The following is a 54,960-nucleotide window of genomic DNA, read 5'->3' as shown; positions in this document are numbered from 1 at the left end:
TGAATACCCGCCTGCAGGTCGAACACCCGGTGACCGAAGCCATAACCGGCATCGACCTGGTCGAATGGCAGTTGCGGGTTGCGGCGGGGGAAAGCCTCCCAAAACAGCAGAGCGAGTTGTCGATCAACGGCCATGCCTTCGAGGCCCGGCTCTATGCCGAGGACGTACCCAAAGGGTTCCTGCCCGCGACGGGCACCCTGACCCATCTGGAGTTTCCGCACGGCTGCCGCGCCGACAGCGGCGTGCGGGCGGGCGACACGATCAGCCCATGGTATGACCCGATGATCGCCAAGGTGATCGTGCACGGCCCGACCCGCGCGGTGGCGTTGGAACAACTGCACCGCGCGCTGCGCCAAACGCAGGTGGCGGGAACCGTCACCAACCTGTCTTTCCTGGGCGCACTGACCCGGCACGCCGGGTTTGCGGCAGGCGATGTCGATACCGGGTTGATCGGCCGCGATCTCGACGATCTGGTGCGCGAAACCGCCGTCAGCCCGGCAATGACCGTTGCGGCCGCGATGGCCGCGACCGGACTGGACAAACCCGCCGAGGACACCGGGTTTACCCTCTGGGCCCCGCTGCACCGGGCGCTTCAGCTGAAGCGCGACGGCGAGGTTCTGGATCTGGACGTCCAGGTCGCAGGGCCGGACCGGCAGGACTGGCAGGTGGGCGGGACCACCGTGATCGCCGAACGGGTCAATGGCCGCTGGATCATCGACGGCCAGCCGATGCCGCCGGTTGCGATTGCAGGCCACGATGTCACCGTGTTCGACGCCTATGGCGTGAGCTTCGAGGTACTGGACCCGCTGGACCGCGACGTCAGCGCCGCCGGTGATACCAACGTGGTCGAGGCTCCGATGCCTGGGCTGGTCAAGGCGGTATTCGCCGCGCCGGGACAGGCGGTGAAGGAGGGCGACCGGCTGGCCATCCTCGAGGCGATGAAGATGGAGCATTCGCTGCTGGCCGCCCGCGACGGTGTCGTGGCCGAGGTTCTGGCCGAGGCCGGATCGCAGGTCGAGGCCGGCGCGGCGCTGGTCCGGCTGGAAGACGACTGAAACCCTGAACGCCCGCCCTGAACGGGGCGGGCCGGGACTGAACAGGAGGGCACCGCCATGGCGGAACGTGTCGAGATTTTCGAAGTGGGGCCGCGCGACGGGCTGCAGAACGAAAAGCGCGAAATCCCGGTTTCCGAGAAGATCGCGCTGGTCGACTGCCTCAGCCGGGCGGGGTTCAGCCGGATCGAGGTGGCCAGTTTCGTTTCGCCCAAATGGGTGCCGCAGATGGCCGGCAGCGCCGAGGTGCTGGCCGGGATCACCCGCGCCCCCGGCGTGCGCTATGCCGCGCTGACCCCGAACATGCGCGGCTATGAGGGCGCGCTGGCTGCCGGGGCGGATGAAATCGCGGTGTTTGCCTCGGCGTCGGAGGGGTTTTCCAAGGCCAACATCAACGCGACCATCGCCGAATCCATCGAGCGGTTCGTCCCGATCCTCGAGGCGGCGCGCCATATCGACCTGCCGGTGCGGGGATACGTCTCTTGCGTGACCGACTGCCCCTATGACGGGCCGACGCCACCCGCCAAAGTGGCCGAGGTGGCCGACCTGCTGTTTTCGCACGGCTGTTACGAGATCTCGCTGGGCGACACGATCGGCCAGGGGACACCCGACAGCATCGCGCGGATGCTGCTGGCGGTGCGTGAATATGTGCCCGCGACCCGCCTGGCCGGGCATTTCCACGACACCAACGGGCGCGCGATTGACAATATAGACGCTTCGCTTGCGCTGGGCGTCCGGGTGTTCGACGCAGCCGTGGGCGGATTGGGCGGCTGCCCCTACGCGCCGGGCGCGGCCGGGAATGTGGCCACCGAAGCCGTGGCCGCGCATCTGGAGCGGCTGGGCTATGACACCGGACTGGACGCCGCCGTGCTGAACGAAGCGGCGGAAATGGCCCGCGCAATGCGGGCGGGATAAGAGGCTGACATGTTTGAGACCATCTCGATCTCCACCGACCCGCGCGGGGTTGCCACGCTGACGCTGAACCGGCCGGAAAAACACAACGCGATGTCGGCGCAGATGATCGCCGAACTGACCCAGGCCGCCGCGCAACTGGGGAAAACCGACGACGTGCGTGTCGTAGTTCTGACCGGCGCGGGCAAGAGCTTCTGCGCCGGGGGTGACTTGGGCTGGATGCAGGCCCAAATGGCCGCCGATCCCGAGACCCGCTTTGTCGAGGCACGCAAGCTGGCCGAGATGCTGAACGCCCTGAACACCCTGCAAAAACCGTTGATCGGCGCGCTTCAGGGCAACGCCTTTGGCGGTGGCGTGGGCATGGCCGCGGTCTGTGACGTGGCCGTCGGCGTGGACAGTCTGAAGATGGGGCTGACCGAAACCCGGCTGGGGCTGATCCCGGCCACCATCGGCCCCTATGTCATCGCCCGCATGGGCGAGGCCCGCGCGCGGCGCGTGTTCATGTCGGCCCGTCTGTTCGACGCGGCCGAGGCGGTGGATCTTGGCCTGCTCGCGCGGGCCGTTCCGGCGGATGAGTTGGATGCCGCGATCGAAGCCGAAGTGCAGCCCTATCTGTCCTGTGCGCCGGGCGCCGTGGCCTCGGCCAAGGCGTTGGTTCGGGACCTCGGGCCGCGCATCGACGACGCGGTGATCGACCACACGATCCGGGCGCTGGTCGACCGATGGGAAACGGACGAGGCGCATGAAGGAATCAGCGCTTTCTTCGACAAGCGAAAACCTTCATGGAATAGTGAGGTTTGACCGTCCGCGACCATTTGAAGCCAAGGGCTTGCGCCTAGTGCAGCGCTGGGCGTTGGCAAGCCGAATATTCGGTGCCATGCGCGCTTGTGCTCGGTTGACCCTCTGACCCCGCGCGGATAGAGAATGTCCAGTCAACACGCCAATTGACGGCGCGTCTCGTTCGGGATGCGCAGGAAAGGAGCCACTCGTGGAAGAGCTGTTGCGGGAATATCTCCCGATCCTGGTGTTTCTGGCCGTCGCCGTGGGCCTTGGAATCGTCCTGATTCTGGCCGCCGTCGTTCTGGCAGTCCGCAATCCCGACCCCGAAAAGGTCAGCGCCTATGAATGCGGGTTCAACGCGTTCGACGATGCGCGGATGAAGTTCGATGTCCGATTCTATCTGGTTTCGATCCTGTTCATCATCTTCGACCTTGAGATTGCGTTCCTGTTTCCCTGGGCCGTGGGCTTCAAGGATATCAGCGATGTCGGCTTCTGGTCGATGATGGTGTTCCTGGGCGTTCTGACCATCGGCTTTGCCTATGAATGGAAGAAGGGGGCCCTGGAATGGGAGTGATGACGGGTGCAAACACCGCGGGCGTCGACAAGGAAGTCGCCACCCAGGCCCTGAACGCCGAGCTGCAGGACAAAGGGTTCCTGCTGACCTCGTCCGAGGACATCATCAACTGGGCCCGTACCGGGTCGCTGCACTGGATGACCTTCGGCCTGGCCTGCTGCGCGGTCGAGATGATGCACACCTCGATGCCGCGCTACGATGCCGAACGCTTCGGCATCGCGCCGCGTGCATCCCCGCGCCAGTCGGACGTGATGATCGTGGCAGGCACTCTGACCAACAAGATGGCGCCGGCTCTGCGCAAGGTCTATGATCAGATGCCCGAGCCGCGCTATGTCATCTCGATGGGATCCTGCGCCAACGGTGGTGGGTACTATCACTATTCCTATTCAGTGGTGCGCGGCTGCGACCGCATCGTTCCGGTGGACATCTACGTTCCCGGCTGCCCGCCGACCGCCGAGGCGCTGCTGTATGGTCTGTTGCAGTTGCAACGCAAGATCCGCCGCACCGGCACCATCGTGCGCTGAGGAGGAACCCTGATGAGCGAAGCACTCAAGGAACTTGGCGCACTGATCGAAATCAAGCGGCCCGACTGCGTCCTGTCATGGGATGTCAGCTTTGGTGAGTTGAGCGTCGATGTGGCCCCGTCGAACCTGGTTGAATTCGTCGAGTATCTGAAGTCTGACCAGAACTGCAAATTCTCGACCCTCGTCGACATCACCGCCGTGGACTATCCCGAGCGGGCCAAGCGGTTCGACGTCGTCTATCACTTCCTCTCGATGTATCAGAACCATCGCATCCGGCTGCGGGTCTCGGTCCGCGAGGACGAGATGGTGCCCTCGATCGTCGATGTGCACCCGTCCGCCAACTGGTTCGAGCGCGAAGTGTTCGACATGTTCGGCATCCTGTTCTCGGGCCACCCGGACCTGCGACGCATCCTGACCGACTACGGGTTCCGGGGATACCCACTGCGCAAGGATTTCCCGACCACCGGTTACACCGAGGTTCGCTATGACGAGGCGCAGAAGCGCGTGGTCTATGAGCCAGTCTCGCTGGTTCAGGAATACCGCCAGTTCGACTTCATGAGCCCGTGGGAGGGTGCGAATTACATTCTGCCGGGGGACGAAAAGCAGGAGACCAAGTAAATGGGCGGCATCTGGTGGCTGATCCTTTCGGCGCTGACCATCATCCCGATGGTCAAGCTTCTGCCGTTTTTCGGGATCAACAAATACTGGGCGCTGGCCTGTCTGGTTCCCTTCGGCACGATCGCCCTTTTGTGGTGGATGGGTCTGAAGCTGCAGGAACTGGAGCGCCGCTGAGATGCTGACGATGCTTGGAGAACTGGTTGTAATTGGGGCTCTGGGCGCGTTGTTGGCCGGGGCGGCGGTGAAAGCGGCAGACGCCGAAAGGGTCCGGGTTCGGGCCGAGGCAAAAAAGAAAAACCGGGGGCGGCGCTGAGGCCCTCGCTTGCCGGACCGGTCCGGCACGAACGGAACAGCCGGGGTTGATCCCCGGACAGGAGAGACACGATGATGGATGGCGGCAAGGGCTTCGAAGACGCTCTGACGGGCGAACAGAAGATCCGCAACTTCAACATCAATTTCGGCCCGCAGCACCCTGCGGCCCATGGCGTTCTGCGTCTGGTGCTGGAACTGGACGGCGAGATCGTCGAGCGCTGCGACCCGCATATCGGCCTGCTGCACCGTGGCACCGAAAAGCTGATGGAAAGCCGGACCTATCTGCAGAACCTGCCGTATTTTGACCGTCTGGATTACGTGGCGCCGATGAACCAGGAACACGCCTGGTGCTTGGCCATCGAAAAGCTGACCGGGGTCGAAGTGCCGCGCCGCGCCTCGCTGATCCGGGTTCTGTATTCCGAGATCGGGCGCATCCTGAACCACCTGCTGAACGTGACCACGCAGGCGATGGACGTGGGCGCGCTGACCCCGCCGCTATGGGGCTTCGAAGAGCGCGAAAAGCTGATGGTGTTCTATGAGCGCGCCTGCGGTGCGCGCCTGCACGCCGCCTATTTCCGCCCCGGTGGCGTTCACCAGGACCTGCCGCCCGAACTGCTTGACGATATCGAGGCCTGGAGCCATGCTTTCCCCGCTGTTCTGGATGATATCGACGGCCTGCTGACCGAGAACCGCATCTTCAAACAGCGCAACTGCGATATCGGTGTCGTAACCGAGGATGACATCCAGAAATACGGATTCTCGGGCGTGATGGTGCGCGGATCGGGCCTGGCCTGGGACCTGCGACGCGCGCAGCCCTATGAATGCTACGACGAATTCGAGTTCCAGATTCCCGTCGGCAAGAATGGGGACTGCTATGACCGCTATCTCGTCCGCATGGAGGAGATGCGCCAGTCGGTGTCGATCATTCGTCAGGCCATCTCCAAGCTGCGCGACTGCCCCGGAGACGTTCTGGCGCGCGGCAAGATCACCCCGCCGAAACGTTCGGACATGAAGACCTCGATGGAAAGCCTGATCCATCACTTCAAGCTGTACACCGAAGGCTTCCACGTTCCGGCGGGCGAAGTCTATGCCGCCGTCGAAGCGCCCAAGGGCGAGTTCGGCGTCTATCTGGTCGCCGACGGCACCAACAAGCCGTACCGCGCCAAGCTGCGCGCGCCGGGCTATCTGCACCTGCAAGCCATGGACCACGTCGCCAAGGGCCACCAGCTGGCCGACGTCGCCGCCATCATCGGCACAATGGATGTCGTATTTGGAGAGATTGACCGCTAATGCTCCGCCGCCTGCACCCCGAACAACCCGAAAGCTTTGCCTTCACGCCCGCCAATCTGGACTGGGCCAAGGCTCAGATTACCAAGTACCCCGAGGGCCGTCAGGCCAGCGCGGTCATCCCGCTGCTGTGGCGCGCGCAAGAGCAGGAGGGCTGGCTCAGCCGCCCGGCCATCGAATATGTGGCCGAGATGCTGGACATGTCCTACATCCGGGTGCTTGAAGTTGCATCCTTCTACTTCATGTTTCAACTGCAACCGGTTGGTTCCGTTGCGCATATTCAGGTTTGCGGCACCACGTCCTGCATGATCTGCGGGGCCGAGGATCTGATCGCGGTCTGCCGCGAAAAGATCGCGCCCAAGCCTCATCAGCTGTCGGCGGACGGCAAGCTGAGCTGGGAAGAGGTCGAATGCCTGGGGTCGTGCTCGAACGCGCCGATGGCGCAGATCGGCAAGGACTATTACGAGGATCTGACCGCCGAGAGCTTTGCCCGCATCATCGATGATCTGGCTGCCGGCAAGGCGCCGGTTCCGGGTCCGCAGAACGGGCGCTATGCCGCCGAGCCCAAGGGCGGCTTGACCAGCCTGAAACAGTACGAGGCCGGCAAGTCCAAGTACAATGCCAGCGTTCAACTGGCCGCCGATCTGGGCGATACGGTCAAGCGCATCGATGGGACCGAGGTTCCGATCCTGACGCCATGGCTGGGCAAGGACGGCAAGGCCGCCGGCGCGAAAGCCGCGCCCAAGCCGCCCAAGGCGGCGGACCCGGGCAAGCCCGCGGCCCGTCAGGCCGCGCCCAAGAAATCCGCCAAGGCCGAGCCATCTTCGCCCGAGGGCGCCGCAGCTAGGCCCGCAACCGCCGAGACTCAGCCCGAAACGCTGACTGGTCCTCGTGGCGGCAAACCCGACGATCTGAAGCTGCTGAAGGGCGTAGGCCCGAAGCTCGAGCAGACGCTGAACGAACTGGGCTTTTACCACTATGACCAGATCGCGGCCTGGACGCCCGAACAGGTGGCCTGGGTAGATGCACGGTTGAAATTCAAGGGCCGGATCGAACGCGACGGCTGGATCGAACAGGCGGCCAAGTTGGCGGCCGGCGAGGAAACCGAATTTGCCAAACGTGCCAAGAAAGAAGGCACTTACGAAGACTGAGAGACGGTGCCCGATACGGGCATCGGAGTGTGATGGACAAGGACAAGGAACAGGCCATCGCCCGCAAGGGCCGACATATCGGCGTGGTCATCGCAGTGACCATGCTGATGTGGCTTGCCGTGACCCTGTTCATCGGCCCGGCGCTGGAACTGCCGGGACGCTATGCGCTGCTGTTTGATTTCGCCGCGATCGCGGCCTTCATCTATGCAGGCGTCAACATTTTTCAACTCTGGCGCATGCGTCAGGACAGCCAAAGGTAACACGCGATGCTGAAGGATCAGGACCGGATCTTTACCAACATCTACGGGATGCACGAGCGCACGCTGAAGGGCGCCCAGGCCCGCGGGCATTGGGACGGCACCGCTGACCTGATCGCTAAAGGGCGCGACTGGATCATCCAGACGATGAAGGATTCGGGATTGCGCGGGCGTGGCGGCGCGGGCTTTCCGACCGGTCTGAAATGGTCGTTCATGCCAAAAGAAAGCGATGGCCGTCCGTCTTACCTTGTTGTGAACGCTGACGAATCCGAACCGGGCACCTGCAAGGACCGCGAGATCATGCGCCACGATCCGCACACGCTGATCGAAGGCTGCCTGATCGCGTCGTTCGCGATGAACGCGCATACCTGCTACATCTACATCCGGGGCGAGTACATCCGCGAGCGCGAGGCGCTGCAGGCCGCCATCGACGAGGCCTATGATGCCGGCCTGCTGGGCAAGAACGCCGCCGGCTCGGGCTGGGATTTCGACCTGTTCCTGCACCACGGCGCCGGCGCCTATATCTGCGGCGAGGAAACCGCGCTGCTGGAAAGCCTAGAAGGCAAGAAGGGCATGCCGCGCATGAAGCCGCCGTTCCCGGCGGGGGCGGGTCTGTATGGCTGCCCGACCACGGTGAACAACGTGGAATCCATTGCCGTCGTGCCCACGATCCTGCGCCGCGGTGCCGACTGGTTCGCCGGTTTCGGCCGCCAGAACAACGCGGGCACCAAGCTTTTTGCGATCTCGGGTCACGTCAACAACCCCTGCGTGGTCGAAGAGGCGATGTCGATCAGCTTCGAAGAATTGATCGAGACCCATTGCGGCGGCATCCGCGGTGGGTGGGACAACCTGTTGGCCGTGATCCCCGGTGGCTCGTCCGTGCCTTGCGTGCGCGGCGAGAACATGCGCGATGCGATCATGGATTTCGACTATCTGCGCAACGATCTGGGCTCGGGGCTTGGAACGGCGGCTGTGATCGTGATGGACAAGTCCACCGACATCATCAAGGCGATCTGGCGCCTATCGAAATTCTACAAGCACGAAAGCTGCGGCCAGTGCACGCCCTGCCGCGAAGGCACGGGCTGGATGATGCGCGTGATGGATCGCCTTGTCCGCGGCGAGGCCGAGCTGGAAGAGATCGACATGCTGTTCGAGGTGACCAAGCAGGTCGAAGGCCACACGATCTGTGCACTGGGGGACGCGGCGGCCTGGCCGATCCAGGGCCTGATCCGCAACTTCCGCGAAGAAATCGAAGACCGCATCAAGGCCCACAAATCGGGCCGTATGGGTGCGATGGCGGCGGAGTAGATCCGATGGAAGTATATTCCGAATACTCGCACGCGATTGCCGCGCTGGTGATCTTTACGCTGGTGGTCCTGCTGCTGGCGCCGTTCTCGGCGCTGGCCAAGCAGGGCAAGGGCCTGGCGCCAGGGGCGACGCCGGAACAGAACTATGCCGACAGTGCCTATCGTCTGAACCGCGCCTATCTTAACGGAACCGAAACTCTGCCCGCGTTCCTGACCGTGACTCTGGCGGCCATGGTGCTGGGGGTCAGCCCGGTCTGGGTGAACTGGCTGGCCTCGATCGCCTTGGTGGCGCGTCTGGTGATGCTGGTGGTTCATATCCGCGGCATTGGCAAACCGCACAGCGGCCTGCGAAGCGTTCTGTACGTTGTGGCCTGGGCATGCATGGCTGTGCTGGGCGTCATGGCTTTGGTGGCGGCGATCTGATGGCAAGGCTGATCCCTATTCTTGCCCGTGGTTGGGCCATTGCTCCGTTGACCGGTGTTTTGGCGGTTCTGGCGGTGCTGTCGGCCTGCGGTGGCAAGGCCGAGGATCGCGTGCTGTTCGATGGGCAGGCATTTCGCGCCAAGGCGAAGGCGGTCGACAAGAAAAGGTCGCCGGCCGATTTCACCGTGACGGTCAAGGGCGTGTCGGCTTCGTTGGACGGCGCGCGCGAAGCGGGGCGCTATGAGGCCACGCGGTTCTGTGTGCAGAATTTCGGGTCTTCCCGCATCGCCTGGAAAATCGGACCGGATGCTGAGCCGCAGACTCTGCGGATCGACAATGACAGCCTGACTTTTGCCGGGAAGTGTCAGCGGCCATGACCCATGCAATGTCATATCACGTTCCGGCAGGCCGCGCGTTATTGCATAGCGGTCGGGGCGCGCGTCGTCTTGGGGAACCCAAGACGAAAGGATATGTCATGAAAGCTGCGAAACTTGCCGCCGTTGCCTGCGTCGTCGCGCTACCTGCCGTGGCCGGGGCCAAACCGCCCTTGCGCGAAGTTAAGGAGATCGACGACTCGCTCTACTACATCGCCATCGCCAACGAGATTTCGGAAATCTGCCCGACAATCAGCGGGCGTCGTCTGAAGGCGATAGGCGTGATGTGGGGGCTGCGATCCAAAGCGAACCAGCTGGGATATTCGGATGCCGAGATCCGGGCCTATGTGGAATCGGATGCAGAAAAGGCGCGGATGCGCGCCAAGGGCGAGGCATACCTGGCTCAGAACGGCGTAAGCTATGCCGACACCGAAACTTTCTGTGCGCTGGGGCGCAGGGAAATCGAAAGAAACAGCGCCATTGGCGTGTATTTGAGGGCGAACTAGACCATGTCTGACCTCCGCAAGATCGTGATCGACGACAAGGAAATCGAAGTCGATGGTGCAATGACCCTGATCCAGGCCTGTGAACAGGCCGGGATCGAAGTGCCGCGTTTCTGCTATCACGAGCGCCTGTCGATCGCAGGCAACTGCCGCATGTGCCTTGTCGAGGTCGTGGGCGGCCCGCCCAAGCCCGCCGCCTCGTGCGCCATGCAGGTGCGCGATCTGCGCCCGGGGCCGGAAGGCCAGCCGCCGGTAGTCAAGACCAACTCGCCCATGGTCAAGAAGGCCCGCGAAGGCGTGATGGAGTTTCTGCTGATCAACCACCCGCTGGATTGCCCGATCTGCGACCAGGGCGGTGAATGCGATCTGCAGGATCAGGCGATGGCCTATGGCATCTCGGCCAGCCGGTTCCGCGAGGCCAAGCGCGCGGTGGACGATCTGGATCTTGGGCCGCTGGTGGGCACCGCCATGACCCGCTGCATCAGCTGCACCCGCTGCGTCCGCTTCACGACCGAGGTGGCCGGGGTCGACCAGATGGGGCAGACCGGTCGGGGCGAAGACGCCGAGATTACCACCTATCTGAACCAGACGTTGGACTCGAACCTTCAGGGCAACATCATCGACCTGTGCCCGGTGGGCGCGCTGACGTCGAAGCCTTATGCGTTCACCGCCCGCCCGTGGGAGCTGACCAAGACCGAATCAATCGACGTGATGGATGCTCTGGGCTCGAACATCCGGGTTGACACCAAGGGCCGCGTCGTGATGCGCATTCTGCCACGCAACCATGACGGCGTGAACGAAGAGTGGATTTCCGATAAGACACGCTTTGTCTGGGACGGGCTGCGCCGCCAGCGGCTGGACACGCCCTATATCCGCGAGAACGGCCTTTTGCGCCCGGCCAGCTGGACCGAGGCGCTTGCGGCCGCGGCGGACGCGATGAAGGGCAAGACCGTGGCCGGCCTTGTCGGCGACTTGGTTCCGGTCGAGGCCGCCTTTGCCCTGAAGCAGATGATCGAAGGGCTGGGTGGTAAGGTCGAGTGCCGAACCGACAATGCCCGCCTGCCCATCGGCAACCGCTCGGGCTATGTCGGCAACGTGGCGATCGAAGAGATCGATACCGCGAAAGAGATCATCCTGATCGGCACCAACCCGCGGCACGAAGCCCCGGTGCTGAACGCGCGCATCCGCAAGGCGTGGCTGGCCGGGGCCACGGTCAAGGTGATCGGTCCGGCGGTGGATCTGACCTATGACTATGACCATTTGGGTGAGGACCGCGCGGCTCTGGCCAAGGCAAAGGCAGGCAAGGATGCCATCGTGATCGTCGGGCAGGGCGCCGTGACCGAGGCCGACGGCCTGGCCGTTCTGGCTGCGGCCCAGGCCTTGTCGGGCCGCCTGTTCGTGCTGCACACGGCTGCGGCGCGGGTTGGTGCGATGGATGTTGGCGCCGTCACCGAAGGAGGAATCGAGGCAGCGATCGATGGGGCCGAGGTGATCTACAACCTCGGGGCCGACGAAATCGAGATCGAGGACGGCCCCTTCGTGATCTATCAGGGCAGCCACGGTGACCGCGGTGCCCACCGCGCCGACATCATCCTGCCCGGAGCCGCCTATACTGAGGAAAACGGGCTGTTCGTGAACACCGAAGGTCGCCCGCAATTGGCGATGCGCGCCGGGTTCGCCCCGGGCGAGGCCAAGGAGAACTGGGCGATCCTGCGGGCGCTTTCGGCCGAGCTGGGGCAGGCGCTGCCCTACGACTCGCTGGCGCAGCTGCGCACGGCGCTGGTCGCGGCGGTGCCGCATCTGGCGCAGATCGACCAAGTGCCCGAGGACGAAGTGCAGCCGCTCGAGCCCGGGCCGTTGGCGCAGGCGACCTTCCGAACTGTGATCAAGGATTTCTATCTGACCAACCCGATCGCGCGGGCGTCGCAGCTGATGGCAGAGCTTTCGGCGCTGGCCAAGGCGCGCGGCAACCAGAAGATCGCGGCGGAATGAGTCTGGCGGCGTTCATACGGCAGAACAACGGCGCGCCGTTGCCCGCCGGCTCGTATGACGGGGCGGCGGCCGCGTCGTGTGCGCGACCGTTGAAAAGGAAGAAAAAAGGTGGCGTACGGGCGGCGGATGCTGTTTACACCGACACGCCAAACCAACCGCTTGCGGTGCGAGTCTCTGGCCGTCGGGCTGGGCTTGGCGGCCACGGCGGCAAACGGAATACCCACGGTGTGAGGACCAATGGCTGAATTCTTTGACACCCCGGGCGGAATAGCCCTGATCATACTGGCACAGGTGCTGGCCGTCGTCGCCTTCGTGATGATCTCGCTGCTGTTCCTGGTCTATGGCGACCGCAAGATCTGGGCGGCGGTCCAGATGCGTCGCGGCCCCAACGTCGTGGGCGCGTATGGTCTGCTGCAATCGGTGGCGGATGCGCTGAAATACGTGGTGAAAGAGGTGGTAATCCCCGCCGGGGCTGACCGGACGGTGTTTATCCTGGCGCCTCTGACATCCTTCGTGCTGGCCATGATCGCTTGGGCGGTCATTCCGTTCAACGATGGCTGGGTGCTGTCGGATATCAACGTGGCCATCTTGTACGTGTTCGCCGTATCCTCGCTCGAGGTTTACGGCGTGATCATGGGGGGCTGGGCGTCGAACTCGAAATACCCGTTCCTCGGAAGCCTGCGCTCGGCCGCGCAGATGATTTCCTACGAGGTTTCGATCGGCCTGATCATCATCGGGGTGATCATCTCGACCGGCTCGATGAATTTTGGCGACATCGTGCGGGCGCAGGACGGCGCGTTCGGGTTCTTCAGCTGGTACTGGCTGCCGCATTTCCCGATGGTGTTCCTGTTCTTCATCTCGGCGCTGGCCGAAACCAACCGCCCGCCGTTTGACCTGCCCGAGGCGGAATCGGAACTGGTTGCCGGCTACCAGGTGGAATATTCGGCCACGCCCTTCCTGCTGTTCATGGCGGGCGAATACATCGCCATCTTCCTGATGTGCGCGCTGACTTCGCTGCTGTTCTTCGGCGGCTGGCTGTCGCCTATCCCTGGCCTGCCGGATGGCGTGCTGTGGATGGTCGCCAAGATGGCGTTCTTCTTCTTCCTCTTCGCGATGGTCAAGGCGATCACGCCGCGCTACCGCTATGACCAGCTGATGCGGCTGGGCTGGAAAGTTTTCTTGCCGTTCAGTTTGGTTTGGGTGGTCTTCGTGGCTTTTGCTGCAAAATTCGATTGGTTCTGGGGCGCGTTTGCCCGCTGGAGCGTAGGAGGCTGACAATGACCCAGATCGACTATACCCGTGCGGCCAAGTATTTCCTGCTTCAGGACTTCTGGCAGGGTTTCAAGCTGGGGATGAAGTATTTCTTCGCCCCCAAGGCCACGGTGAACTATCCGCATGAAAAGGGCCCGCTGTCGCCCCGGTTCCGGGGCGAACATGCTCTGCGTCGTTATCCGAACGGCGAGGAACGCTGTATCGCCTGCAAGCTGTGCGAGGCGATCTGCCCGGCCCAAGCCATCACCATCGACGCCGAACCGCGCGAAGACGGCAGCCGCCGCACCACGCGTTATGACATCGATATGACCAAGTGCATCTATTGCGGCTTCTGCCAGGAGGCCTGCCCGGTCGATGCGATCGTCGAAGGGCCGAATTTCGAATTCGCCACCGAGACCCGCGAAGAGCTGTTCTATGACAAGCAGAAACTGCTAGAGAACGGCGACCGCTGGGAAGCCGAGATCGCCCGCAACCTGGAACTGGACGCGCCGTACAGATGAGTGATCCGGTCAAGAACCCATTCGAGCAGATGCTGAAACAGGCACATGACATGGCCAAGGCGTTCAACCCGGCGCTGGAGAGCTATTCGCCCGTCGACGCGATGCGCGGCTTCGAGGCGCTGTGGCCGACCATGCCCAAAGAGGTCATGGAGATGATGTTCGGCAACACCGTCAATCCGGGCGGACTGGATGCCAAGACCCGCCTGTTGCTGACGCTGGCGGGGCTGACCTGTCAGGGCGCGCAGGCCGATACGGCCGTGCGCCAAACGGTGCGCCATGCCATCGAGGCAGGGGCCAAGAAACAAGAGATCGTGGAAACGATCGGTCAAATGTCGGTCTTTGCCGGCATCCCGGCCATGACCCGGGCGCTGGAACTGGCGCAGGAGGCCATGGGCGAAAACGAGGATGATGACCAATGAACGTATTTGCCTTTTACCTCTTTGCCATCAGCGCCATCACCGGCGGGCTGTTCACCGTGATCAGCCGGCAGCCGGTGCATTCGGTGCTGTGGCTGATTTTGGCCTTCCTGTCGTCTGCGGGGCTGTTCGTGCTGCTGGGGGCGGAATTCGTCGCCATGCTGCTGATCATCGTCTATGTCGGCGCGGTGGCGGTGCTGTTCCTGTTCGTGGTGATGATGCTGGACGTGGATTTTGCCGAGCTCAAGGCCGAGATGGCGCGCTACATGCCTTTGGCCCTGTTGATCGGTCTGGTCATCCTGATGCAGTTCGTCATGGCCTTTGGCGCCTGGGACAGCGCACAGGGCGCGGCGGCCAACCTGGCCCAGCCGATCCCGGCGGATCGCCACAACACCGAAGCGCTGGGTGTCATCCTTTACGATCAATACTTCCTTCTGTTTCAACTGGCGGGCCTGATCCTGTTGGTGGCCATGATCGGTGCCATTGTACTGACGCTGCGCCACCGCCAGGACATCAAGCGGCAGGACATCATCGCCCAGATGATGCGCGACCCGGCCAAGGCGCTAGAGTTGAAGGACGTGAAACCGGGGCAGGGACTTTGAGACCATGATCGGACTTGAGCACTATCTTACCGTCGCGACGACGCTGTTCGTCATCGGCATCTTCGGTCTCTTTCTGAACCGCAAGAACGTCATCATCCTGCTTATGAGCATCGAATTGATGCTGCTGGCGGTAAATATCAACCTCGTGGCGTTTTCCAGCTTTCTCGGCGATCTGGTCGGGCAGGTGTTCACGCTGTTTGTGTTGACCGTGGCCGCGGCCGAGGCGGCGATCGGGCTGGCTATTCTGGTCTGCTTCTTCCGCAACCGCGGCACTATTGCGGTTGAAGACGTCAACATGATGAAGGGGTAAGGGATCATGGAAACCACAATCCTCTTTGCCCCGCTCGTGGGCGCGCTGATCTGCGGCTTTGGCTGGAAATTCATCGGCGAAAAGGCCGCGCTGTGGACGGCCACGGGCCTGCTGTTCCTGGCCTGTCTGCTGTCGTGGATCGTCTTCTTCAGCTTTGATGGACAGACCCAGCAGATCGAGATCATGCGCTGGATCGAAAGCGGCTCGCTGTCGACCTCGTGGGCCATTCGTCTGGACCGGCTGACCGCCATTATGCTGATCGTGGTCACTACGGTGTCGGCGCTCGTGCACCTTTATTCGTTCGGCTACATGGATCACGACCCGCAGTGGCGCGAGGGCGAAAGCTACAAGCCGCGCTTCTTTGCCTATCTGTCCTTCTTCACCTTCGCCATGCTGATGCTGGTAACGGCGGACAACCTGGTGCAGATGTTCTTTGGCTGGGAAGGCGTGGGCGTCGCATCCTACCTGCTGATCGGTTTCTACTACCGCAAACCTTCGGCCAATGCGGCGGCGATGAAAGCGTTCATCGTCAACCGTGTGGGCGACTTCGGCTTTGCGCTGGGGATTTTTGCGCTGTTCTTCCTGACCGACAGCATCAACTTCTCGGATATCTTTGCTGCCGCACCCCAGCTGGCGGAAACGCAGCTGACTTTCCTGTGGGGCGAATGGTCTGCGGTCGAGGTCGTCTGCGTGCTGCTGTTCATCGGTGCGATGGGCAAATCTGCGCAGTTGATCCTGCACACCTGGTTGCCGGACGCGATGGAGGGCCCGACGCCCGTGTCGGCGCTGATCCACGCCGCCACCATGGTGACGGCCGGTGTGTTCCTGGTTTGCCGTATGTCGCCGCTGATGGAGTTCGCGCCGGGTGCGACCGGGTTCGTCACTGTGCTGGGGGCCTCGACCGCGTTCTTTGCCGCGACCGTGGGTCTGGTGCAGACCGACATCAAGCGCGTGATCGCCTATTCGACCTGTTCGCAGCTGGGCTACATGTTCGTGGCCGCGGGCGTGGGCATGTATTCGGCGGCGATGTTCCACCTGTTCACGCATGCCTTCTTCAAGGCGCTCTTGTTCCTTGGTGCGGGCTCGGTGATCCACGCCATGCATCACGAACAGGACATGATGAACTATGGCAACCTGCGCAAGAAAATCCCCTACACCTTCTGGGCGATGATGATCGGCACGCTGGCCATCACAGGCGTCGGCATCCCGCTGACCACGATCGGCTTTGCCGGCTTCCTGTCCAAGGACGCCATCATCGAAAGCGCCTATGCCGGCGGGTCGGCCTTTGGCTTCTGGGCGCTGGTGATCGCCGCCGCGATGACCTCGTTCTACAGCTGGCGCCTGATCTTCCTGACCTTCTATGGCGAGGAGCGGGGCGACAAGCACACGCATGAGCACGCGCATGAAAGCCCGATGGTCATGCTGGTGCCGCTGGGTGTTCTGTCGCTGGGCGCCGTGTTCGCGGGCATGATCTGGTACAACAACTTCTTCGGTCACGCCGATCAGGTGGGCAAGTTCTATGGCATTCCGGTTGCCGAGGCGCATGCCGAGGCCGGTGACCATGCCAAGGCCGATGATCATGGCGACGACGCGCATGCCACAGAATCTCATGACGACGAAGCTACGCACGGTGACAAGGCCAAGAGCGGCGACCACCACTATGCTTTTGTCGGCAAACCGGGCGAGGGCGCGCTGTACATCGCGCCGGACAACCATGTTTTGGACGACGCGCATGCTGCGCCGAAATGGGTCAAGATCTCGCCATTCATCGCAATGGTTCTGGGCTTTGGACTGGCCTACCTGTTCTACATCGTGAACCCGGCGCTGCCGAGCCGCCTGGCCGAGAACCAGCGTCCGCTGTACCTGTTCCTCAAGAACAAGTGGTACTTTGACGAAATTTACGACGCGATCCTTGTCAAACCGACTGTGGCCCTGGGCCGGTTCCTGTGGAAGGGCGGTGACGGCAAGGTGATCGACGGTTTCCTGAACGGAGTAGCAATGGGCGTCGTTCCCTTCTTCACCCGCCTCGCAGGCAAGGCGCAGACGGGCTACATCTTCACTTACGCCTTCTGGATGGTTCTGGGCATCGCAGCCCTGGTTACCTGGATGTCGATCGGCGGAGGCGCACACTGATGGACAATATCCTATCCATTGTCACATTCATTCCGGCCATTTCCGCCGGTCTGATGGCGCTGTTCCTGCACGGGAAGGATGCGGCAGCTCAAAGCAATGCCAAGTGGATCGCGCTGGTAGCAACCACGGTCACCTTTCTGGTCTCGATCGGTATCTATACCGAGTTCGACCCCTCGAACACCGGCTTTCAAATGGTGGAAGAGGGCGAATGGCTGATGGGCCTGAAATACAAGATGGGCGTGGATGGCATCAGCGTTCTGTTCGTGCTGCTGACCACCTTCATCATGCCGCTGACCATCCTGGCCAGCTGGAACGTGACCGACCGGGTCAAGGAATACATGATTGCCTTCCTGCTGCTGGAAACGCTGATGCTGGGCGTATTCATGGCTCTGGACCTGGTGCTGTTCTACCTGTTCTTCGAGGCCGGGCTGATCCCGATGTTCCTGATCATCGGGATTTGGGGCGGCAAGGACCGGATCTATGCCAGCTTCAAGTTCTTCCTCTATACCTTCCTCGGCTCGGTTCTGATGCTGGTGGCGATGGTGGCGATGTATGCCGACGCTGGCACCACCGACATTGCCGCGCTAATGACGCACCAGTTCTCGTCCGAGAGCTTCAGCGTGCTGGGCGTCCACATCGTCGGCGGCATGCAGACCTTGCTGTTCCTCGCGTTCTTCGCGTCATTCGCGGTGAAGATGCCGATGTGGCCCGTGCACACCTGGCTGCCTGACGCCCACGTTCAGGCGCCGACGGCGGGCTCGGTCGTGCTGGCGGCGATCCTGCTGAAGATGGGTGGCTATGGCTTCCTGCGCTTCAGCTTGCCTATGTTCCCCGTCGGCTCGGCCGTGATGACCGATGTGGTCCTGTGGCTGTCGGCCATCGCCGTGGTCTACACCTCGTTGGTGGCGCTGGTGCAGGAGGACATGAAAAAGCTGATCGCCTATTCCTCGGTCGCGCATATGGGTTTTGTGACCATGGGCATCTTCGCCGCCAACCAGCAGGGCATCGACGGGGCGATCTTCCAGATGCTCAGCCACGGGTTCATTTCGGCCGCGCTGTTCCTTTGCGTCGGTGTGATCTACGACCGGATGCACACCCGCGACATCGAGGCCTATGGCGGCCTCGTGATCCGCATGCCGGCTTATGCGCTGGTGTTCATGCTGTTCACCATGGCCAATGTAGGCCTGCCGGGCACCAGCGGGTTTATCGGCGAATTCCTGACGCTGATGGGCACTTTCCAGGTCAACACCTGGGTGACAGCAGTGGCGGCCAGCGGTGTGATCTTCTCGGCAGCTTATGCGCTGTGGCTGTATCGCCGCGTGGTCTTTGGCGACCTGATCAAGGAAAGCCTCAAGTCGATCACCGACATGAGCACACGCGAACGCCTGATCTTTGCGCCGCTGATCGTCATGACCATTCTGCTGGGGGTCTACCCGTCGCTGGTTACGGACGTGATCGGCAATTCGACCGCCGCGCTGATTTCGAACTATGACACGGCTCTGGCCGCGGCCGAGGCCGCGACCCAAGTCGCCTCGCACTAAGGGAGCTTTGGAGACATGATCCAGGCTGATCTGATTGTAATCCTGCCGGAAATCATTCTGGCGATCTATGCGATGGTGGCGCTGATCGGGGCGGTCTACACCTCGAAAGACGCGCTGGCCCCCGTGCTGATCTGGGCCACGGCGGGACTGATGGCCGTGTTGGCCTTCTGGATCGCGGCAAACGGTGAGGGCACGAACGTAGCCTTCAACGGAATGTTCGTCGATGACGGGTTCTCGCGCTTTGCCAAGGTTGCCATCCTGTTGTCGGCGGCCGCGGTTCTGGTCATGAGCCAGGACTATATGGCGCGCCGCAACATGCTGCGGTTCGAATATCCGCTGCTGGTGGCGCTGGCAGCGGTCGGCATGATGATGATGGTCAGCGCGGGCGATCTGATGTCGCTATACATGGGGCTCGAGCTGCAGTCTCTGTCGCTGTATGTCGTGGCCGCGCTGCGCCGCGACAGCGCCAAATCGACCGAGGCGGGCCTGAAATATTTCGTGCTGGGCGCGCTCAGTTCGGGCCTGCTGCTGTTCGGGGCGTCGCTGGTCTATGGCTTCTCCGGGACCACGCTGTTTTCGGGGATCGTGTCTACGGTGCATCATGGCGAGGTCTCGGTCGGCCTGCTGATCGGGCTGGTTCTGCTGATCTCGGGGCTGGCGTTCAAGGTGTCGGCCGTGCCGTTCCATATGTGGACGCCGGATGTCTACGAAGGCTCGCCCACGCCGGTCACGGCGTTTTTCGCCACTGCGCCCAAGGTTGCGGCCATGGGTCTGTTCGCGCGGGTGCTGCATGACGCCTTTGGCGGCGCGGTCGCCGACTGGCAGCAGGTGATCGTCCTGCTGTCGGTCCTGTCGATGCTGTTGGGCGCCATCGCGGCCATCGGTCAGCGCGACATCAAGCGGCTGATGGCCTATTCGTCGATTGCACATATGGGCTATGCGCTGATCGGTCTGGCGGCGGGCACGGCGCTGGGGATCAAGGCGATGCTAATGTATCTGGCGATCTACGTGACCATGAACATCGGCACCTTTGCCTTCATCCTGATGATGGAGCGCGACGGCAAGCCCGTGACCGACATCGACGCTCTGCGCCAGTTTTCTAAGCGTGACCCGGGCAAGGCGCTCGCCGTTCTGATCCTGATGTTCAGCCTGGCGGGTGTGCCGCCGATGCTGGGTTTCTTTGCCAAGCTGGGCGTCTGGCAGGCCGGTGTCGATGCCGACCTGATCGGGTTGGTCATCGTTTCGGCCATCTCGTCGGTCATCGGTGCGTTCTATTATCTACGGATCGTGTTCTACATGTATTTCGGGGACGAGAACGAAGACCCGATCGACACTCGGTCGTCGCCCGTTCTATGGGCGGCGCTGATGGGGTCGGCGGCGCTGATGTTGATCGGCGTATTCTATCAGTTCGGGATCGAGGGCGCGGCCACCGCCGCCGCGGCAACGCTTGTCAACTGATCTGCTGTCCGTACGAAACAGAGGGGCTCGGTCGCAGGACCGGGCCTTTTTGCGATGAGTGACTGGCCCAAGGGATATGGCCTGCACGTCGTGCAGGAGGTCGACAGCACCTTGAACGAGGCCGCCCGTATCGCGCCCACCGCAACCGGGCCGGTCTGGATCATGGCGCATCACCAGACGGCCGCGCGGGGGCGGCGCGGCCGGGTCTGGGCCAACCCCAAGGGGAATTTGGCCGCAACCTTGCTGATGCGCCCCGAAGGCAACCCGGAACAGGCGGCGCTGCGCAGCTTTGTTGCGGCGCTTGCGCTGTTCGATGCTGTGGTCTCGGTGACCGGGCGGGCGGCGGGGATGTCGCTGAAATGGCCCAATGACGTGCTGCTGAACGGCGGCAAACTGGCGGGCATTCTGTTGGAAAGCACGGGGCAGGGGCGCGGCGTGTCGCATCTGGCGATCGGCATCGGGGTGAACCTGGCTGACGCTCCTGCGCCCGACACCGTCGAGCCCGGCGCGCTGCGACCGGTCTCGCTGCTGTCGGAAACCGGCGCTCAGGTCCTGCCCGAGGATTTCCTGACGGAACTGGCCGCCGCCTATGCCCGATATGAGGCGCAGTTCACGACCTATGGATTCGAGCCCATCCGCACGGCCTGGCTGTCTCGTGCCGCAAAGCTGGGCAAGGTCATCACGGCCCGTACCGCCACGTCCGAGACCGTCGGAACCTTTGAAACGGTGGACGCGGGCGGCAACCTTGTCCTAAACACCGCCAAGGGCCGGGTCAGCATTCCGGCGGCAGACGTCTATTTCTGAAAGGGGCGCAGATGCTTCTGGCCATTGATTGCGGCAATACCAACACCGTGTTCTCGATCTGGGATGGCGAGAAATTCCTGTGCACCTTGCGCACCTCGACCCACCATGCGCGCACGGCCGATGCCTATTTCACCTGGTATTCCACCCTGGTGAAACATTACGGGATCGAGGCCGACATTACCGATGTCATCATCGCCTCGACCGTGCCGCGGGTGGTGTTCAACCTGCGCGTCTTTGCCGACCGGTTCTTTGGATGCCGGCCGTTGGTCGTGGGCAAGCCCGATTGCCTGCTGCCGGTTCCGCCGCGGATTGATGAAGGCACGATTCCCGGCCCGGACCGGCTGGCCAATGCCGCGGGTGCCTTCGACCGTCATGGCGGCAACGTCGTGGTGGTGGATTTTGGCACCGCCACCAATTTTGACGTGGTCGCGGCTGATGGCGCCTATGTCGGCGGCGTGATCGCGCCGGGGGTGAACCTCAGCCTCGAGGCGCTGCACCAAGGCGCTGCCGCGCTGCCGCATATCGATGTGTCGCGGCCCGACAAGGTGATCGGTACGAATACGGTTGGCTGTATCCAGTCGGGCGTGTATTGGGGATATTCCGGCCTGATCGAAGGCCTGATCGCCCGCATCAAGGCCGAATACGGCATGCCGATGAAGGTTGTCGGAACCGGCGGCCTTGCCCCGCTGTTCGATCAGGCCGATGTGGGCTTTGACGCAATTGAAGATGATCTGACGATGCACGGTCTAACCGTGATCCATCGCTACAACAAGGAAAATGGCTCGGCATGAGCAGTGAACGACTGATCTATTTGCCGCTGGGCGGCGCGGGTGAAATCGGCATGAACGCCTATGTCTACGGATATGGCGCGCCCGGCGAGGAACGGTTGATCCTGGTTGATCTGGGCGTGACCTTCCCCGACATGGACACCACGCCGGGCGTCGACCTGATCTATGCCGATATCTCGTGGCTGAAAGAACGCGCCGACCGGCTCGAGGCGATTTTCATCACCCACGCACACGAAGACCATGTCGGCGCCGTGGCGCTGTGCCATGAAATGCTGGGTGCGCCGATCCATGCGCGGGCATTCACCGCCAACATCGCCCGCAAGAAGATGGAAGAGGCTGGCCACCCCGAGGATGCGGTGCGCACCGTTTCGGCCTGGCCCGAGCAGGTCAAAGCCGGGCCTTTCACCGTGGGGTTCCTGCCGGTGTCGCACTCGATCCCCGAAAGCGCCGCGCTGGTGATCGACACGCCCGCCGGGCGCATCGTGCATTCGGGTGACTTCAAACTGGACACGACCCCCGTGGTCGGCGAGCCCTTTGACGAGGCCCTGTGGGCCGAGGTGGCAAAACCCGGCGTCAAGGCGCTGGTCTGCGACAGCACGAACGTGTTCTCGCCCCATCCCGGCCGGTCGGAATCCGAGGTCGGGCCCGCCATCACTCAATTGGTCGAGCAGGCCAGCGGGATGGTCGTGGCAACAACCTTCGCCTCGAACGTGGCGCGGGTGAAAACTCTCGCCGAGGCCGGCCACCGGGCCGGGCGGTCGGTCGTGCTGCTGGGTCGGGCCATGCGGCGGATGATCGAAACGGCCACCGAAACCGGGATTCTGACCGATTTCCCGCGCGTGGTCAGCGCCGAAGAGGCGTTGGACCTGCCGCGCCAGAACCTGATGCTGATCGTCACCGGAAGCCAGGGGGAACGCCGTGCGGCCAGCGCACAGCTGGCGCGTGGCAAATACCGGGGGATCGAGCTGAAAGAGGGCGACCTGTTTCTGTTTTCATCCAAGACCATTCCGGGTAACGAACGCGGCGTGATCCGCATCATGAACCAACTGAGCGAGAAAGGCGTGGACGTCGTCGATGACAGCAATGGGCTGTATCATGTATCCGGCCACGCCAACCGCCCGGATCTGGAACGGGTGCATGCGCTGGTCGACCCGCAGATGGTCATCCCGATGCATGGCGAGCACCGGCACCTGCGCGAACATGCCAAGCTGGCCGAGGCCGGTGGACGGGCTGGTGTGCTGGCCGTCAACGGCACCATGCTGGACCTGTCGGGGAACGCGCCGCAGGTGGTCGACTATGTCGAAACCGGGCGCACATACCTGGACGGCTCGGTCAAGGTCGGGGCACTGGACGGTGTGGTGCGCGACCGCATCCGCATGGCGCTGAACGGGCATGTGATCGTGACCGTCATCCTGGACGAAGACGACGAGCCCCTGGGCGAGCCCTGGTGCGATACGATGGGCCTGCCTGAAACCGGCGCGTCGCGTGCCGGGCTGGTCGAGGTGCTGGAAGAGGACCTGAATCAGTTCCTGATGCGGGCCGACGTCAAGACGCTGCGCGACGACGACAAGCTGGAAGAGGCCATGCGCCGCATCGTGCGCCAAAGCGCCCAGATCGAGATCGGCAAGAAGCCCGAAGTGACTGTGGTGATCAGCCGGATGAAGTGATCTGGCCTCAGCCCGTTTCGGGCATCGGGCGGCCTTTGAGACGCTGGAACAGGCTGGCTTCCTCGTTGTTGAGGAAGAAGGGCACCGAAGCTGGCGGGGCCGGGTCGGTGACCCGTGCTTCGACCTCGGCCAGCACCACCTCGGTGATGAAGGGCAGGTCGAAATCGCGGGCCTGATCCAGCGGGATCCACTGCAGGTGCGACAGCTCGTCAGAGGCTTGGCTGAAGTCGTCCGGATCGTTGGCGATGGCGTCAGCATCCACCAGAAAGAACCGCGCGTCGAACCGGCGCGGCCGGCCCGGTGGCGTGACTGCCCGGAACACGAACTGCAAGGGCTGCGCCGAAGGCAGGAACCCGCGCTCAGCGAAGCTGATCCAGTCCTGCGGGGCAGGTCCGGGCCATTGCCCGGGAACCCCCAGGATCAGGCCGGTTTCTTCCCACAACTCGCGGATCGCGGCTGCCGCCAATGCTGTCTGCAGGCCGTTGGGGGCCTGATCGGCCAGGCGTTGGTGGCAGATATTAGGCAGGGGCGCGGCCAGCGGCACACGGGCATCCTCGGGGTCGACCGCGCCGCCGGGAAACACGAACTTGTTCGGCATGAAGGCCGCGGCTGCGCCGCGCTGGCCCATCAGGATCGCCGGCTTTTCATGGCGATCGCGCAGCACGATCACGGTTGCTGCGTCGCGAATGGCAGATTTGTCTACGGTCATGTTCGGATCAAGCCCGCGGCCAAATCATTTCGAGTCGCCGAACCCGTGCATTCGCCGAGCCCATTGAAACCCGACGACTGCTCCCTTGAGTCGCGGCAGCAGATACAAGGACAACGCCACACAGCCCACCGAGAACATCAGCGCCATGGTCAGCGGGTCCGGCCGGAAGTGGACATAGGACACGTGCAACGCCGGGGCCAGCAGGTGGCCGACGATCAGGATCGTCAGATAGGCCGGGCCGTCATCCGCCCGGTGGTGGAACAGGTCCTGACCGCACTCGTTGCAGGTGTCATTCACCTTCAGATAGCTGTGCAACAGCTGCCCTTTGCCGCAATTTGGACATTTGCAACGGAACCCCTTTACCAAGGCCGGCCAAGTTGGCCGATCGTCATGGGCCATGATTTCCACAGTTTGGTCTGTCATCTTGATACTCGCGCTCGGATTTGGATGAATATTGCGCTTGTTTGGGCCGCCCGGAAAGGGGGGTGCGTCGCTTTGCGCGTGCCGTTTCCGAATATATGACCCCGCAATCCGAATTTTTCGACAAAAAATTTTCGTCAGCGCGACGGAAACCCCACGGCGCGGCGTTTGAACAGATGTAAGCAGCGGCACAGGGCCGCGGCAACATAAGGGAACCGAGCAATGAAAAGCGCAAAATTCATCTCTGCCATCGTTCTGTCTGCGGTTGCGATCACCGGGACATCGGCTTTGGCGAAAGGTCCGCGGGATCATGCCCCCATCAGTTTCCAGGACCTGGATGCGAACGGCGACGGCCAGGTGACCAAGGCCGAGATGGAAGAACATCGCACGCAAAAGTTCACCACGATGGATGCAGATGGGGATGGCAAGCTGAGCGTCGAGGAAATGCAGGCCGCGGCACAGGCCAAAGCCGACGCGCGCGTGACGGACATGTTTGCGCGTCATGATGCCGACAAGGACGGCTTTTTGACCGAGGATGAGTTGCCCAAGCCGCGCCGGGCTGACAAGATGTTCGACCGGATGGACGCGGACGGGAACGGGTCGTTGTCCGAAGAGGAGTTCGCGGATGCGAAGGACCGGATGGGGCGGCACCACAGGAAAGGTGGTCGTCCCGGCGCAGACGACAAGTGATGCGGGATGGAGGATCTGACCTCCTCAGCGCAAAAGTTCCGCGGCGACCGAGTCGCCGCGGAAGACCTGAGCGACGAGCGGTTGCTGAGGTTGTTCGCCGATGGCGACGCGGCGGCGGCGCGGGTGCTTACCGATCGGCTGGGGCCGCGCTGTTTCTCGGTGGCCTTGCGCATGTTGAACAACCGCGCCGAGGCCGAAGACGTGACCCAAGAGGCGATGATGCGCCTTTGGAAGGTCGCGCCGGATTGGGTGCCGGGGCAGGCAAGGGTTTCAACCTGGCTGTACCGGGTGACCCTGAACCTGTGCATCGACCTGCGTCGCAGAAAGTCGGCGGACGCGCTCGACGGTACCCCTGAACCTCAGGATGACAGCGCGGGCGCTGTCGAACAGATGCAGCAGAAGGCCCGGTTGAACGCCCTGAACGGGGCCTTGGAGCAATTGCCGGAACGCCAGCGTCAGGCAGTGATTCTGAGGCATATCGAAGAATTGTCGAACCCCGAGATTGCCCAGATCATGCGAATCTCGGTCGAAGCGGTGGAAAGCCTGGTGGCTCGGGGAAAACGGACGCTGACAGCAATCCTGTCGGGTCGACGAGAGGAGTTGGGATATGACGACTTCAGATGATGACACGGATCTGGACCTGCTGTTCGCCGAGGCGCGGCGGAGCAGCCCTGAATTGCCGGACGATCTGGCCGTTCGCATCCTGACCGATGCCGAGGCGGTACGTCTTGAACGGTCGCGACCGGCCGTGCCCGCAGACCGTGGTCTGATCCGCAGCCTGTACGACGAGCTGGGCGGGTGGCAGGGTCTGGGCGGGCTGATGGCTGCAAGCGTCGCAGGGGTCTGGGTGGGGTTTGCCGCGCCCTCGTACCTGCCTGATCCGGCAAGCTACTTCGTATCGCAGGACACATCCTACTTGGTGGCGAATATGGGGTTGGAACCCACCTTTCTGGAGGAATTGGAATGACCGAAACCGTCAAGCAACCGCGCCGCTGGATGACCATTCTTCTGGTGGCCTCGTTGGGTCTGAACCTGTTGGTTGCCGGTGTGTTGCTGGGCGCCGTCCTGCGGTTCCGTGGCGATCATGTCGATGTCCCCCCAGGGTTCGGGCCGGCTCTGTTCCGGGCTCTTCCCGAAACTGACCGAAAAGCCTTGCGAGATGAATTGTTCGATGAGCACAGGCGCGGGGCCAGGCAACGCGCCCAGGATTTTGCCGAGCTGGGCGAAGCCCTGCGCGCAGTTCCTTTCGATCCGGTCTTGGTCGAGAACGTTCTGAAAGAGCAGGCGGCCACAACTGCCCTGATCCAGTCGAACTTACAGAAAAAATGGCTGTCGCGTGTGACGAAAATGACCGACGCCGAGCGGAAGGCCTATGCCGATCGTCTCGAACAGGTGGTCAAGGATCGACGCTCGCGCAAGCCCGGTCGCGAACACTAGCCCCGTCAGGCGGCGCTCAGGCTCACTTGGTTGCGACCAGACCGTTTGGCGGCGTAGAGGGCTTGATCGGCGCACTTGATCAGACTGAGCGCTGCGCCGGGACCCTCAGCAATCGGATTGGTGTGTGGGTCGCACAGTTTCAGGCCGACGCTGACTGTAACGGTCAGCCGCGTGGGCACATCAGGCAGGACAAAAGGCGTGGCAGAAATGCGGGTGCAGATCTCGTCCGCTTTTCTTTTGGCCTCGGCCTCGGTAGTGTCGGGCATCCCGATCAGAAACTCTTCGCCGCCGATCCGGGCCAAAAAGGCGCCCGCGCCCAAGTTGCGCTTCATACGCTTCGCGGCCTCGATCAAAATCTGATCGCCGGCAGCATGGCCGAACCGATCATTGATCGATTTGAAATGATCCAGGTCGGCAAGCATGATCGCATAGCTCCGGCCGGTTTCCCTCGATCGCGCCATGATCCGGGCCAGAGCAGACAGTGCGAACCGGCGGTTGTTCAGCCCGGTCAGAGGGTCGATCAGAGAGTCTTCCAACCCGCGCCGAAGCGCCGCCCGCATGTGATCGTCCTGCGCTTTTCGCGCGATCAGCGCGCCGATCCGCAGCGAAACCTCGTGCGCGCAGAACCCGCCCATGCAGATCGCGTCGGCGCCCCGGTCCAGCGCGTCGGCGGCAAGAGCCGCGTTGTCATCCGCGATGACGCCGATCACCGCGGTCTTGCGGGTACCGTTGCGTGACTTGAGGTCGGTCAGAAGGTTCAAGTCCTGAGCGTCGCGATCCAGGTCCACGACGATGGCGTCCGGGATCGAACCCGACAGCAAGCCGCGCAGGTTGGGAATGGTGTGGGCCGAGATCGTCTGACCGGATAGCTCAGCCAGCGCGCGGCGCCATATCGCACCCCGTGAAGCCGAGCGAGCCAGAATGGCGATCCGGTCGGTGCGGGTACGCGCGACAAACGGGTCGGGCGCCTCGGAAAAGCCGATGGATTGCACGTCATTCCTGCCGCGCAGGTCCTGCGTTTCGGCGCGTGCACGCAGCAGGCTGCGGACTCGCGCCAATAGGTATGTGTCCTTGAAGGGATACGGCAGAACGTCGTCGAGCCCGTCCGAAAGGGCGCGCAACCGGGCGGTCTTATCATTGTGCTGCGCGATCGCGACGACGGGAACATCACGAAGCTGTGGATCGCACTGGACCAGTTTCTTCACCTCCGATGCGGTGCCGTCCGCCAATGTCATCGCCGTCAGAACCAGATCGGGCTGTACACGCCGCACCAAGGCGGGCAGGCCAGCCAGCTTGTTGCCCTGCGCCACCTGATACCAGGCAGCCGTCAGCTGCACCTTTAGCATGATGCGATTGGTCGAGACCCCATCAAGAACCAGGATGGTTCCCTGCACGGACATGGCTTTCACCGTTGGTTGAATGTGTTGCCAAAGTGTTTATGACTCTGGTTAACAAACCCTTTCCAACTGCCGCCGTTCGAGAGATTTATGACGATATCCTCCGAAAATGCCGAGACGCTGGCGTTGAATGCGCTGGGTTGGCTTGCCGGCAATGACGATTTGCTGCCAGTTTTTCTGGGTTCGACCGGGGCGTCGATCACAGATCTTCGTGACCGCGCCGCAGAGCCTGAATTCCTGATGTCTGTGCTCGAGTTTCTGATGCTTGACGATTCGTGGGTCATGGCGTTCTGTGACGACAATTCCGTGCCCTATGAAAGTCCGGCGCAGGCCCGGACGGCCTTGGCGGGAGGGGCCGATATTCACTGGACGTGACCGGGCCTGAATTTGGAGAAAACGACATGCAGATCGAAGCCCTGGTGTTCGACAAAGACGGAACTCTGTTCGACTTTGCGGCCACTTGGGGCGCGTTCGGCGCGGCTGTTCTGCGGCGGCTGGGCGGCGGCGACGACGCGCGCGCCGCGCGGTTGGGCGAGGCGATCGGATTTGATCCGGTGCGCGGTACCTACGCGTCCGACAGCATCGTGGTCGCGGGTACGATCGATGAGATCGTGGATGTACTGGCCTCGCAACTGCCCGAATGGTCGCGGGCCGGTCTGATCGAGATGCTCAATGCCGAATCCGCATGCGCGACGCAGGTCGAGGCGGTTGCCCTGGCCCCGTTTCTGCGCGGTCTGAAACAGGCCGGCAAAAGGCTGGGCGTTGCCACGAATGACGGCGAGATGCCTGCACGGGAACACTTGGCTTCGGTCGGGGTCAGTCATCTGTTCGATTTCGTTGCGGGCTATGACAGCGGCTACGGCTTCAAGCCCGCTCCGGGCCAGTTGCTGGCCTTTGCCGAACATATCGGCGTTGCGCCGTCGCAGACCGCCATGGTTGGTGACAGCCTGCACGACATGCAGGCCGGTCGGGCAGCCGGCATGACGACGATCGGTGTGCTGACGGGCATGGCCTCGGCGCAGGACCTGGCGCCTCTGGCCGATGTGGTTCTGCCGGATATTGGGCATATTCCGGCCTGGCTGGGGATTTGACCGGAACGGGCGCCAAAAAAAATCGGCGTTTCATGATTTGAAACCGACCATCTCTGTCGCAGACAGAGCGGCCCAACGGCCGACTTCGGGGCTTGCTTGAGAAAAGCCATCGCCGGAGGACCACATGGCCGACACCAGGACTCAGAGGCGCCGCAGCGGCGGGCGCGCAGGTGCCGCCGCCCGCAGGGGCGTCGCCGTCATCGACCAGATGCCGTGGAACCCGCCGATCAATATAGACCACCCTACTGAACCGCTGCCGCCCGAGGGAGTCGAAGCCATCCATGACGGCGCGATGCGCATTCTCGAGGAAATCGGGATCCAGTTTCTGAACGAAGAGGCCATCGCGATCTTTCGTCAGGCCGGTTGCGCGGTCGATGGCGATATCGTGCGGATGGGCCGCGACTTTGTGATGGAGATGGTCGGCAAGGCGCCGTCCACCTTCACCATCACGCCACGCAACCCGGACCACACGATCGAGATCGGCGGCAAACGGCTGCTCTTCGGAAACGTCTCCTCGCCGCCCAACTACTGGGACATGGAAATCGGCAAGAAGGTGCCCGGCAATCGCGAGATGTGCCGAAACCTGTTGAAGCTGACGCAGTATTTCAACTGCATCCACTTCGCAGGCGGCTATCCGGTCGAGCCAGTGGACATCCACGCCAGTGTGCGACACCTGGACGTGCTGTACGACAAGCTGACACTGACCGACAAGGCCATGCACGCCTATTCTCTGGGCAAGGAGCGGGTCGAGGACGTGATGGAGATGGTCCGTATCGCCGGCGGCCTCAGCCACGAGGCGTTCGAGGCGACGCCCCGGATGTACACCAATATCAACTCGACCTCGCCCCTGAAACATGACCACCCGATGATCGACGGCTGCCTGCGGCTGGCGCGACGGGGGCAGGCGATCGTGGTGACGCCGTTCACGCTGGCCGGGGCAATGGCGCCGGTCACGCTGACCGGTGCGGTGGCGCAGTCGGTGGCCGAGGCACTCAGCGCGATCGCCCTGTTCCAGTATGTTCGCCCCGGCATTCCTTGCGTGATCGGCACCTTCACGTCGAATGTCGACATGAAGTCCGGGGCACCGGCCTTCGGAACACCGGAATACATGCGCGCGACACAGATGACTGGACAGATGGCGCGGTTCTATGGGCTGCCTCTGCGGTCTTCGGGGGTGTGCGCCGCCAACGTACCGGACGGGCAGGCGATCTGGGAGACCTCCAATTCTCTTTGGGCAGCGGTTCAGTCGGGGACCAACATGGTCTATCACGCCGCCGGCTGGCTGGAGGGCGGACTGATCGCCAGCCCCGAAAAGTTCATCATGGATTGCGAGATCCTGCAGCAGATCCAGCGCTACATGCAGCCCGAACTGTGCGCCACGGGCCCGGATGAAATCGCACTGGATGCGATCCGGTCGGTCGGCAACGATGGTCACTTCTTTGGCATCCAGCACACGCAGGACCGCTATACCACGGCCTTCTATCAGCCGTTCCTGAGTGACTGGAAGAACTATGAAGGCTGGGAGGCCGCCGGCGGCATCTGGACCGCCGAGCGCGCGCACCTGCTGTTCAAGGAGATCATCGGCAGTTTCGAGGCGCCCCCCATGGATGCGGCCATCCGCGAGGAACTGGCCGATTTCGTGGCCCGACGCAAAGCCGAGGGCGGGGCGCCGACGGATTTCTGAACACTCTGCATTCGTATCAGGTTGAGATTATTCTGCATTTGCAGAAACTTGGCCGCGCGGATTCGACCTTTGTTAAGATTTTTGGGCTGTGATCGGACTCATTCCAAGTCTGAGGCTGTTGATGCACGGATTGATAAACAAGGCCATTCAGTCGTTTGTCTGTGCGACCTACGGGCGCGAGTGCTGGCTGCGTGCCACCGCGGTGGCCGAGCTTGGCTTCGTCGAGTTCGAGGCCATGCTGGTCTATGACCGCGGCAAGTCCTATCGCCTGCTCGATGCGCTGTGCGCCGAATTGAAGCGCGCGCGTGATGAATTTCTCGAGGATCTGGGCACCTATCTCGTGTCTCACCCCAACATGGAGGGGTTGCGGCGTCTGTTGCGGTTTGGCGGCGTCACCTATGTGGAATTCCTGCACTCGCTGGACGATCTGTCGGATCGGGTGCGCCTGGCGGTGGCCGATCTGACGCTGCCCGCTCTGGAATTGATCGAGTGTTCGCCCAACGAGTTCGAACTGCACTGTCAGCCCGGGCTGGACGGCTATTCCTGCGTCCTGACCGGCCTTTTAAGGGCGATGGCCGATGACTACGGCGCGCTGGTGTTTCTGACGCGCACTGGCACGAATGAAAAGGGAATCGACATCATTTCCATGACCCTTGTCGAAAGCGCATTCGCCGAGGGCCGAAATTTCGATCTGGGGGCACCAAGCTGATGTTGGATCACGATCAACTGGGGGTGTTGTTGGGAACCCTGTGCCCTATGTTCGTCCTGCTGGGTGGCGACGGAACCATCCGCCAGGCTGGGCCGACCCTGCAAAAGCTGCGTTTTGACCGGCCGATGCCGGGGCGCGCTTTCCTTGACGTTTTCGATCTGGTTCGCCCCCGGTCCATCACGTCGTTCCGCGACCTGATGGCAAGCGAAGGTGTGAAACTTTCGGTGAAATTTCGCGACGAGCCGCGAACGGCGCTCAAGGGCCTTGTCTCGCCGTTGCCGACAGGCGGGGCGGTCATCAACCTGTCATTCGGAATCTCGATCCTGGACGCGGTCCGCGACTATGCGCTGACAAGTTCGGACTTTTCGGGCACCGATCTGGCGATCGAACTGCTCTACCTGGTCGAGGCAAAATCGGCCGCTATGGAGGCGTCACGGTCTCTGAACCTGCGGTTGCAAGGCGCAATGCTGGCGGCGGAGGAGCAGGCCTATACCGACACGTTGACCGGTCTCAAAAACCGACGGGCAATGGACCACATTCTTGAACATCTCGTGTCCAGCAAGGCGACTTTTGCGCTGATGCACCTGGACCTCGATTTCTTCAAGGCCGTGAATGACGAACTGGGGCATGCGGCCGGCGACCATGTACTGAGCGAAGCCGCGCGCATCATGTTGGAAGAAACCCGCAACGACGATACGGTGGCCCGCATAGGCGGGGACGAGTTCGTACTGATCTTTCGTGGTCTGTCTGACCGAGACGTCCTGCAGCGCATCGCGGAACGGCTTATTTCACGGCTTCAACAGCCGATGGACTATCAGGGCCAGACCTGCGCTATTTCCGCAAGTATCGGCACCGCGCTCAGCGCGCAGATCCCGTCGGTGATGCCGGCCAACATTCTCAACGCAGCGGATATGGCCCTGTACGAGGCCAAGCGCAGCGGCCGGGGCTGTCACCGCTTCTATTGCGAGCAGGAAAACGCCGGGCACTGAGCGCGACCGGTTTCACCGCGTGACCTCGGCCTCCAAGACCGTGGCAATGCGGTGTTTGACGGCACCCAGCTCACCCACGACCGGCAATTGCAGCCCGCGGAAACCCGCGCGAGCCAGCTCGGTCGGCACATCGTCCAGAACATGTCCGCCCGTACAGGCAAAGAACGGTAGGCACAGTGCGGTTTCGCGGGTGCCGCGGGCAGCCTCGGATATCGACGGCGCCTCTTCTACAAAGCCCGTTCGAACCGACTGGAAAGATATCAAACCGGCCAGTTTGTCTGCAAAGCTGTTGGCAACAACCGACGGGTTGCGGCTGCGGCCTGACCCGTGTGCGGCGATCACCAGGTCCGTCTCGGCCGCTCGCCAGCCGCGCTGGTCCAACTGCTCGGACAGGGCCGTGGCCACGATCCGGGGCAAGTCCGGGTCGGTTCCCAGCGGGTCGAGTATTCGCACATCGCGGCCGTCCACACGTTTGGGCAGGGCGCTGGTCACGAACCAGCCTTTCGCCATGAACAGCGGATAGATCGCCACTGCGTCGGTCAGGCCGTCCAGAACCTGCTCCAGCGCCCCCGGCGCGGCCAGCGTGGCCGAGGTTACATGGACCTGATCCGTCAACTGGTCGATTTCGTCGGCGAGCCGCGCCAAGGCCGCCTCGGCCGGAGCCGGATCCGAGGGTTGCCCGTGGGCGACGATGACGGCGTTCAGCATTGCGGTCTCCTGTCTTGCTCGGGGTTATGTGCGGCGCGCGACGTCGAAGTCAATCCGGCCTCAGCCCAAAACCACCAGCCACATCCAGACCGTCAGGATCGACGCCGTGGTTCCGATCAGCACGGACGAGGCGGCGACGCGTTTTGCGCGCCCATAGATGTTGGCAAAAATATAGGCGTTGAACCCCGGCGCCATCGCCGCGTTCAGAACGCCCGAGCGGAACAGGTCCTGCGGCAGGGCGGTCGCAGTTCCGAACAGCCAGACGAGGCTGGGATGCAGGATCAGCGACACGCAGCAGACATAGCCGATGGTCCGCAGATCGCCCTCGGGGCGATACATGACCAGCACGCCGCCCAGCGCGAACAGCGCACCGGGCAGGGCAGCGCGAGTGATCAACCCCAGGGCCTCGTCCACGACCGCCGGGATGGCCAGACCCGTCAGGTTCACGATGAACCCAAGCGTGATGCCCAGGATGAGGGCGTTCTTGAACATCGCCGACAGGACGGACCGGACCATACGCAGGCCGCCTTGGCCGCGATTGCGGATGAACTCCATGACCGAGATGCCGACGCAGTAGCAGAACGGCGAATGGAAGGCGATGATGGCATAGTTGCCGGTCAGGTTGTTCGGGCCATAGGCGCGCTCGGTGATCGGCAGGCCCAGCAGGACCGAGTTCGAGAACAGGCAGCAAAAGCCGATCGCCACGCAGTCTTCCCAGTCTCGCCCGAAGATGAACCGGGCGCCCAGCATGCCCGCGACAAAGCACAGACCCGCGGCCGAATAGAAGCTGCCCAGCAATCGTGGGTCGAAGCTGGTGCTCAGGTCCAGATGGGCGATGGCCAGAAACAGCAGGCACGGGATTGCAAAGCCTTGGGTGAATTTCATCAACCCGTCGACATGGTTTTCCTTGAAATAGCCCAGGCGGGTCGCAGCATACCCGGCGCCGATGACCAGGAAGACTGGTAAAATGACGTCGATCAGGCTTTGCAGCATCTCACGGTTCGCCTCGGTTCGTTATGCGTCGTGCCTGTCGCGACGGGGGTGGTCATGCGCCCGGCAACGGCTGTTCGATCATCAATCCGTCATGGGCGGGGGTTACATGGTCGGGGGTTTCCCTGTCGACCGTGGCATAGTCCAGATCGATGTGCATGTTGGTCAGGATAGCCCGCTTGGGCTGCAACTGTTCGATCCAGCCCAGGGTCTTGTCCAGATGGGCATGGGTCGGATGCGGGCTGCGGCGCAGAGCGTCGATCACTAGGCAGTCCAGGCCTTCCAACTCGGGCCAGGCGTCGTCATAGATCTCGGCCACGTCCGGCAGATAGGCCAGATCACCGATCCTGAACCCCAGCGCGTCGATCGAGCCATGGTTGACCTTGAAGGGCCGGAACGGGATCGGCCCGCCGGGTCCGTCAACCGCGAACGGGCCATCGATGGTCTTGAGGTCGAGGATCGGCGGGTACGGCGACCCCTCGGGCTGGATGAAGGCATAGCCGAACCGCCCCAGCAGCGCGTTTTGCGTGTCGCCGTCGGCCCAGACCCGGACTCGGCTGCGCATGTTGAACACAATCATGCGCAGATCGTCGATGCCATGCACATGGTCGGCGTGCGAGTGGGTATAGACCACACCGTCCAGCCGCCCGGTGCCGGTATCCAGCAGTTGGCTGCGCATGTCGGGCGAGGTATCGATCAACACCGAGGTCGTGCCGTCCGGGCCGTCGCGTTCGACCAGCATCGAGCAACGGCGGCGGCGGTTGCGCGGGTTTTCGGGATCGCATTCGCCCCAGTGTCCGCCCAGGCGCGGCACCCCGCCGGACGAGCCGCAACCAAGGATCGTGCAGCGCAGCGTGGTCATGCGGCAGCCTCGTGGGCGGCGGCCTTGGTGAACAGGCGGTCGAAATTGGCTTGGGTGCGGGCCGCGAATTCGGCATAGTCCAGCCCGAACAGTTCGGCGCCGACGCGGGCGGTGTGGGCGGTGAAAGCCGGTTCGTTGCGTTTGCCGCGATGCGGCGGCGGGGCAAGATAGGGGGCGTCGGTTTCTACCAGAATTCGATCAATGGGCGCGGCGGCGAAGACTTCGCGCAGTTTGTGGCTTTTGGGAAAGGCCGCGATGCCCGACATCGACAGGTAGAACCCCAGATCCAGCGCCGCCTGGGCCAGTTCGGCCGAGGAGGAAAAGCAATGCATCACACAGGAATAGGGCGCGTTGCGAAACTCGGCGCCCAGAATGTCGGCCATGTCGGAATCGGCTGCGCGGGCGTGGATGATCAGCGGCAGCCCGGTGCGCTGGGCGGCCTCGATATGGATGCGCAGCGACTTTTTCTGAACCTCGGCGCTGTCCGCGGTATAGTGATAGTCCAGCCCGGTTTCGCCGATGCCCACGAATTTCGGGTGCGCGGCCAGTGCGACCAACTCGTCGACAGTGGCCATCGGCTCTTCGGCGGCACTCATGGGGTGGGTGCCGGCGGCATAGAACACCGGGGCATGCGCCTCGGCGATGGCGCGTACGGCCGGTTCGTTGCGTAGGCGGGTGCAGATCGTGACCATGCGGGTCACGCCGGCCTGTCGCGCGCGCGTGATGATCTCGTCCAACTGGCCCTCGAAGTCGGGAAAGTCCAGGTGGCAGTGACTGTCGGTGATCGCGGGTGGGGGGCTGGTGTCGTTCATCTGCTCGGGCCGGCGGAGTCCTGTATCTTGAACACCGTATCTAGGACCAGAGCGGCAGGGTCAAGGTTCACCGCCTGACCGTGACGGGCCCTTGCGGATACGGCCGCGGCAACCTCGGCCCACCGGCGGGCCGTCTGCGGCGAGTTCGACAGCCGCCGGAGCGTTTCCGACTCGTTCGGTGCGGCCTCGGGGCTGGGGGGTGCGCCGGTTGCGCCGGTCAGGGCCAGGCGCGACAGCGCGATGTCGATCAGGTTCAGCAGCAGGTCGAACCGGTCCGCAGCTCCGCGCTGCGCGGCAGCCTCGGCCAAGGCCAGAGCGCGTTGCCGGTCCAGCCGGGGGAGGGTGCCTAGAATGCCGATCACTTCGGCATAAATGTCCAGCCCGCCCAGGTTCAGCAGTCGGACTGCCTCGCCGACCGAGCCCGCCCCGAGGGCGGCCAGATGGTCGGGGTTGGGCGGCAGGTCGGCACCGGCCTGAGCCAGCGCCGCCTGCATGTCCGACGGCGACAGCGGCGACAGGCGCAGGGTCCGGCAACGCGACCGGATTGTCGGCAGCAGCCGCGAGGGCTGGTGCGAAACCAGTAGCAGCGTGGTACGGGCCGGCGGCTCTTCGAGCATCTTCAGCAGGGCGTTCGCCGCACTGGCGTTCATGTCGTCGGCGGTATCCACGATCACGACACGGCGCCCGCCATCGGCGGCGGACAGCCCGAAAAAACGGCCGAGCTTTCGGATATCCTCGACCACGATTTCGTTGCGCATCTTGTCCTTTTCGTTCACCGAGCGGGTCACGACCGCAAGCCCGGGTTCAGCCCCGGCCAGCATGCGATGGGCCACCGGATGATCGGGCGCGATGTCCAAAGATGTGGGAGCCGGAGGGGCTTCGAACAGCCCGTCCTCCTGCGGGGCCGGGGTCGCCAGAAGGAAGCGGGCGATGCGCCAGGCCAGCGTCGCTTTTCCCACGCCACGCGGCCCGGTCAGAAGCCAGCCGTGATGCAGCCGCCCCGAGGCGAACGCCGACAGGAATTCGCGTTCGGCCGCGTCCTGACCAAACAGTTGTTGCGTCTGACGCGGGTGCGGCGCGCCGGGCACCTGATCCGGGGGAAGAATGTCGTCGGTCATGTCTGTTGCAGGGGGCGCAAGGTCTGATGCACGATGTCCGCCACGTCGCGGGCCACGCTGTCGACGTCGCGGTTGCCGTCTATGACGCGGAAGCGGTTCGGAAACTCTTTGGCAAGATCCAGAAAGCCCCCGCGCATCCGGCGTTGCAGGTCGGGACCGAAATCCTCGAACCGTTCTTCGGCGCCCTGCCGGCCCTTGGCCCGGGCCAGGCCGGTGTCTGGGTCCATGTCGATCAGCAGGGTCAGATCGGGTTCGCGCCGGATCATCAGGGCGTGCAACTTGTCCACCAGCGCGCGCAGATCGCCGCGCGACACGCCCTGATACATCCGGGTGCTGTCCGCGAACCGGTCGCAGATCACGATCTTGCCTGCCGCCAGGGCCGGCTCGATGGTACGCTCCAGATGGTCGCGGCGTGCGGCGGTGAACAGCAGGATCTCGGTTTCCGCCGACCAGCGGTCGGGGTCGCCCTCAAGCACCAGCCGACGGATCTCCTCGGCGCCGGGTGAGCCGCCGGGTTCGCGGGTCAGCACCACGTCATGGCCTGCGGCGCGCAGGGCTTCCGCCAGCAGACGTGCCTGGGTGGATTTGCCCGATCCGTCGATCCCTTCGAAGGTCAGGAAAAGCCCGCGCCCGCTCACATCGACTCCAGCGGGGAATTGATAACATCCTTCAGCACGATGCCGCCAACTGCCATCAGACGCACCACGAATCCGCCCAGCGGTACGTCCTGGGACGCATAAAGAGGGCGACGGATCTCGGGCAGGCCTTCGGGCTTGACCACCAGTTCGGCCAGTTGCTGGCCTTTCCGGATCGGGGCGTTTACCGGCCCCTGATAGACCACTTCTGCCGGAACGTTCTGGTCGCCCAGCACCGGGAACAGCAGGGTCAGGTCGTCCTCTGGCACCAGGCCAACGGTCTTCTGGGCGCCCATCCAGACCTTGGCCTGGGCTATCGGCGTTTCGGCGGTGGCAACTTTCCTCTCGACAAAATTTCGAAACGACCAGTTAACCACGGCCTCGGCCTCCTCTGCGCGGCGGGCGGTGCTTTCCAGCCCGGACAGAACGAAGATCACTCGCCGGTCGCCCTGCTGGGCCGATCCGACAAGGCCATAGCCGGCCTCTTGCGTGTGGCCGGTCTTCAGCCCGTCAGCGCCGATGTCGAGCTTGAGAAGCGGGTTGCGGTTATTGACGTTCGACGGTGCGCGCCCGTCGAATTCAAAGGTTTCCTCTGCGAACAGCGGGTAATATTCCGGGAAATCGGTGATCAGGCGGTCCGCCAGGATGGCCAGATCCTTGACCGACATCATTTGACCGGCCGCGGGCCAGCCGTTGGAGTTGGCGAAGGTCGAGTTGGTCATGCCAAGTTGCGTGGCGCGCTGGGTCATGTAGCGGGCAAAGCCCGCCTCTGTTCCGTCCGGGCTGAGCGCTTCGGCAATGACGACGCAGGCATCGTTGCCCGACAGCACGATGATGCCCCGCAGCAGGTCCTCGACCCGGACGCGGTCCTGCGTGTTCAGGAACATGGTCGACCCGCCATAGCTCATGGCGTGTTCCGACACCGGCAGCTTTTCATCCAACGTCAGGCGGCCGTCGCGCAGCGCCTCGAACGCCACATAGAGCGTCATCAGCTTGGACATCGACGCGGGCGGCAGCGGCTCGTCGGCATTCTTGGCCAGCAGGACCGTCCCGGTGGTCTGGTCCATCACATAGGCCGCCCGCGCCGAGGTGTCGAAGGCCAGAGCGGGCAGCGCCGCCAGCATCAGGCCGATGGCAAGAAGGAGGGTTCGAATCAAAGTCGGCATTTTGGGCCTCCCTGTCTATTTCGCGGCGATGAAGGCGTCGGAGAACCCGAGATCCTTCATGTCGCCGAGGATTGCGCGGCGTTCCGCCCTTGTGGCAGCCGGACCCACGAGAACCCGCCAGACCTGTTTGTCGCCCGAAGTTACTTGTTGAACCTGTGCCGACAGGCCGTTCTTGCTGACCTTGTCAGCGGCGGCTTTGGCATTTGCCTCTTCGCTGAACGTCCCGATCTGCACAAAGGGTTTTGTCAGGTTTGAACTGGCCGATTCCGAGCCGGTGCTGGCTGGTGTGGCTTCGGAGGCCTCGATCGCGGCAGCTGCGCCGGCAATCGGGTCCAGCGGGGTCTCCGTGATTTCATCCTTGGGCTTTTTCTGCCACCATTTTCGCTTGGCCGGTTTCTCGGCCGGCGGGGTCACGACGGGGTCGGCTAGGGTGGCGGTCGCGTCAGAGGCGGGGGGCGCCTGCTGGGGCGCCGTCGCGGCAACGGCCGCAGCGCCCGCCGCCACTTCGGCTGCCGCACCGGTCGCGGCGGTTTCGTCGGGTTTCTTCTTTTGCCACCATTTCCGCTTTGCGGGTTTTTCTTCCGGCGCAGTAGTCGCCTCCGAGTCGGTCTTGTCGGGCGTCTCGTCCTTGGTTGCGCTGTCTGCGGCGTCCGCGGCGACATCTTCAGCCGGTTCCGCTTCGGGTGCCGGGGGTTCGACCACCTCGCGGCGCAGAGCCACCACGGTCAGGCGCGCCGGCGCGCCAGCCAGCAACCCGAGTTTCTCGGCTGCCGCCGAGGACACCTGCAGCGCCGGACCGGGCAGATTCCGTTCGCGCCGGAACAACGCGCCCGTAACCGACTTGTCATTGGCCGTATTTGTGATTTTGACCCGTTCGGGTTGGACTACGTTGGGGTGGGCCACCCAGACGCCACCCAGTGACGGGCGTCCGTCCCACAGGCCGGCCTCGGTCACCTGAAAAACGTCCGGTGCTTCGACGTCGCGTTGCGAGGGGCCTGCTATGTCCGGAAGAAGCTCGGTTGCTCCGCCGTTGGGCTGTCCATCGGGCTTCGGCTTGCTTGCCTGGCCGCCAGCCAGCAGCGACTCATCACAACCGCTCAACGCCACCAAAGCCATTATCGCAACAGCCGCCGTCCACCGGCCAACGCGTGTCTGTGTCGCAGTTTCCATGTTTTGCGTTCCCTTGCCTGTATGGCCGGGTCGGACCCCGTCCTAGCTGCCGCCCTCTGGTTCTGTTGCCAGTATGCCGCAGCCATATCGCGCGGATCATAGCCCGCGTGTATCGGCAAGAAAAGACAGAGGAACCGGGCTCGGCAAGAAATCCCTCTTTTTGCTTGCCACGGCCGGGTCTTGGCCTTAGACCGCTGCCTGCGCCGGGGAGGTGGCAGAGTGGTCGAATGCGGCGGTCTTGAAAACCGTTGGGCGTGAGAGCGTCCCCAGGGTTCGAATCCCTGTCTCCCCGCCACTCATACCTGTCTCACTTCAGTTGTATTTTCTGATCCGGAATTGTTACGCAATTCCCGCGCGTTGGCGCATGCGCTTTCAATCAGAGACGAAGCAAACCGTACATTCAGAGGACAATTCAGGCGCGAGTCTCAGTGTCGCATTTTAGCGGGGTCGCTTTGGGCTGGATTTCCCTGATAACCTGCAATTTACAGGGAATATTCGCAAACCGGGACTGACTTCCGTCATTTCTTCTATCAGAACTGTATGTTTCTCAGAGGTTTATGTTGCAAATTCCCTAAAAGGTGGAACAGGGAATTGTTCCGCCGGATCAGGGAGGGCGAAGTCTGTATCAGGGACGCAGGAGCTGGAGATGTCAGAAGCCGAACAGGCGTTCCTGTTCGGACCATTCAAGTGGGTGGGTCACGCTGACCAGACGCTTGAGTGTGAGTTCGGGCGGCTGGCTCCCGTCGAGAATCGCCGTTTGAATCTTTGGTGAGAGAAAAGCGAGCTGAGCACGGGTGCGGATGAAGGCGTCAGGGACGCTTTCGCGGCGGGCAATCTCCATCAGTTGAACTCCGGCCTTCAGATCACGGGCCCAGCCATGGGCGCGGATCAGCATGGACCGGAGGTGGGGATCAGGTTGGGGTGCCATGTCTCCGGCGATGACCTTGGCCTCGACGCCGCGGCGGCACAGATCGAAAGATGCGGTGACGTGGGTGAGATCCGGGTGCAGATGATCGGCCGCGATGCCAAGTGCGCTTGCCAGAGTTTTGGGGTTAAATTCGAGGTCGATCTGTCCTCGTGCAAGTTTGCCTTTGGCCAGAAGAGCAGCGCCGATCTGACAGCCATGGCCTAGAAGCCGGGTTACTAAATCCGCAACTGAAGTCTGAACTGCCTCGGCTGACCCGGCCTCCGGCTGCGCCAGTACTTGGTGCGCCGCGGCGGCGTCTTGCAAATGTCTGACGATGACATCAATGACCGCGTTTTCCAGCGCTGGGCCGGGCAGTCGCCAGCCAGAGATATCCTTGCCGCCTGAGATCAGTCGATTGGAGATATAGTAGCGCAACCGTCGGCCTTTGCGCGTGGTGTGGGTCGGCGTCAACCGATCACCAGTTTCGTCATACAGCAGACCGGTGAGCCAGGCCCCGGGGTCAGTGGAGTGTTGGCGCGCATCGGAGTCGCCGCGTGCCCGCGAGCGGTTGGAGGCCTGTCGCATTTTTTCCTGCACCCGGTCCCAGATGTCCTGATCGATGATCGCCGGATGTTGTCCGTCCCAGATCTTATCCTTGTGGCGGATTTTTCCGAGATAGACAGGATTGCGCAGCAGGTAATAGATTTGACCCCGTGACAGCGGACAATCCCCCTTCACACTGCCATCTGTCCGAACAACCCGTTTTGACCGCAGGTCTTCTGCCGTTGCCCGTTCTTCTACTTTGCGCAGGCAACCAAGCTCGTCATAAAGCCCAAAGAGATGCCGGACCGTTCTGGCCTCCTCTTCATTCACCACCAGCGTTCTTGCCTTCGGATCGGGGTGGCGATCATAGCCCAGAGGCAGGTTGCCACCCATCCAAAGCCCCTTCTTCTTCGACGCTGCAATCTTGTCGCGAATACGTTCGGCGGTGACTTCCCGTTCAAACTGAGCAAAGGACAACAGCACATTCAGCGTTAACCGGCCCATGGAAGATGAGGTATTGAAGGCCTGCGTGACGGACACAAAAGAACAGTTTGCCTGTTCCAGCCGGTCGACCAGCTTAGAGAAGTCGGCAAGCGACCGGGTCAGCCGGTCAATCTTGTAGACCACCACCATGTCAATACGCCCGGCATCGATCTCTTCAAGAAGGCGCTGAAGGGCGGGTCGCTCTAGGGTGCCGCCCGACAGGCCACCGTCATCGTAGCGCCCGGACAACAGGGTCCAGCCTTCATGTCGCTGGCTTGCGACATAGGCCGCGCAGGCCTCATATTGCGCATCCAGCGAATTGAAGTCCTGATCCAGACCATCTTCTGAGGACTTGCGCGTGTAGATGGCGCATCGGATTTTACGGCGCGGGCTCATTTGGCCGCCTTGCCGGTGAGCCCAAAGAAACGCGGCCCTGACCAATGCGCGCCGGTAATCTCTCGGGCGATGGCCGAGAGTGAGCGATAGGACCGACCGTTCCAAGTGAAGCCGTCTTCTGTAACGTCGACTACATGGGTCACACTATTCCACTCGCGTAGCAGGCGCCCGCCGGGTTTTAGGGCAGGGCATGTAGGCCGGGGTTTCTTCCCAGAGCCCTTTTCCAGCGTGGCTTTGACCTGGCGGGGTAGCCTGCCATGACGGCGGGACTGCATCTCAAAGGCGATAAAGCGGCGCAGAAAGGGTTGGCTGAGCATGGCGGGGGCGGGTTGATCAAACAGTTGCTGCCAAAGCGTGACCAGATCCGATCGACCCATGGCGGCGAGATCGGCGACATCGCTCGTCTTGGTCATGACGCTTCTCCAGTTCCCGCCGCCAGATGATATGTGGATGGTCCATTTGGTTTGTCGGATGTCCGCCGTTCAATTGTGACGCCTTTTTTCCGCAGACCGCTTAGAGCTGCTCGGACCGAATGAGGCTGCCATCCCGTTGCTTTGCAGAGCGCCTCAAGGCTGGCGCCGCTCGGGCGGCGCAACAAGTGTTGCACTTTGTCAATTTTGGTTTGCTTCCGCTTGGACATGTGTTGTCTCCTCTGATTTGGGGCTGGCTAGATGCCGAACCCCGGTACCGAGGAGCGCCCGAATGGCTCGGGCGTGGGTTCAGTGATGCGTGGTTGACGGCAACAGTCCAGCTCTTTCTGAAGCGATTACTTGAGACGTGTGTTTTGAAGGGCGTTGCTGGCGTACCCCCGATTATTCGTCAACAATCTTAATTGGTTACTTTTAGTTTGGGGGGGTTGCGTCTCGTATTGATGGCACCTACATTCGACCTAATCGCCCGGACTATCAGGGCGGGAAACTGCTCCCGCAGGCAGCACTCATTGGAAACACAGGTTTCCGCAGAGAGCATTCAAAGGAGCAACGTCTCGGATCGATTGGTCCGGGGAGTTGCGATTTGTGCTCTCTCCGATTTTCCAGCGCGATCCCTCCATCTCGACGTCCGCGCGGCGTCACGCAAAAGGAGGCGGTTATGCCTGCCAAAAACACACACAGCGACGTTCGGGCGTCCAATACGCCTATCTGGATGGCCGAAAAAGTTATCCAATCCCAGATCAGCCAGATCAAGCCCTACGCCAACAACAACCGCGTGCACGCGGCCAAGAATGTCGACAAACTGAAAGCATCGGTGGCCCAGTTTGGCTTTGTCACTCCGATCCTGTTGGATGGTTCGGGCACAATCATCGCGGGTCAGGTCTTGTCAGAAGAACTTGTCTTGAGGCAGGCAGGACGGTTGCGTAGCTTTTGCCCATGACCAAACCTGCCTCTTTCAAGTACTTCAAAACCAGTCCCGAGGTCATCCGCCTTGCGGTGATGCTGTACATCCGTTTCCCGCTCTCGCTTCGAAATGTCGAAGATCTGTTGCACGAGCGAGGCATCGACGTGAGCCACGAAACCGTCCGATATTGGTGGAACAGATTTGGTCCAATGTTTGCAGCTGAGATCCGACGGAAGCGTGTGCAGCAGCTGCGCGCGTTCTCGAAATGGAAGTGGCACGTGGACGAGGTTTTCGTAAAGGTGAATGGCAAGCGACATTATCTGTGGCGTGCAGTAGATCACGAAGGTGAAGTGCTGGAAGCAGTTGTCACCAAGCGCCGAAACAAGGCTGCAGCACTAAAATTCCTCAGGAAATTGATGAAACGGCACGGTTGCGCCAAGGAGGTCGTCACAGATCGCTTCGCTTCCTACAAGGCTGCGCTCAGAGAAATAGGCGCGTTCGAAAAACAACAGACGGGCAGGTGGCTCAACAACCGCGCCGAGAATTCACACCTGCCGTTTCGACGACGCGAACGCGCGATGCAGCGTTTCAGGCGCATGCGAAGTCTACAGAAATTCGCCTCCGTCCATTCCTCCGTCTACAATCACTTCAACCAGGAAAGATCGCTAGCCAGTCGAGACACCTTCAAGCTGACCCGCGCCGCCGCTCTTAGCGAGTGGCGTCAGCTTTGTTCCGGATAGGTTCGCGGTTTCCGCGGCAAACTGAGACTGGTTCGAATTCGTCTGACAGCACCCGCTCGGGTTGTCCGATCTGGCGGCAGCGGCGCTGCGCGAAACGCGACGCGGCAAAAACACAGTCCATCGTCTCGACGGGTTGTTCCGGCAATCGGTGTTCGGGCGGTTGGCCGGATACGAGGATGTGAATGACGCCGACCGCTTGGCCATTGACCCGGTCATGCGTCAGGTCGTGGGTGGCCGGGCGGTCGATGCGCAAGCGGCCTCGGCCTCACAGATGGGGCGGTTCGAGACCGAGACGCTGGCCTTGCCCGAGAACCGGGCGGCGCTGGCCGACCTGAACGGGCAATGGATCGACCGGTTTCATGGCCGCAATGGTCTGAAGTACATCGTGCTGGACATGGACAGTTCGGTCAGTCCCACCCATGGCGATCAGGAGGGCGCAGCCTGGAACGGGCATTTCGACTGCACCTGCTATCACCCCAACTTCCTGTTCAACCAGTTCGGCATGCTGGAGCGTTGCGCCCTGCGCCATGGCAATGTCCACAGCGCCGATGGCTGGCGGGAGGTTCTCGACCCCGTCATCGCCCGCTACGCGGAGCGCGACCTTGGCGGCCGGTTCTTCCGGGCTGATGCCGCTTACGCGATCCCGGCGATCTATGAGCGGCTGGAAGAAGCCCGGTTCTTCTACGCCATCCGGCTGCCTGCGAACAACGTCCTGCGCGAGAAGATCGCGCATCGGCTGAAACAGCCCGTGGGGCGGCCTTCCCTGAACAAGGTCAAACGGTTCTTCGAGGACTTCGACTATCAGGCGGCGTCCTGGGACAAGGAACGCCGGGTGATCGCTAAGATCGAATGGCATCCGGGCGAGTTGTTCCCGCGTGTCGGCTTCATCGTCACCAGCATGCCGATGGCGTCAGACTGGGTGGTGCGGTTCTACAACCAGCGCGGCACGGCCGAGCAGCATATCAAGGAAGGCAAATACGCCTTTCGCTGGACGCGGCTGTCATACCGGAAGTTTCGCGACAACGAGGTGCGACTGCAACTGCACGCTCTGGCCTACAACCTGGCCACCTTCTTGCGCTGCACCGAGCTGCCCGAGGCGATGGCGGACTGGTCGTTGACCAGCCTGCAACTGAAGCTGATCAAGATCGGGGCGCGTGTCGTCCGCCATGCCCGCGCCATCACCTTCCAACTGGCTGAGGTGGCCGTCACCGGCCCGATGGTCCGCGCCATCCTCGCCGCCATCCGCCGATTGCGAGCACCTCCGTCATGTGCATGACCGCGATCCACGTCCAAACTGAACGAAAGCGGCAGGACAGGTCTGGCCGCTGCGCCGAAAAACACAACCGCCGAGCCAGATCACGGCGCATTCGCGGTCTGATCCGCCCTGTTCCAGCAGCCTGCGCGACCGCAGGCGCCGTTCAGGGCGAAAAACGCTTGTCCAGCGGTCGGATCCACGCGATCCTTACGTCAGACGGCACGCCACTTGGGGAATGTCGGATAGAACCATTTGTCCGAGCGCACGAATGGTTGGGACACATGTAGCAAACGGAGAATCCTATGAACGGAATTGTTAGGGCAACTGTGGTGTTGATTTTTTGTGGAGCAAGTCTTGCCGCTTGCACAAATAATCAAGGCGTGAACGCGGCCTCCGGAGCACTTGTTGGCGCGGCGGTGGGGAACCAAATCGGGTCCGGCAGTGGGAGAACAGCTGCAACTCTGGTAGGAGCCGCTGCTGGTGCGCAAATTGGTGCTAACGCTTGCGGCGGACAGAACCAACCCCCATGCACTTGAGGCGCCATTGGGCCGTCTTTTACCTCTGAAAACAGACAGCACGATCCTATTGAGCGGCAACCAGGGTCATGGCAGTCAAGTGTCTTGATCCTTCGGGAAATTCGGGATCATAACAAACCTGGCGTTGAGATCGGCCGGCGTGATAAACGAAGAAAACAAACACCAATTGAACTGGAAAGTTTTTCTGGCCTACTTCGTGGTCGTCTTTATCATCAATTTGGTGTGGCCGATTTAAAGCTTCAGGGCGGGAAGCCAACCGCCGACCTGACTTGGCTTCCCTGAACGCGCCTCTCGGTGGGACTGACGGCAGGAAAAGCGTGGGCATCGCTGGCTGAAAACAGAAAGGAATACGCATGCGGTTTTTGACGTCCCTCATATTCATTGGTGTTCTGGCAACCGCGGCGAATTCTGACGTCACCAGTCGAAACGGTGGCCCAAGCAACAGCCAGATGCTCTCTAAGGGCAGCGACGGAGGCGTCGATGGCGTAGCTTTCTTTCGCCCAGTCCTAGGCGGAGTTATGTATCGCTCTGGCTTCAAGGGCGGCGACAAGGGTCGAACGGGCTTGAGCGACGCTCAGCGCGAAACACTGTGCGATGACGGGTTTTCGGCCGGGTTTTATGCGGATTTCGGCAAGAACACCGAATTCGGCCGAACCAGTTGTGGAAACGGATCCTTTGACTATCAGAGCGCCAGATCGTCCCGCCCCGGCACCGTCATGGCCGCCATACACGAGGTGATTGAGGACCCTGCAAAGGGTCCTGTCCTTGTGCACTGCATGTGGGGCGTTCATTCCTCAGGCGCATTGTCGGCAATGGCGCTTGTTCAGTTTTGCGGTTGGACGGAAGAAAGGGCCAAGGAATATTGGAATGATGCCAGAAACGGGGCCCCATGTTCGGGCGGGTGTGACCATTGGATTGACGCAAAGTTCGCCAATTTCAGTGTCGACCCCAAATTGAAGATTTCCGCCGAACAGCAGGCCGCGATTTGCCCCAAATGAGATCTGGAGGACTATTCAGATGAAGCTCAACCTTGTAGGGGCACTTGCTGTCATCGCGCCCACCGTCTTGTGGGCGAACGACGATGTTCTAGGTGAAGTCGCGACATTTGATAGCCCCAATGGCGTTACAGAACGCTGCATTCGGATCGAAAAAATTCCTACGGGCGAGTATAAGAAAAGCGATCTTCAGGAAGAAACGGCCTATTGCGAGATCGATTTCTATGCCTCCGAAATCGCTATTTGTCCAAAAACCTGGAGTACCAGCCCAGGAATGGCCGTCTACGATATTTCGGAAGGACCCTACGTGGGGAATCGCTCTGAATTCGAGAGAAACGCTTGCAAAGAGGGCAAGTCGGCAAAAGCATTAGCCAAGGACAGAGTGGCCAAATTCAAAACCACCATGAACCAAAAGGGCACGAGTGGAACGTTTTCCACCTCGTCTCTGCTTTACTATCATTTCTCCAGGTATTTCGATGCAACGGTGAAAGTGCCGGTGGCGGTCTGGCGCAGCATGGACGCTCAGGCGCATCTCTCCGAGGTCGCAGAGCCCGGTCTTGCGATTTCAGGTGGCTCTCATGGCGGGCGCATGAACCATGAAGGATGGCGGGTCTTCGCAGCTGCGGATTCCGACCCCAACTCATACCAACCGACCGATGATCTGTTCACCTCGGATCGAACGCAAATATACGGTGTACTAGTTGATAGTCCTGGGCATCGATACGGCTCGGAAATCAACGGCACCCGCAAATCTGGTTGGGGGAAAGGTCAAAACCGCGATTTTCAGGAAACTCCTGCCTTCTTGGCATTGCGTTCTTCAAAACCATTGTCAGAGGCAATTGCAGATGGCGTGAAAGAAGGCCGAAAAGACCGGCAGATCAACAAGGATCTCGGTCCCGATGTCAGTGACCAACAGATGGCATTTTGGATGCAAGAACTTACCGAGATTGTTCTGCTCGACTTCATCTTCAGCCAGCAGGACCGTGTTGGAAACATTGATTTCACGCCCTACTGGTACTGGGTCGAAGACGGAGAACTGAGGCATAAGAAAGCCAAGCACCATCAACCAAACGATGGAGATGTTCCGGCCAACGCAATATTGATCCGCCGCAGCAATCTAAACGACAACGATGCTGGTGGGCGGGTTGAGTATGCCAACTTCGCAAAATCTACTCAAATGCTCGAGAAGATCCGGCACTTCTCTCCAAGCACGTACCGTCGCTTGGTTGCGTTGAACAGTGACCTTCAAACGCAAGGTGCTATTTATGACTGGTTGTCGCAGAGCCTTGGGTTGTCAGATAGGCAGATTGCCCAAGTTGTGAAAAACACCGCGTTGGCAACGTCCATCCTACAGAACAATTGTTCTAGTGGTGATTTGATGTTCGACTTGAACCCTGTCGCATTCTTTTTGCGAAACGACACCGAGGTGGCGGCATTAGACTGTAATGACTCGTAAGCGTTCTGCCCCTATTGCGGCGTTCATTTGGACCGCTATGTTCGCCTGTAAAGCGGCGGCGTTGGATGTAATCGTCATATCGGATCTAAACGGAAGCTATGGCTCGGTAAAATACGATCCCCGCGTCGACATAGCGATTGAGCGGATAATTGAGATTGATCCCGATCTGGTGATTTCGACGGGCGACATGGTCGCGGGACAGCGCATTCCCAACTTGTCAGACAAACAGGTCAGGGAGATGTGGAAGGCGTTTCACGAGGCCGTATCAGATCCGATAGCGGGTGCCGGAATTCCATTTGCTGTCACGCCCGGAAACCACGACGCATCTGCCTATCGCGCGTTTGAGCGTGAAAGAAGAATTTATGCGAAGGAATGGACACCAAGAAAGCCAGATGTCGATTTCCTGGTTTCAGATGACTATCCTTTCTTCTACGCGTTTGAGATGCAGGGCGTAACGTTTGCATCTTTGGATGCTACGACCTTAGGGCCGTTATCCGGTGATCAGCAGGACCGACTTGCGGAACTAGGTGCAAATGGAAATCCGGTTGTCACTTTCAGTCACCTCCCACTTTGGCCCTTCGCGATCCAGCGAGAACGCGAAATCATCGGTGACCCAACACTTGAAAAAGTCTATCTGGAAAGCGGTGTCGTTCTGCATCTGTCAGGCCACCATCATGCCTTCTTCCCAGGCTGGAAAGACGGTGTGGCCTATGTTTCCCAAGCTTGTTTGGGGGGTGGCACGCGGCGGCTTATTGGCGATAGCGCCAGATCACCTCACAGCTTCACTCATGTTACGTTCCAGCCGAACGGAGAGTTTGGGATAGCGGTATATCGAGGGCCTGATTTCGAAAGGTCGGTAAACTTCAAGTCGCTCCCGAAAGAGATCAGATCCCCAAATGCGGTTTTGAAGCGCTTAGACCTTGTGAAATGACTAGAGGTTGAGTTTCAACTCAACTTTTTCAGGGACCAGATCGTTTACCATCTCTTCGATCCGGGCTTCTGAAAGTCCGCCCGAGGTAATGAAAAGCAAAGAAACGCGAGATTTGCCGGGAACGTGGTGTTTTCTGAGCAGCTTCCAACCAGCGTCTGCTGCCATGGCTTCGATAGCTCCGCTGACTTTCAGTGAATGCTCTTCGTCTGAAGCCTTGAGCGAAATTTCAACACCCTTGTTTCGCCCACCGAGCCAAATGAAACACCAACATACAACCGCCACCAGTGTGGCCATCAAGGGCAAGCCCAACCCTACTGCGAGCCCAAGCACGGTCACTATAATCATTTCCACTGTGTCGACCGGGTCATCCATATTTGATCGGAACCTCAACAGGGCTCCGATTCCAAATATGACAAAACCGATCATTGATCCGTGCTGTACGACCAGAAACCCAACCGCCATACCGACAAGCGCGTACAGGAAGAACAGTCGCGGCATGACGATGTCGCTGACACTTCTGCGGGCTCTCCGCCTCACAGGGTGATAGACGATCAGTCCAGTCAATATGACCGTTACGATGACGTCGAGAGTAAAAAAATACAGTTCCTGTTTGCCCCGAAACTGTATCCAACGTCGTTCGATAACAATTTCCGATCCCGAAGCCCCGGCCAGCATCGTCGCAGGGTCGACTTGTGACACCGCAGTACCCGGCAACAGCAGCATCAACAACACGGTCACAAATGTGAGGGTCGTATTCAACTTGTTTTCCTTCCTGCATACGCCAAAGGCTTACACTTCGCCAAAGGCACGTCATGCCCCATTCAATTCAATCGCAACAGGCGGGATCAGGTAAAGAGATTACAGTGCATTCTTCGGACATCGCATCCGGACTGTGATACGAACGCTGACACAGGGATGTGGTCCAAGCGCGAGAGAATTCAATGACAGAAAACAGAGTGTTTTCGTCAAAAGCTCAAATTTCATGGTGTTTCTGCAAACTTAGACGACTCGCTTTTGCGGCCAGCTTGGTTGCGGCAGCCTTCATGCCTTGGACCGATTTTGCCTGCGCCGAAAGTGCTGGTTTGGTTCTGGTCGATAAATTCAAGGTGGCAGACAAATCAGAGGGATTTTCAGAGCCTTCTGGTTTGGCAATGTCTAACGCTGAAGGCTTCTTGTGGTCTGTAAGTGATGCCGAACCTAAACTGCACCTACTCGGAGTCGACGGGGTATTAGCAAACTCTTTCAAATTGCCAGCATTGGCAGGATCAGATTTGGAGGGTGTTGCATCTCGAAAAGATGGGTCTGTTTTGGTGCTTCAAGAAACTGACCGATCAATCCTAGTCGTTCACCCAACTGACCCCATTCAACTGACTAAAATACCTCTCGCATCTCTTAAAGGTTTCCCGACCGCCGCTGAATTACTCGTCGGCAACCCTTTGAACAAGGGACCCGAAGGCATCGCCGTTGACCCGGATTCCGGGCGGGTCTTCGTTGGCATTGAGGGAGAACCAAGGTTGTTGATGGTGTTATCGCCAGAGCTAGACGAAATTATTGAGATCATTCCTTTAGCCCGCGATGCAGGTTTTATCTCCGAGCGTGTAGATGATGATGAACTGGATTTGAGTGGCTTGGCATGGTCCCGGTACTCACGTTCTCTCTGGATTGTGAGTGACAAAGGCCGTCAGATCTTCGTCTACAATCCAGAATCCAAGTCAGTAAAGTCTATCAGTTTGACGTTCACAGTAGATGGAAAACAAAAAGAAGTTAAACATCCCGAAGGGATCGCTCTCGATGAGACGAGAGGGCTTCTCTATATTCTGACAGACGATGCCAAGAAATCGCGGCTTTATGTTTTTGAGCAGCCGGAGTTGTGAGGACTGTCCTACTAGCTCTCTACTTTAGATGCTAAAATAGCGGGGTTGTGTAATTGAGCGCCGTCGTATGTGCGGCGTATTAAGTAAATCTGCGCTCTGTTCGCTGTGTTTCTCAAAAACATCACCCATCAATATATTCGAATAGCGTCAGGTTCACACATGCGAACCACGTAATACCATTGGACTTCAACATGTCAATCACCTTAAGGTTGTCAAAAATGCGCGTACTCAGCTCGGTTGTTTCTGCGATCATTTGCACTCTTGTGGCAACTGCATCAGTTCCAAAAAGTAGCATTGCCCAAACCTGGGACGTCGCATCCCGGCACTCCGTCAGCGGCGTAACGGTGTATGATTCAGATGAGTTGTTAACTTTTGCCGGTCAGTTGGCCTTTGATCGGTCAGGCCGCATCACAGCGGTGGAGGTCGCATCAACGATCACGCAGATCTACCGAGAAGACGGCTATTTTTTGGCTGAGGCCTGGCCTGGCCCCGATGGGCAGAGCATTGTTGTTGATGAAGGGCGTATTCAAACCATCGAAATTGAAGGCGTAGATACTCGCACGTTCCAAAGCTTAGAAAAGATCTTTCGCCCCCTCACTACCGCATATCCAATAACTCTCAAACGATTTGAGCGGGCGGTTATGCTAGCCGAGGACATACCCGATTTGGACGTATCGACCGAACTTGATTACCCGGATCAGGCTGGTGCTCGGCTGAGAGTCTTGGGAGAACCTCTGCGCAAACAAGCTGGTAGTGCGACACTAGACAATCCTCCGCGTGAGCTTGGAGAAGCGCTCAGTTTCTATGTCGTACAAGAATTTTATTCGACGCTGACCGTTGGGGATTTGCTGCGATTTGAGGGTTCAGGCAATTACAATTGGAACAAAGACGATGAACACTCATTATGGGGCGCTCTTACCTATCGCACGCCTCTTAACAGTAATGGTTTGTACGGTGAGATCTTCTACGGCAATGTAAACGCCAAGCGTGATATCTCTGGCGATTTCGCAAGAACTGATGTCGACGGGGAAAACTTCACCGTCGCATTGGGTTACCCCGTTATCCGCGATGTAGCCCGATATGGATACCTGCTGCTGGACTACCGTCTTTCAGAAGCGGATTCAGTCAGCGGAGGCGTTCCACTATCGAGTGACGCCAGTGTCGTTGGCCTCACTTACCTTTACGGCCAGAATTATCCAAAGGGGCAAGCGCTTGAAGCAGGGTTAACTCTGTCATTTGGTGACAATGACAACGACACGACCGACGCAAGCTTTGATGACGGGGACTCTTCGTTCTGGCATTTGAGGGGCGGCATTGGATACGAAAGCCCCCTACCGGGCTTATCGCCCAACACAGCTTGGCGGACAGAGATCTGGGGTCAGTATACATCAGACCGGCTACCCTCTGTCGAAGAGTACTTCCTTGGTGATCGTTATGCGTTGCGTGGATACCGCTTTGACGAAGTGGATGGTGACTCAGGGATTTCAGCAATCTTCGAAGTATCTCACTCCTATTTCCCAAGCTCGCAGAGCGTAAATCGTCTGACGCCCTTCGCTTTTCTCGACGTTGGTTACATCTCGAATAATGATCCCGCCAGTTTCGAAGTGGGAAGTGCTACACTGGCATCGACCGGGTTGGGGCTGGACATCGAGTTTAAGCGAAACTTATTCCTATCCGGATACGTTGGCGTCCCTTTGAGAGACGGTCCTCTGACCGACTCGGGCGACCCAGGCGCGTATCTTGCTCTGACAACAAGTTGGTGAGGATGTTATGAAACTGAACAGAATTGCGTTACTTACGACAGCTTGTTTGATTGCAGAACTGGCCGCTACACAGGTCGTTGCCGGCGGAAATCACTACGGGTGGTGCCGTGGCGTAGGGAATCCTCACCAGTCAAGCCAAGGCTGCGGGCAGGCCGGTGGGCAAGTAACAGGTAATCAAATTACCGGCCCAACTCAGCCGGTAGCAAATCAGTTGCCGCCTAAGGGAACGCAGCAAACGCCCACGTCCGTTACTGTTCCAGTCCTTGCGCCGGGCGCGATTCCGAACGCAATTCCCGGTCAGGTTCCTATCGCGACACCAATAGCGGTTCCCGGTCAGGTTCCCACGCCGGTAGTAGCGCCGACCCTAGCTCCGCCTTTGACTCCAAATGCGACTCCAAACCGGGTTCCGACAGCCGTTCCAAATCAGGTTCCGCCATTGGCTACCGGGCCTACCGCGGTGCCGCCGCAAGTTCCGACTGCAACTCCCAATCAAGTTCCGATAGCTATCCCTGGCCAGGTTCCGCCTCAACCTACCGGCCCAACAGCGGTGCCGCCAGTTGTGCCCACCGCGACACCAAACCAAATACCAGTCGCAGTTCCTGGTCAGGTCCCGCCTCAGCCCACCGGTCAAACTGCTGTGCCACCGCTCGTCCCGACTGCAGCACCAAACCAAATTCCGGTCGCAGTGCCCGGCCGTGTTCCGCAACCCAGCGGTACTACGGCTGCACCAACGCTTGTGCCAACAGGAACCCCCAATCAGGTTCCCACGGCGGTTCCTGGCCAGGTTCCACAGTTGACACCAAAACCTACGGCAACTCACGTGGCCGTCCCAGGACATCCGAAACCACAAGGCGTCGTGACGATCATGCGTCCAAAGCCGAGGCCGACAACCGGTACTGTCCAACAACCTGGCACAACACAAGTGTCCCATCATTTAACCCACCAAATCAATGCGAAGAAACACGATCACGTCGCAGCAACACCCGGACGGCATGACCCGCACGACCTGCCGAGGTTCCGCAACGCGGCAGACAAGGAAGACTGGGAATGCGTTGCCAGCGGATTTGGACAGCGTCGGTATGATGCCGGGCGCGGCGTGTTGCTGAACAGCGGGGCACTACGACACCTTGGAAATGTGGATGCGATGGCTCGTGATGTACCAGCACGGCACCCGAAGCATTCCGGATGCATTATCTCGGTCAAACGAAAGCAGCGCTGAAGCTCGCTGGGTAGGTTTTGCTCGGACAATGAGATTAATCGACCAGTAGTTCGTCAATTGTCATCTGGTTAACTGGATTTCGTATTGCCCTTATCCTCTGGCGTTTACGTCGGCTGAAGTATCCCGATAATGCTCCGTACCTAAATTTACTTCAACTGGGCCAATAATCTAAAGTGCCGCACTTCCTCGCAGAGGTGTTGTCAGAAGGAATTTGGTTGAGGCGGGCAGGGCGGTTTCGTAGCCTCTGGCCATGCCCAAGTGTGATCCATTCCAATACTTTCATAGCAGCCCGGAAATTATCCGCTTTGCGGTCATGATGTACGTTCGTTTCCCTTTGTCGCTGCGGAATGTCGAAGATCTGCTGCACGAGCGCGGTATTGATG

58 protein-coding genes, 1 tRNA gene and 2 pseudogenes (1 of these 61 only partly in view) are annotated in these 54,960 nt (G+C 60.9%); 46 read left to right on the top strand and 15 right to left on the bottom strand.

All coding sequences use genetic code 11. The features are described from left to right. The 26 genes from AC2FNS_RS07120 to AC2FNS_RS06995 form a co-directional block, all read left to right on the top strand. A protein-coding gene (locus tag AC2FNS_RS07120; protein ID WP_496712995.1) for an acetyl/propionyl/methylcrotonyl-CoA carboxylase subunit alpha crosses the window boundary here: on the top strand, positions 1-1,055 show its 3' portion. It extends 877 nt beyond the left edge of the window; 1,055 of the gene's 1,932 nt are visible here — the last part of the coding sequence; the start codon falls outside the window, past its left edge; its stop codon occupies positions 1,053-1,055. Positions 1,056-1,112: 57 nt separating this feature from the next. Beyond that, complete coding sequence (locus AC2FNS_RS07115) at positions 1,113-1,967, top strand: hydroxymethylglutaryl-CoA lyase (protein WP_496712996.1); 855 nt, start codon at positions 1,113-1,115, stop codon at positions 1,965-1,967. A 9-nt stretch (positions 1,968-1,976) separates the two neighbouring features. Beyond that, on the top strand, positions 1,977-2,765 hold the full coding sequence (locus AC2FNS_RS07110) for a crotonase/enoyl-CoA hydratase family protein (protein WP_496712997.1): 789 nt from the start codon (positions 1,977-1,979) through the stop codon (positions 2,763-2,765). A gap of 187 nt (positions 2,766-2,952) precedes the next feature. Next, on the top strand, positions 2,953-3,318 hold the full coding sequence (locus AC2FNS_RS07105) for an NADH-quinone oxidoreductase subunit A (protein WP_093964903.1): 366 nt from the start codon (positions 2,953-2,955) through the stop codon (positions 3,316-3,318). After that, a complete protein-coding gene (locus tag AC2FNS_RS07100; RefSeq protein WP_093964904.1) occupies positions 3,309-3,842 on the top strand; it encodes a NuoB/complex I 20 kDa subunit family protein in 534 nt (177 codons plus the stop codon). Before AC2FNS_RS07105 ends, AC2FNS_RS07100 begins: the two co-directional genes overlap by 10 nt. 12 nt (positions 3,843-3,854) lie before the next feature. Continuing rightward, positions 3,855-4,460 (top strand): NADH-quinone oxidoreductase subunit C, encoded by a 606-nt coding sequence (locus AC2FNS_RS07095; protein ID WP_496712998.1) that lies wholly within the window; start codon positions 3,855-3,857, stop codon positions 4,458-4,460. Then, positions 4,461-4,634 carry an NADH dehydrogenase gene (locus tag AC2FNS_RS07090; RefSeq protein WP_068347518.1) on the top strand — a complete coding sequence of 58 codons (174 nt, stop codon included), beginning with the start codon at positions 4,461-4,463 and terminating at the stop codon, positions 4,632-4,634. Positions 4,635-4,847: 213 nt separating this feature from the next. Beyond that, positions 4,848-6,062 carry an NADH-quinone oxidoreductase subunit D gene (locus AC2FNS_RS07085; RefSeq protein ID WP_496678951.1) on the top strand — a complete coding sequence of 405 codons (1,215 nt, stop codon included), beginning with the start codon at positions 4,848-4,850 and terminating at the stop codon, positions 6,060-6,062. Further along, positions 6,062-7,210, top strand: coding sequence for an NADH-quinone oxidoreductase subunit E (locus tag AC2FNS_RS07080; RefSeq protein ID WP_496678935.1), 1,149 nt, complete (start codon positions 6,062-6,064; stop codon positions 7,208-7,210). The genes AC2FNS_RS07085 and AC2FNS_RS07080 overlap by 1 nt, the downstream gene beginning before the upstream one ends. Before the next feature lie 32 nt (positions 7,211-7,242). Next, positions 7,243-7,470 carry a DUF5337 domain-containing protein gene (locus AC2FNS_RS07075; RefSeq protein ID WP_496678937.1) on the top strand — a complete coding sequence of 76 codons (228 nt, stop codon included), beginning with the start codon at positions 7,243-7,245 and terminating at the stop codon, positions 7,468-7,470. Positions 7,471-7,476: 6 nt separating this feature from the next. Further along, a complete protein-coding gene (gene nuoF, locus AC2FNS_RS07070; protein ID WP_496727669.1) occupies positions 7,477-8,775 on the top strand; it encodes an NADH-quinone oxidoreductase subunit NuoF in 1,299 nt (432 codons plus the stop codon). Positions 8,776-8,780: 5 nt separating this feature from the next. Next, positions 8,781-9,197, top strand: a complete 417-nt coding sequence (locus tag AC2FNS_RS07065) for an MAPEG family protein (protein WP_496713552.1) — start codon at positions 8,781-8,783, stop codon at positions 9,195-9,197. Beyond that, complete coding sequence (locus AC2FNS_RS07060) at positions 9,197-9,574, top strand: hypothetical protein (RefSeq protein ID WP_496713554.1); 378 nt, start codon at positions 9,197-9,199, stop codon at positions 9,572-9,574. Before AC2FNS_RS07065 ends, AC2FNS_RS07060 begins: the two co-directional genes overlap by 1 nt. Positions 9,575-9,672: 98 nt before the next feature. Further along, positions 9,673-10,077 (top strand): DUF5333 domain-containing protein, encoded by a 405-nt coding sequence (locus tag AC2FNS_RS07055; protein ID WP_496713556.1) that lies wholly within the window; start codon positions 9,673-9,675, stop codon positions 10,075-10,077. A gap of 3 nt (positions 10,078-10,080) precedes the next feature. Next, positions 10,081-12,066, top strand: coding sequence for an NADH-quinone oxidoreductase subunit NuoG (gene nuoG / locus AC2FNS_RS07050; protein ID WP_496713558.1), 1,986 nt, complete (start codon positions 10,081-10,083; stop codon positions 12,064-12,066). 237 nt (positions 12,067-12,303) lie between these two features. Next, positions 12,304-13,341, top strand: coding sequence for an NADH-quinone oxidoreductase subunit NuoH (gene nuoH / locus AC2FNS_RS07045; protein ID WP_496686123.1), 1,038 nt, complete (start codon positions 12,304-12,306; stop codon positions 13,339-13,341). Between the two features lie 2 nt (positions 13,342-13,343). Continuing rightward, positions 13,344-13,838: an NADH-quinone oxidoreductase subunit NuoI gene (gene nuoI / locus AC2FNS_RS07040; protein ID WP_005984030.1), complete on the top strand. Its 495-nt coding sequence runs from the start codon at positions 13,344-13,346 to the stop codon at positions 13,836-13,838. Beyond that, a complete protein-coding gene (locus AC2FNS_RS07035) occupies positions 13,835-14,257 on the top strand; it encodes a carboxymuconolactone decarboxylase family protein (RefSeq protein ID WP_496713560.1) in 423 nt (140 codons plus the stop codon). Before nuoI ends, AC2FNS_RS07035 begins: the two co-directional genes overlap by 4 nt. Beyond that, positions 14,254-14,856 (top strand): NADH-quinone oxidoreductase subunit J, encoded by a 603-nt coding sequence (locus tag AC2FNS_RS07030; protein ID WP_496713562.1) that lies wholly within the window; start codon positions 14,254-14,256, stop codon positions 14,854-14,856. The genes AC2FNS_RS07035 and AC2FNS_RS07030 overlap by 4 nt, the downstream gene beginning before the upstream one ends. A gap of 4 nt (positions 14,857-14,860) precedes the next feature. Further along, positions 14,861-15,166: an NADH-quinone oxidoreductase subunit NuoK gene (nuoK, locus tag AC2FNS_RS07025; protein WP_171096971.1), complete on the top strand. Its 306-nt coding sequence runs from the start codon at positions 14,861-14,863 to the stop codon at positions 15,164-15,166. A gap of 6 nt (positions 15,167-15,172) precedes the next feature. Then, the gene (gene nuoL / locus AC2FNS_RS07020; RefSeq protein WP_496797504.1) at positions 15,173-17,299 is read left to right on the top strand and encodes an NADH-quinone oxidoreductase subunit L; all 2,127 of its coding nucleotides are present in this window, start codon (positions 15,173-15,175) and stop codon (positions 17,297-17,299) included. After that, positions 17,299-18,840, top strand: coding sequence for an NADH-quinone oxidoreductase subunit M (locus AC2FNS_RS07015; protein WP_496713566.1), 1,542 nt, complete (start codon positions 17,299-17,301; stop codon positions 18,838-18,840). The genes nuoL and AC2FNS_RS07015 overlap by 1 nt, the downstream gene beginning before the upstream one ends. A 15-nt stretch (positions 18,841-18,855) precedes the next feature. Then, positions 18,856-20,298 (top strand): NADH-quinone oxidoreductase subunit NuoN, encoded by a 1,443-nt coding sequence (nuoN, locus tag AC2FNS_RS07010; protein WP_496686131.1) that lies wholly within the window; start codon positions 18,856-18,858, stop codon positions 20,296-20,298. 54 nt (positions 20,299-20,352) lie between these two features. After that, complete coding sequence (locus AC2FNS_RS07005; protein ID WP_496712568.1) at positions 20,353-21,102, top strand: biotin--[acetyl-CoA-carboxylase] ligase; 750 nt, start codon at positions 20,353-20,355, stop codon at positions 21,100-21,102. 11 nt (positions 21,103-21,113) lie between these two features. Continuing rightward, the gene (locus tag AC2FNS_RS07000; RefSeq protein WP_496686135.1) at positions 21,114-21,893 is read left to right on the top strand and encodes a type III pantothenate kinase; all 780 of its coding nucleotides are present in this window, start codon (positions 21,114-21,116) and stop codon (positions 21,891-21,893) included. Beyond that, positions 21,890-23,557: a ribonuclease J gene (locus AC2FNS_RS06995; RefSeq protein ID WP_496803805.1), complete on the top strand. Its 1,668-nt coding sequence runs from the start codon at positions 21,890-21,892 to the stop codon at positions 23,555-23,557. The genes AC2FNS_RS07000 and AC2FNS_RS06995 overlap by 4 nt, the downstream gene beginning before the upstream one ends. A gap of 7 nt (positions 23,558-23,564) precedes the next feature. Here AC2FNS_RS06995 and AC2FNS_RS06990 read toward each other — a convergent pair whose 3' ends face one another. Both AC2FNS_RS06990 and AC2FNS_RS06985 read right to left on the bottom strand, forming a co-directional pair. Next, positions 23,565-24,266: an NUDIX hydrolase gene (locus AC2FNS_RS06990; RefSeq protein ID WP_496686140.1), complete on the bottom strand. Its 702-nt coding sequence runs from the start codon at positions 24,264-24,266 to the stop codon at positions 23,565-23,567. A 24-nt stretch (positions 24,267-24,290) separates the two neighbouring features. Continuing rightward, positions 24,291-24,689, bottom strand: a complete 399-nt coding sequence (locus AC2FNS_RS06985; RefSeq protein WP_496686141.1) for a DUF983 domain-containing protein — start codon at positions 24,687-24,689, stop codon at positions 24,291-24,293. A gap of 219 nt (positions 24,690-24,908) precedes the next feature. Here AC2FNS_RS06985 and AC2FNS_RS06980 point away from each other — a divergent pair, with 219 nt between their 5' ends. The 4 genes from AC2FNS_RS06980 to AC2FNS_RS06965 are packed head-to-tail and all read left to right on the top strand — an operon-like array spanning position 24,909 to position 26,813. Then, on the top strand, positions 24,909-25,376 hold the full coding sequence (locus tag AC2FNS_RS06980) for an EF-hand domain-containing protein (protein ID WP_496682788.1): 468 nt from the start codon (positions 24,909-24,911) through the stop codon (positions 25,374-25,376). A gap of 6 nt (positions 25,377-25,382) precedes the next feature. Further along, positions 25,383-26,000, top strand: a complete 618-nt coding sequence (locus AC2FNS_RS06975) for an RNA polymerase sigma factor (protein ID WP_496803804.1) — start codon at positions 25,383-25,385, stop codon at positions 25,998-26,000. Beyond that, the gene (locus tag AC2FNS_RS06970; protein ID WP_496712564.1) at positions 25,984-26,343 is read left to right on the top strand and encodes a hypothetical protein; all 360 of its coding nucleotides are present in this window, start codon (positions 25,984-25,986) and stop codon (positions 26,341-26,343) included. Before AC2FNS_RS06975 ends, AC2FNS_RS06970 begins: the two co-directional genes overlap by 17 nt. Next, positions 26,340-26,813, top strand: coding sequence for a periplasmic heavy metal sensor (locus tag AC2FNS_RS06965; protein WP_496686150.1), 474 nt, complete (start codon positions 26,340-26,342; stop codon positions 26,811-26,813). Before AC2FNS_RS06970 ends, AC2FNS_RS06965 begins: the two co-directional genes overlap by 4 nt. A 5-nt stretch (positions 26,814-26,818) precedes the next feature. On the opposite strand, the gene AC2FNS_RS06960 is transcribed toward AC2FNS_RS06965, so the two are convergent. Beyond that, positions 26,819-28,213 carry a diguanylate cyclase domain-containing protein gene (locus AC2FNS_RS06960; RefSeq protein WP_496712562.1) on the bottom strand — a complete coding sequence of 465 codons (1,395 nt, stop codon included), beginning with the start codon at positions 28,211-28,213 and terminating at the stop codon, positions 26,819-26,821. An 87-nt stretch (positions 28,214-28,300) separates the two neighbouring features. On the opposite strand from AC2FNS_RS06960, the gene AC2FNS_RS06955 reads away from it, so the two are divergent. The 5 genes from AC2FNS_RS06955 (at position 28,301) to AC2FNS_RS06935 (ending at position 32,683) form a co-directional block, all read left to right on the top strand. Next, the gene (locus AC2FNS_RS06955; RefSeq protein ID WP_496712561.1) at positions 28,301-28,585 is read left to right on the top strand and encodes a DUF3572 domain-containing protein; all 285 of its coding nucleotides are present in this window, start codon (positions 28,301-28,303) and stop codon (positions 28,583-28,585) included. A gap of 26 nt (positions 28,586-28,611) precedes the next feature. Next, positions 28,612-29,301: an HAD family hydrolase gene (locus AC2FNS_RS06950; protein ID WP_496682775.1), complete on the top strand. Its 690-nt coding sequence runs from the start codon at positions 28,612-28,614 to the stop codon at positions 29,299-29,301. Positions 29,302-29,425: 124 nt separating this feature from the next. Next, entirely contained in the window at positions 29,426-30,985 is a 1,560-nt protein-coding gene (locus AC2FNS_RS06945) for a trimethylamine methyltransferase family protein (protein WP_496712560.1), read from the top strand. Between the two features lie 121 nt (positions 30,986-31,106). After that, entirely contained in the window at positions 31,107-31,694 is a 588-nt protein-coding gene (locus AC2FNS_RS06940; RefSeq protein ID WP_496682769.1) for a heme NO-binding domain-containing protein, read from the top strand. After that, entirely contained in the window at positions 31,694-32,683 is a 990-nt protein-coding gene (locus tag AC2FNS_RS06935; RefSeq protein WP_496712558.1) for a diguanylate cyclase domain-containing protein, read from the top strand. The genes AC2FNS_RS06940 and AC2FNS_RS06935 overlap by 1 nt, the downstream gene beginning before the upstream one ends. Positions 32,684-32,695: 12 nt before the next feature. Here the strand turns inward: AC2FNS_RS06935 and AC2FNS_RS06930 are convergent, their stop codons facing one another. From AC2FNS_RS06930 to AC2FNS_RS06895, 8 genes are read right to left on the bottom strand one after another with little or no spacing between them, the layout of a single operon-like run. Then, a complete protein-coding gene (locus AC2FNS_RS06930; RefSeq protein WP_496712557.1) occupies positions 32,696-33,391 on the bottom strand; it encodes a CbiX/SirB N-terminal domain-containing protein in 696 nt (231 codons plus the stop codon). Between the two features lie 60 nt (positions 33,392-33,451). Next, positions 33,452-34,384, bottom strand: a complete 933-nt coding sequence (locus AC2FNS_RS06925) for an AEC family transporter (RefSeq protein WP_496712556.1) — start codon at positions 34,382-34,384, stop codon at positions 33,452-33,454. A 52-nt stretch (positions 34,385-34,436) separates the two neighbouring features. Next, positions 34,437-35,243, bottom strand: coding sequence for an MBL fold metallo-hydrolase (locus AC2FNS_RS06920; RefSeq protein WP_496797506.1), 807 nt, complete (start codon positions 35,241-35,243; stop codon positions 34,437-34,439). Beyond that, the gene (locus tag AC2FNS_RS06915) at positions 35,240-36,055 is read right to left on the bottom strand and encodes a TatD family hydrolase (RefSeq protein WP_496797507.1); all 816 of its coding nucleotides are present in this window, start codon (positions 36,053-36,055) and stop codon (positions 35,240-35,242) included. Before AC2FNS_RS06915 ends, AC2FNS_RS06920 begins: the two co-directional genes overlap by 4 nt. Further along, a complete protein-coding gene (locus AC2FNS_RS06910; protein ID WP_496712552.1) occupies positions 36,052-37,173 on the bottom strand; it encodes a DNA polymerase III subunit delta' in 1,122 nt (373 codons plus the stop codon). The genes AC2FNS_RS06915 and AC2FNS_RS06910 overlap by 4 nt, the downstream gene beginning before the upstream one ends. After that, positions 37,170-37,811, bottom strand: a complete 642-nt coding sequence (tmk, locus tag AC2FNS_RS06905; protein ID WP_496712551.1) for a dTMP kinase — start codon at positions 37,809-37,811, stop codon at positions 37,170-37,172. Before tmk ends, AC2FNS_RS06910 begins: the two co-directional genes overlap by 4 nt. Then, positions 37,808-38,974 carry a D-alanyl-D-alanine carboxypeptidase family protein gene (locus tag AC2FNS_RS06900; protein WP_496712549.1) on the bottom strand — a complete coding sequence of 389 codons (1,167 nt, stop codon included), beginning with the start codon at positions 38,972-38,974 and terminating at the stop codon, positions 37,808-37,810. Before AC2FNS_RS06900 ends, tmk begins: the two co-directional genes overlap by 4 nt. 15 nt (positions 38,975-38,989) lie before the next feature. Further along, a complete protein-coding gene (locus AC2FNS_RS06895) occupies positions 38,990-40,144 on the bottom strand; it encodes an SPOR domain-containing protein (protein ID WP_496727688.1) in 1,155 nt (384 codons plus the stop codon). Between the two features lie 205 nt (positions 40,145-40,349). Between AC2FNS_RS06895 and AC2FNS_RS06890 the strand changes: the two genes are divergently transcribed. After that, a tRNA-Ser gene (locus tag AC2FNS_RS06890) sits at positions 40,350-40,439 on the top strand. Between the two features lie 354 nt (positions 40,440-40,793). Here AC2FNS_RS06890 and AC2FNS_RS06885 read toward each other — a convergent pair. From AC2FNS_RS06885 to AC2FNS_RS06875, 3 genes are read right to left on the bottom strand one after another with little or no spacing between them, the layout of a single operon-like run. Then, entirely contained in the window at positions 40,794-42,473 is a 1,680-nt protein-coding gene (locus AC2FNS_RS06885) for a recombinase family protein (protein WP_093964943.1), read from the bottom strand. Continuing rightward, a complete protein-coding gene (locus tag AC2FNS_RS06880) occupies positions 42,470-42,886 on the bottom strand; it encodes a DUF2924 domain-containing protein (RefSeq protein ID WP_093964944.1) in 417 nt (138 codons plus the stop codon). Before AC2FNS_RS06880 ends, AC2FNS_RS06885 begins: the two co-directional genes overlap by 4 nt. Continuing rightward, on the bottom strand, positions 42,883-43,113 hold the full coding sequence (locus tag AC2FNS_RS06875; protein WP_093964945.1) for a DUF3489 domain-containing protein: 231 nt from the start codon (positions 43,111-43,113) through the stop codon (positions 42,883-42,885). The genes AC2FNS_RS06880 and AC2FNS_RS06875 overlap by 4 nt, the downstream gene beginning before the upstream one ends. A 449-nt stretch (positions 43,114-43,562) precedes the next feature. Here AC2FNS_RS06875 and AC2FNS_RS06870 point away from each other — a divergent pair, with 449 nt between their 5' ends. The 7 genes and pseudogenes from AC2FNS_RS06870 to AC2FNS_RS06840 all read left to right on the top strand — a co-directional run bounded on the left by AC2FNS_RS06870 (position 43,563) and on the right by AC2FNS_RS06840 (position 49,721). Next, a complete protein-coding gene (locus tag AC2FNS_RS06870) occupies positions 43,563-43,844 on the top strand; it encodes a ParB N-terminal domain-containing protein (protein ID WP_496803803.1) in 282 nt (93 codons plus the stop codon). Continuing rightward, the gene (locus AC2FNS_RS06865; protein WP_010442732.1) at positions 43,841-44,548 is read left to right on the top strand and encodes an IS6 family transposase; all 708 of its coding nucleotides are present in this window, start codon (positions 43,841-43,843) and stop codon (positions 44,546-44,548) included. Before AC2FNS_RS06870 ends, AC2FNS_RS06865 begins: the two co-directional genes overlap by 4 nt. Positions 44,549-44,603: 55 nt before the next feature. Further along, positions 44,604-45,824: pseudogene (locus tag AC2FNS_RS06860) on the top strand (IS1380 family transposase); the annotation flags it as partial. A gap of 281 nt (positions 45,825-46,105) precedes the next feature. Beyond that, entirely contained in the window at positions 46,106-46,339 is a 234-nt protein-coding gene (locus AC2FNS_RS06855) for a glycine zipper 2TM domain-containing protein (RefSeq protein WP_496712542.1), read from the top strand. 353 nt (positions 46,340-46,692) lie between these two features. Continuing rightward, on the top strand, positions 46,693-47,337 hold the full coding sequence (locus tag AC2FNS_RS06850) for a protein-tyrosine phosphatase family protein (RefSeq protein ID WP_496712540.1): 645 nt from the start codon (positions 46,693-46,695) through the stop codon (positions 47,335-47,337). A 19-nt stretch (positions 47,338-47,356) separates the two neighbouring features. Then, entirely contained in the window at positions 47,357-48,790 is a 1,434-nt protein-coding gene (locus AC2FNS_RS06845) for a hypothetical protein (RefSeq protein WP_496712539.1), read from the top strand. Next, the gene (locus AC2FNS_RS06840; RefSeq protein ID WP_496712537.1) at positions 48,780-49,721 is read left to right on the top strand and encodes a metallophosphoesterase family protein; all 942 of its coding nucleotides are present in this window, start codon (positions 48,780-48,782) and stop codon (positions 49,719-49,721) included. Before AC2FNS_RS06845 ends, AC2FNS_RS06840 begins: the two co-directional genes overlap by 11 nt. Here the strand turns inward: AC2FNS_RS06840 and AC2FNS_RS06835 are convergent, their stop codons facing one another. Beyond that, positions 49,722-50,480, bottom strand: coding sequence for a hypothetical protein (locus AC2FNS_RS06835; protein ID WP_496712536.1), 759 nt, complete (start codon positions 50,478-50,480; stop codon positions 49,722-49,724). Positions 50,481-50,662: 182 nt separating this feature from the next. Between AC2FNS_RS06835 and AC2FNS_RS06830 the strand changes: the two genes are divergently transcribed. The 3 genes and pseudogenes from AC2FNS_RS06830 to AC2FNS_RS06820 all read left to right on the top strand — a co-directional run. Beyond that, positions 50,663-51,595: an SdiA-regulated domain-containing protein gene (locus tag AC2FNS_RS06830; protein WP_496682732.1), complete on the top strand. Its 933-nt coding sequence runs from the start codon at positions 50,663-50,665 to the stop codon at positions 51,593-51,595. Between the two features lie 218 nt (positions 51,596-51,813). Continuing rightward, entirely contained in the window at positions 51,814-53,358 is a 1,545-nt protein-coding gene (locus tag AC2FNS_RS06825; RefSeq protein ID WP_496712535.1) for a ShlB/FhaC/HecB family hemolysin secretion/activation protein, read from the top strand. A 1,469-nt stretch (positions 53,359-54,827) separates the two neighbouring features. Continuing rightward, positions 54,828-54,960: pseudogene (locus AC2FNS_RS06820) on the top strand (IS6 family transposase); the annotation flags it as partial.

This window comes from Ruegeria sp. BHSA191 (assembly GCF_059613325.1).
Note: the sequence above shows the minus strand (reverse complement) of the source record. Positions and strands in the feature narration are given on the sequence as shown.

What these genes read in the sequence shown, in the direction of transcription:
- AC2FNS_RS06915 (WP_496797507.1), bottom strand. Translation starts at nt 36,055, where the DNA reads ATGAACGACACCAGCCCCCCACCCGCGATCACCGACAGTCACTGCCAC.
- AC2FNS_RS06950 (WP_496682775.1), top strand. Translation starts at nt 28,612, where the DNA reads ATGCAGATCGAAGCCCTGGTGTTCGACAAAGACGGAACTCTGTTCGAC.
- AC2FNS_RS06965 (WP_496686150.1), top strand. Translation starts at nt 26,340, where the DNA reads ATGACCGAAACCGTCAAGCAACCGCGCCGCTGGATGACCATTCTTCTG.
- AC2FNS_RS06985 (WP_496686141.1), bottom strand. Translation starts at nt 24,689, where the DNA reads ATGACAGACCAAACTGTGGAAATCATGGCCCATGACGATCGGCCAACT.
- AC2FNS_RS06910 (WP_496712552.1), bottom strand. Translation starts at nt 37,173, where the DNA reads ATGACCGACGACATTCTTCCCCCGGATCAGGTGCCCGGCGCGCCGCAC.
- AC2FNS_RS07005 (WP_496712568.1), top strand. Translation starts at nt 20,353, where the DNA reads ATGAGTGACTGGCCCAAGGGATATGGCCTGCACGTCGTGCAGGAGGTC.
- AC2FNS_RS06875 (WP_093964945.1), bottom strand. Translation starts at nt 43,113, where the DNA reads ATGTCCAAGCGGAAGCAAACCAAAATTGACAAAGTGCAACACTTGTTG.
- AC2FNS_RS07075 (WP_496678937.1), top strand. Translation starts at nt 7,243, where the DNA reads ATGGACAAGGACAAGGAACAGGCCATCGCCCGCAAGGGCCGACATATC.
- AC2FNS_RS07115 (WP_496712996.1), top strand. Translation starts at nt 1,113, where the DNA reads ATGGCGGAACGTGTCGAGATTTTCGAAGTGGGGCCGCGCGACGGGCTG.
- AC2FNS_RS06870 (WP_496803803.1), top strand. Translation starts at nt 43,563, where the DNA reads ATGCCTGCCAAAAACACACACAGCGACGTTCGGGCGTCCAATACGCCT.
- AC2FNS_RS07090 (WP_068347518.1), top strand. Translation starts at nt 4,461, where the DNA reads ATGGGCGGCATCTGGTGGCTGATCCTTTCGGCGCTGACCATCATCCCG.
- AC2FNS_RS06930 (WP_496712557.1), bottom strand. Translation starts at nt 33,391, where the DNA reads ATGCTGAACGCCGTCATCGTCGCCCACGGGCAACCCTCGGATCCGGCT.
- nuoI (WP_005984030.1), top strand. Translation starts at nt 13,344, where the DNA reads ATGACCCAGATCGACTATACCCGTGCGGCCAAGTATTTCCTGCTTCAG.
- AC2FNS_RS06995 (WP_496803805.1), top strand. Translation starts at nt 21,890, where the DNA reads ATGAGCAGTGAACGACTGATCTATTTGCCGCTGGGCGGCGCGGGTGAA.
- AC2FNS_RS07060 (WP_496713554.1), top strand. Translation starts at nt 9,197, where the DNA reads ATGGCAAGGCTGATCCCTATTCTTGCCCGTGGTTGGGCCATTGCTCCG.
- AC2FNS_RS06830 (WP_496682732.1), top strand. Translation starts at nt 50,663, where the DNA reads ATGACAGAAAACAGAGTGTTTTCGTCAAAAGCTCAAATTTCATGGTGT.
- AC2FNS_RS06960 (WP_496712562.1), bottom strand. Translation starts at nt 28,213, where the DNA reads ATGTCCGTGCAGGGAACCATCCTGGTTCTTGATGGGGTCTCGACCAAT.
- AC2FNS_RS06980 (WP_496682788.1), top strand. Translation starts at nt 24,909, where the DNA reads ATGAAAAGCGCAAAATTCATCTCTGCCATCGTTCTGTCTGCGGTTGCG.
- AC2FNS_RS07035 (WP_496713560.1), top strand. Translation starts at nt 13,835, where the DNA reads ATGAGTGATCCGGTCAAGAACCCATTCGAGCAGATGCTGAAACAGGCA.
- AC2FNS_RS07095 (WP_496712998.1), top strand. Translation starts at nt 3,855, where the DNA reads ATGAGCGAAGCACTCAAGGAACTTGGCGCACTGATCGAAATCAAGCGG.
- AC2FNS_RS06855 (WP_496712542.1), top strand. Translation starts at nt 46,106, where the DNA reads ATGAACGGAATTGTTAGGGCAACTGTGGTGTTGATTTTTTGTGGAGCA.
- AC2FNS_RS06935 (WP_496712558.1), top strand. Translation starts at nt 31,694, where the DNA reads ATGTTGGATCACGATCAACTGGGGGTGTTGTTGGGAACCCTGTGCCCT.
- AC2FNS_RS07065 (WP_496713552.1), top strand. Translation starts at nt 8,781, where the DNA reads ATGGAAGTATATTCCGAATACTCGCACGCGATTGCCGCGCTGGTGATC.
- AC2FNS_RS07015 (WP_496713566.1), top strand. Translation starts at nt 17,299, where the DNA reads ATGGACAATATCCTATCCATTGTCACATTCATTCCGGCCATTTCCGCC.
- AC2FNS_RS07100 (WP_093964904.1), top strand. Translation starts at nt 3,309, where the DNA reads ATGGGAGTGATGACGGGTGCAAACACCGCGGGCGTCGACAAGGAAGTC.
- nuoN (WP_496686131.1), top strand. Translation starts at nt 18,856, where the DNA reads ATGATCCAGGCTGATCTGATTGTAATCCTGCCGGAAATCATTCTGGCG.
- AC2FNS_RS06940 (WP_496682769.1), top strand. Translation starts at nt 31,107, where the DNA reads ATGCACGGATTGATAAACAAGGCCATTCAGTCGTTTGTCTGTGCGACC.
- AC2FNS_RS06990 (WP_496686140.1), bottom strand. Translation starts at nt 24,266, where the DNA reads ATGACCGTAGACAAATCTGCCATTCGCGACGCAGCAACCGTGATCGTG.
- AC2FNS_RS07110 (WP_496712997.1), top strand. Translation starts at nt 1,977, where the DNA reads ATGTTTGAGACCATCTCGATCTCCACCGACCCGCGCGGGGTTGCCACG.
- AC2FNS_RS07080 (WP_496678935.1), top strand. Translation starts at nt 6,062, where the DNA reads ATGCTCCGCCGCCTGCACCCCGAACAACCCGAAAGCTTTGCCTTCACG.
- AC2FNS_RS06895 (WP_496727688.1), bottom strand. Translation starts at nt 40,144, where the DNA reads ATGGAAACTGCGACACAGACACGCGTTGGCCGGTGGACGGCGGCTGTT.
- AC2FNS_RS06850 (WP_496712540.1), top strand. Translation starts at nt 46,693, where the DNA reads ATGCGGTTTTTGACGTCCCTCATATTCATTGGTGTTCTGGCAACCGCG.
- AC2FNS_RS06945 (WP_496712560.1), top strand. Translation starts at nt 29,426, where the DNA reads ATGGCCGACACCAGGACTCAGAGGCGCCGCAGCGGCGGGCGCGCAGGT.
- AC2FNS_RS06865 (WP_010442732.1), top strand. Translation starts at nt 43,841, where the DNA reads ATGACCAAACCTGCCTCTTTCAAGTACTTCAAAACCAGTCCCGAGGTC.
- AC2FNS_RS06925 (WP_496712556.1), bottom strand. Translation starts at nt 34,384, where the DNA reads ATGCTGCAAAGCCTGATCGACGTCATTTTACCAGTCTTCCTGGTCATC.
- nuoL (WP_496797504.1), top strand. Translation starts at nt 15,173, where the DNA reads ATGGAAACCACAATCCTCTTTGCCCCGCTCGTGGGCGCGCTGATCTGC.
- AC2FNS_RS06955 (WP_496712561.1), top strand. Translation starts at nt 28,301, where the DNA reads ATGACGATATCCTCCGAAAATGCCGAGACGCTGGCGTTGAATGCGCTG.
- nuoG (WP_496713558.1), top strand. Translation starts at nt 10,081, where the DNA reads ATGTCTGACCTCCGCAAGATCGTGATCGACGACAAGGAAATCGAAGTC.
- AC2FNS_RS06975 (WP_496803804.1), top strand. Translation starts at nt 25,383, where the DNA reads ATGGAGGATCTGACCTCCTCAGCGCAAAAGTTCCGCGGCGACCGAGTC.
- AC2FNS_RS07055 (WP_496713556.1), top strand. Translation starts at nt 9,673, where the DNA reads ATGAAAGCTGCGAAACTTGCCGCCGTTGCCTGCGTCGTCGCGCTACCT.
- AC2FNS_RS06880 (WP_093964944.1), bottom strand. Translation starts at nt 42,886, where the DNA reads ATGACCAAGACGAGCGATGTCGCCGATCTCGCCGCCATGGGTCGATCG.
- nuoH (WP_496686123.1), top strand. Translation starts at nt 12,304, where the DNA reads ATGGCTGAATTCTTTGACACCCCGGGCGGAATAGCCCTGATCATACTG.
- nuoF (WP_496727669.1), top strand. Translation starts at nt 7,477, where the DNA reads ATGCTGAAGGATCAGGACCGGATCTTTACCAACATCTACGGGATGCAC.
- AC2FNS_RS07085 (WP_496678951.1), top strand. Translation starts at nt 4,848, where the DNA reads ATGGATGGCGGCAAGGGCTTCGAAGACGCTCTGACGGGCGAACAGAAG.
- AC2FNS_RS06845 (WP_496712539.1), top strand. Translation starts at nt 47,357, where the DNA reads ATGAAGCTCAACCTTGTAGGGGCACTTGCTGTCATCGCGCCCACCGTC.
- AC2FNS_RS06920 (WP_496797506.1), bottom strand. Translation starts at nt 35,243, where the DNA reads ATGACCACGCTGCGCTGCACGATCCTTGGTTGCGGCTCGTCCGGCGGG.
- AC2FNS_RS06825 (WP_496712535.1), top strand. Translation starts at nt 51,814, where the DNA reads ATGCGCGTACTCAGCTCGGTTGTTTCTGCGATCATTTGCACTCTTGTG.
- AC2FNS_RS07000 (WP_496686135.1), top strand. Translation starts at nt 21,114, where the DNA reads ATGCTTCTGGCCATTGATTGCGGCAATACCAACACCGTGTTCTCGATC.
- AC2FNS_RS06885 (WP_093964943.1), bottom strand. Translation starts at nt 42,473, where the DNA reads ATGAGCCCGCGCCGTAAAATCCGATGCGCCATCTACACGCGCAAGTCC.
- AC2FNS_RS06840 (WP_496712537.1), top strand. Translation starts at nt 48,780, where the DNA reads ATGACTCGTAAGCGTTCTGCCCCTATTGCGGCGTTCATTTGGACCGCT.
- nuoK (WP_171096971.1), top strand. Translation starts at nt 14,861, where the DNA reads ATGATCGGACTTGAGCACTATCTTACCGTCGCGACGACGCTGTTCGTC.
- AC2FNS_RS06970 (WP_496712564.1), top strand. Translation starts at nt 25,984, where the DNA reads ATGACGACTTCAGATGATGACACGGATCTGGACCTGCTGTTCGCCGAG.
- AC2FNS_RS07030 (WP_496713562.1), top strand. Translation starts at nt 14,254, where the DNA reads ATGAACGTATTTGCCTTTTACCTCTTTGCCATCAGCGCCATCACCGGC.
- AC2FNS_RS06900 (WP_496712549.1), bottom strand. Translation starts at nt 38,974, where the DNA reads ATGCCGACTTTGATTCGAACCCTCCTTCTTGCCATCGGCCTGATGCTG.